This is a genomic window from Moorena sp. SIO4E2 (assembly GCF_010671945.1).
Taxonomy (GTDB): domain Bacteria; phylum Cyanobacteriota; class Cyanobacteriia; order Cyanobacteriales; family Coleofasciculaceae; genus Moorena; species Moorena producens.
This window is the reverse complement of sequence record NZ_JAAHIE010000018.1, coordinates 1-57,671: the sequence shown is the minus strand read 5'-3', so window position 1 is coordinate 57,671 and position 57,671 is coordinate 1. Positions and strand designations below refer to the sequence as shown.

Below are 57,671 nucleotides of genomic sequence, written 5' to 3'. Positions count from 1 at the left end.
AGGAACTGCTGAACCAGACCTATTGCTGGCAGCATCAAGTAATTCCGGCGAGACCACCATTCATTGTAGTTATTGGAATCGGTATCCGCACGCTCGTAGGGATCCCGACGCAAGTTAAACAGCTTCGGAGCCCGCAGTTCCACAAACGGTTCCCGCCACACATCAAAATAGTGAGCTCGTTGTTCCGAAAAGACTATTTTCCAATCCCCAATGCGAACCCCTGGCAGCTGACCTTCATCATTGAAGTAGATGAAGCCCGGACGCTCTCCTTGCTGGTTATCGGGATCCGTCAAATAGGGCAACTGATTGAAGCCATCGAGATAGGTGCCGCAAAGATTGGTGGATTCATCCGTACAATCTTGCTTCAAGGTGTCTTTGAGGTCATCCACACCAAGAGCAGCCATCAGGGTTGGCACCCAATCCAAGTGAGAGAAAATCTCATGGGATACCGTTCCAGCGGGGATATGATCAGGCCAGCGTACCAGTGCTGGGACGCGGTAGCCGCCTTCCCAGTTGGTGTTCTTCTCACCCCGGAACGGGGTCAGACCGCCATCAGGCCATTGGTTGTAATGGGGACCGTTGTCCGTTGTATAGATGACAATCGTATTGTCGGCAATGCCCAGATCCTTCAGCAGGTCGAGCAACTCTCCTACATGGCCATCATGTTCTAGCATGCCATCACCGTAGAAGTTCTGACCGCTGATTCCCTTGACCTCATCACTAATGTGGGTATAGTAATGCATCCGGGTGGAGTTAAACCAGGTAAAGAAGGGCTTCTGGTTTTCCACCGCTGTTTCAATGAACTCCTTCGTCCGGTCTAGGAATTCCCGATCTACGGTCTTCATGCGCTCAATGTTGAGCGATCCCGTATCATAACATTCCTGATAGCCCAACTCGCCAAAGCGTTTTGAATAGTCTGGATCTCCAATGATCGGTTCCTCGTGATATTCACCAGGCGTTGCTTTGCAATCCAGAACTCCGCGAGGTCCAACATTTTTGGCATACCAGCCATCTGGTCCGCCCGGATAGTCCACATTCTCCGGCTCTTCTTCTGCATTTAAGTGATAGAGGTTGCCAAAGAATTCGTCAAAGCCATGCACTGTGGGCAGAAACTGGTTCATATCCCCCAGGTGGTTTTTGCCAAACTGTCCGGATGTGTAACCCAAGGGCTTCAGCATTTCTGCCAAGGTGGGGTCTTCGTCCTGGATGCCATAGGGTGTTCCTGGGAAACCGACTTTCAGCAAGCCAGTCCGTAAAGCACTTTGCCCAGTGATAAAAGCTGCCCGACCGGCGGTACAGCTTTGCTCGGCGTAGTAGTCCGTAAACAGCATGCCCTCATTGGCAATGCGGTCGATGTTGGGCGTGTCGTAACCGACAATGCCCTTTTCATAAGCACTGACATTAGTCCAACCAATGTCATCTCCCATAATCACCAGGATGTTGGGCTGGCCTTCTGTGTCGGCAAGTGCGATTCCCTGGTTAGTCACTGGGAGGAAACCTACTAGGGTAAAGGTGATCGTTAGTAGGATCGCCATCACCCCATTGAATAATCGCTTCCCAATCTGGGCATTGTCATGACTGCCCTTGGAGCGATTAGCTCTCAAATATTTCATTAAGGCTACCGTTATATCAAACGTTTAAACTTTTGTGTTGCAAGTTTTATGCACCCGTTTGTTAGTATCTCACAGTTTTTGCATCACAAAACTTTTTTTTTGATTGACTGTGATTGAAAATCTCTTGAGCACTGACCAGATTTTATCTGTCTAAATCAGCTGAAATATAGAGTGGGTAAGGACTTGGCTGATCCAGATCTTTTCTGAAATGAGGATTCCACGAATATATATATATTTCTTATTCAGATCTCCATAAATATATAAGAAAAACTAATGCATTAACATGATTATTATTCTTAAATAATTTACTAGAATAATAATCATTAATATCACCAAAATAAACGTTAATTAATGTTAACAAATCGGGGGGGGTAGTCTAAGTATGATAGGATAGTATTTTAAGCAGTAATAAATTTTAAAATTTATTAAAAATTTAACCTATTCGATACTTAAACTACTATAATGCGTGGCCTGGAAAACCTCGTTAATTAATGTAAAAAAAACGGCAATTTTATTTTAAGTATGATAAGATAGTATTTTAAGCAGTAAAAAGTATAAAATTTATTAAGAATTGGGTATATCCGGTAATTGTTCTGGTAAGATGCTAATTTTGAAGTAAGCATTCAGGTATCAGCCATTGGCCTATAGCCAAGCTAGGTGAGGTCACAGGCTTGAAGCCTGTGCCACCCATATGCTTACAAAAAAGCGATCGCAAAAAAGCGTCCGCTTCTTATCGACCCAATCAAGGTTTCATGTCTGTATTATCCCAATCATCCCGCACTGATTAAAAAGCGTCCGCTCACAGATACTCAAGGGAGCATGTCAATTTTGTTAATCCCTGTTCAGATCCCCCTAAATCCCCCTTAATAAGGGGGACTTTTAAATCTAATTCCCCCCTTTTTTAAGGGGGGCTAGGGGGGATCTATGTACCTAATTACAAAGGTGACATGCTCACAGATACTCAACATGCCCAACCATTTCCTCTGGCTTATAAGTCTCCTGAATCAAAACTAAGCCTTTGAGCATCAGGAAAACAGCAGGAAAACGCAAGCAAAACAGAGGATGCGATCGCAACCGCCACTATCTTCTTCTAAATACAGTTAAAACTTATTCATAAACCCTGATAAAAACAGTAAATCAACTCCCGGCAATAACCAGGGAGAGCATAGTTCCAAAAGCTGGCGTTGCTGAATCTTTGAATTAATAGGAGTAGAGTGGGCATCCTGCCCGCTCCAAAAGATATCGAACAGGCAAGATGCCTATTCCACAGGTGCGACCCAAGGGCGATTTACTCGCCCATTGGAAAGCGCACCTACTCTTAAAATCATTCCATTATTAAGAGTTTTTAGGTGCGCTTGAGCGATCTAATTATTAAATTCGCGCTTAGGCGCGCGCCTCCTAGGGCGAGTAAATCGCCGTTGGGTCGCATCTTTCGGCAAAGCCGACGCGGGGCGCGAACGGGTCGCATCTGTGGAATCGGCATCTTGCTGTGGAACTGGCATCTTGCCAGTTTCATGATTATTGTCGCATCTGAGGAATCGGCATCTTCCTGTGGAATTGGCATCTTGCCAGTTTCATGATTATTGTCGCATCTGAGGAATCGGCATCTTCCTGTGGAATTGGCATCTTGCCAGTTTAAATATATTGTCGCATCTGTGGAATCGGCATCTTCCTGTGGAATTGGCATCTTGCCAGTTTAAATATATTTTCGCGCGGGCAGGATGCGGCATCAGGCGTGGAACTGGCATCAAGCCAGTTTCAACATATTGTCGGGCGGGCAGGATGCCCACTCTACTCCTATTCAGCGCGAAGATTCAGCAACGCCACTTCCCTTAGAGTCAATAGCTCTCAAATATTTCATAACTGCTCCCGTCTCCATGGTAGTTTCACCTTTGAGTGTTGCAGGTCTTCTGCACCGGTCCTATGTCACTGATGCAGAACATTTGTACTAAAGCTATAGCTCCCTCATCGGTTTTAGCTTGCTCGGATAGTACATAGTTCATAAGTTGTGCAACTTTGACTGTGCAACTTTGACCTGCTGTCTATTTAAGCTTAAACATAAACGGTTCCCCTCAATACTCAAAAATTCCAACTTTACTAACCATAAAAATAAAATAGTCTTTGACGGGACAATAATTAGTTTTATCTATAATTCGTTTTGTTAAGCGTCGTCATATATCGTCTCAAAATCAGGTACAATCGGCTTTTAAGATTCTTGTCTAACTTCTGGTTTCCTCTGCAACGTTTTTGAAGGCAATTCCCCAAACATGACTCTGTAATCTCTAGCAAAATGGCCTCCATTCCAGAAGCCAAATTGGTTAGCCAGGATTTCTACGCTACAACTGTCTGGATCACTTGCCTTCAGGCACCTGCGCACCGCATTCAGCCGTCGCACCTTGAGATAGCGCATGGGACTCATGCCAAATAACTCCTGAAACCCATAGGACAAAGCTGAACTGCTAGAGCCCAATCGTTTGGCTAGCTCCTTCAGGGTCAGGGGTTTTTCCAAGTGGGCTACTATTTCTTGCTCCGCTTGGGCTATCAACTTTCTGCGCCGAGAGGGTTTGAGGGTGGGGGTGGCACTGCCTTGAATCGGAATGGCTTGAATCACCAATGGAACGAGATCATTTGCCACCAGCTGTTGAACATGGGGCTGCTTCAACCAGTCAGGTTGATGTTGCGCCAACCAAAATAGTTCCCGCAGATAGTCCTTGATCTCCCCAATCCGATCGGGCAATATACTCACATGATTTTTGGCGAGGAAGCGATCGTCCAAATCATAGCGCTGCAAGTGATTGGCACAAGCTTCAAAGATTCCCACCGGGATGAATATGTCTACCATCATTCCCACTTGAGGAGTCACGAAGCCCGTTTCCCGTTGCCGATCAAAACCATTCAAATCAGTTTGGGGACACAGGGGCTGACCGTGGCCATAAAAATGGCCTCCTTTAGCCTCCCAAACCAACGCAAAAGTTAAATATCCCTGCTGTTTCGGACCTCTTACTTGAACGGATTGATTGGCGCTAATACGTGTGAAATATAAATCACCAATCTGGGTAGCCAAAAACTCACTCTGGAACGAACCACGAGAAAGCTGAATAATTTCCATTTGGCTATAAGTCAAGAACTCAGTAAACTCATCCACATCCGTAAAACGACCGGAAATAATCTTGGAACTTTCTGCGGTAGATTGGTCTAAATATTGACTAGAATTTGCTGCTTTAAAACTCATGACTGCTTGAGATAAAATACATTATAATTCGTGGCAGTTGTCTGTAAGGAGGTACCTCGGCATTGGAATTTTTGAGAGTAGGGAGTAGGGAGTAGGGAGTAATAAAATTAAATCTACCTCATAAGTATGATCAATTATATCAACTATTTGCTAATATATAATTTTAAATTATCTCATGAAACCAAATGCTGATTTATCATACAGTCGTTTTCCTATTAATGAAGTACACACACGGATTCTTTCCCTGTTCCCTGTTCCCTGTTCCCTATTCCCTCTGCCCTATTCCCTATTCCCTGTTCCCTATTCCCTTTCACCATCAATTATAGTTTCACATCTCAACTGAAAATTCTATAGCTGACAGCTGACAGCTGACTGCTGAATGCTTACTAACATCCTACCTTAACAATAATTATGAAATCCCAAACTGAGCAAATTGTTACTACCCTTCAAGAATTAACCAAAGATGAATACTTCAGCCTAGTTGGTGACGCTCCTTATATAGTTATTCCTTGGGAAGTGGACGATAAAGGTTCTTTTTCAGTGGAACGCTTTCTAGTCGATAACACCGGTCTTATGCCCTTTACTCCTGAAGAGTTTCTCAGTCAGATTCGCGCAACCCAATCTCAACCTGTGAGCGCCCATTACCAAAATCTGATCGCACTGCTGCAAGCTAATTTCTCAGAGTTAACTATCTATGGCTATCGCCTTCCTACACTACCAGAAGAATTGGAAGAGGGATTTCCCATTCAACAAAGTATCTTTGGCTCCTTAGGAATTCCGATGCTAATTGGTTTATCAACAGCAGGAGAGTGGATTGGATTAGGTATCAAACAAACCTGGCGGTGCAACTCATCACCACAATTTATGATTCCGGATCTAGAATCTGTCCAAGACAATACCGCTGCACTAGTTGAGCAAATCCAATCTATCACCAATCAAATTACTCATAAAGCCCAAGCAGAGGAAGAATTGACTTTGGGAGGTTTCGAGGTAGTGATCACCACTAGTCGCCACGAAGTTATGCAAAAATTATTGGATACTACGGGATTTTTAGAGATTAGCGAAATCAATGAATTTATTAGAGTTCGAGATGATTACGGAAATGAGATAGAAGAGTATCAGGAAACAATAGCACAGCTAGAACAAGAACTAGTAAAGTTAGAGGAAGAAGGAGAATTATCAACGGAACAATACCAAGAGGTTCAAGAAGAATTGTCAGAACAAAGAGAAGGATTAGAGGAAATCCAAACAGAATGCAAGTTCGAGATAGATTTGAGAAACCTGTTTGCCACTCAACTGGTAAATTCCAAAACTTACCATCTTAACTTCAATCTGTCTGGGGAATGGTGTACAGTTCACTATGCCTTAGGGGAAACTCACGATCTCGATTGGGTAGTAGTAGCAACAAGTAGTTATACTCTTTGAGGGAATCACAGGAAGAGCAGGAGATGGGGAGATGGGGAGATGGGGAGATGGGGAGATGGGGACTTAGATCAGCAACTGGCTCTCCACAACTGCTTAGGTGCCCTTGAGCTGCTCCGTTCGCGTAGCGTGGCCTACGGCCTCAGTCCCTGCTCCCTGCTCCCTCTCTCACTATTGGTGATTTTTCAAACCCTATCTTATCACAACTCGTTGAAAATTGTGATAAGATAGGGTTTGAAAAAAATCAGGATTAATCAAAAAGTTAATATCCGATATTCGGGATTAATGGCGATAAAAAAAACTAAGTGTTAGTTAAAATAATTGCTTTTCACCGATTCCCGATTCCCGATTCCCGATTCCCGATTCCCGATTCCCTGTTCCCGATTCCCTGTTCCCTGTTCCCTAAACGATATGCAAATTATATTTCGTGAGTTTAACCCATTTGATTTGTGGATTTGGATAGAATTTAGCACTGTTCCTTCCTATCGGGAAAAGGAATATGTGGAAGAACTGTTCAATTCCTGGTTTTTATTAGGTAAATTGGGAGGATTTGATGCAGAAAACCTGCCAGTGCAAGAGGTTGGCCTAGAAATCAGCTACATGGAATATGATGATAGAGTAGCGGAAAAGAGTTTAATGGCCTTGATGCATAATCAGGGCGAGTTTGAGTATGAAGGCACTTGGGGGCGCTGCTGGTTTGATTTAGGAACTAGTGATGCGATCGCTCTTGATATTTTAATTAATTCTCTCCGGCAACTTGCCAAAGAATATGTGGAGATTGAAAAATTAATTATAGGTGGTGAAAACGACGATTGGCCAGTACAGGATCGGAGCAAATCAATGTTTTACGAGTCTAATTTAAACTAAGTCCTACTAATCACTTAGCAAATCGTGGGTGGATTGTAAGCATATGCGCTACGCGCACGCGTACGCGAACAGCGTTCAGCTGTCAGCGGTCAGCTTAGAATAAAATTGAAAGTCTGGGGAAAAGCCCTTGGCCTTTGGCTGATAGCTGAATGCTTACATTACCCATCACCACTTAGTAAAAAAAATACCAATTCAATTAGGGTGGGCAAAGTAATCTAATCATTAATACTGATTTGAACCAAACTGTTTTTGCCCACCGGACAAGCTCAAGTAAAAAAAATACCAATTAAAGTAGGGTGGGCAAAGTATTCTAATCTAGAATTATCAAAATAAGCAAACTGTTTTTGCCCACCCTACTTGATTAGGGATTAAACCGCCTCTAGATTCCTTTCCCCAGTCCTAATCCGGACAATTTGCTCAATGGGACTGATGAAAATTTTACCGTCGCCGATTTTACCAGTGTGAGCAGCAGCGAGAATTTTTTCTACTGCCATGTCAACTAAGCCATTTTCAACAACCACTTCTAGCTTGACCTTGGGAAGAAAGTCTACTCTGTACTTTGTACCGCGATACTGTTCAGTTTGACCTTTCTGCCGTCCAAATCCCCGAACTTCAGACACGGTCATGCCAACGATACCAGCATTGACTAAAGCGATTTTGACGTCTTCGAGCTTATAGGCTCGGATAATTGCCTCGATTTTTTGCATTTTCCCAGCCCCTTACTGGGGCTTCCACTCCAATTAACTAACACCAGCATGACATATATACCACGAAAAATAAATTTTTCTGTAAAAAATAATACATTTATGATTGGTCATTGGCTCATTGCGATGTTCTTGACTGTCTTGCTCAGGGAGGATATAGCGCTACGCGCAAGTCAGAAGTTAGAAGTCAGAAGTCAAAAGTCAGCGATTACTTACGTTTCGGAGTTTAGGAATGTCCTAACAGTAGCGCATAGTGCTATAAGTGGGAATCCCCCTCCCGACTCCCATTAACCCAATAATTTGTACCTCACCCAATTGAGAAGTGCTATCTCTTCATTGAAATCCCAGTGCTAAAGCTCCCTGGTAAAATATCAAGCTAGCTACCCAAGCCAACCCTAAGGAAAACACTAAGGAAAATAGGGTAAATTTCCATGATTTTGCCTCATTAAATAGGGTAACAACGGTAGTTAAACAGGGAGTGTAGATTAAGCAAAAGATACAAAAACTATATCCTTGGATAAATGTCACTGTATCAGTTATCTGCTGACTAACAGCAACGGAGTTAAGTCCATAAATTACAGCTAAAGAGCCAATCACAATTTCTTTAGCAATGAAACCAAAAATTAGAGCTAGGGTTAAATGGGGATTAATACCAATGGGATTCATGACCGGACTGAAAAATTGTCCAATTTGCCCGCCAATGGTATCCAATCCTGTCGCTCCTGGCGGTAAATTCGTGATGAACCAAACGGCAACACAGCCAAAGGTAATAAACCCAGATGCTCGTTGCAAAAATTCTTTGACTTCTCCCCACCCTCTAAGTAACACTTGTTTGAGGGTGGGAATTCGGTAAGGGGGTAATTCTATAATAAAAGGTTCCTCGTTTTTAAAGACTCCTTGGAAAAGAGCAGCAGTGACAATGGCGGCTACAAAACTAAGTAGGTATAGGGAAAATAATACTAACGCTCCGTTACCATGGGGAAATACAGCAGCAATGATAAAGACAAATACCTGGAGTCTGGCAGCACACAAAGCAAAAGGAATCACTAGCATAGTTAGCAGTCGCAAGGCTTGCGATCGCATAACTCTAGTTCCCATTAATGCGGGCACATTACAGCCGAATCCCATCATTTGCATCACAAAACTGCGACCATCTAACCCCAACCGTTCCATAAAGATATCCATTAAATAGGCAGAACGGGATAGGTAGCCACTATCTTCTAGAATTGCCATTAAGATAAAGAACAGCACAATTAATGGAACAAAGGAAGCAACGGTAGCTAAACCGTTCCAAATCCCATTAATCAAAAAGTCTTGAATCACTGTGGGTAAGGGTTGGATGACAGGCTCAATTATGGCACCTTGAATCCAGCCAGTCATATCATCCATCAGGTCTTGAGAGGGGAGTCCCACAGTCCAAACCACCCAAAATACCAGGAACATTCCTAAGAAGAACAAGGGTAATCCCAATATCGGATGCAGCAGGAACTTATCAATCCTGGCAGTTAAATTGACTGCCATCTCAGAGGGCATTTCTACCGCACCATTTAGTACTGATTCTATCTCTTTAGTGGAAATAGAGCTATGCTCAGATAAACGAGTTTTTAGATTATCTATTCGATTATCTCTATTAATCGATTCTTCTTGTGCGTTTAATGTTTTAGAAATTTCTAGGTATGCCCTCATATAGCCGTCTCCATACTTGGCACTAATGAGGAACACAGGCATATCCAAATTATCGGATAATTTTTCTGTGTTGATTTTAACTCCATATTGCTTAGCTTCATCAGCCATATTCAGCATCACCACTGCAGGTAAACCTAGGGCTTTTACCTGCAATGCCAAGCGAATTTGACGGTCAATTTGGGAAGCATTGAGAACAATAATAAATAGATCAACAGCAAAATTTTCTAAGAAGGTTTGAACAATTTTCTCATCATCAGAAAATCCGTTCAGGTCATAAATTCCTGGTAAATCTACGAATTCCGTAGGTTCGCCATTGAGTTGGACATTAGCTTGTAGTAGATCTACAGTAATGCCGGGCCAATTGCCAACGTGAGCACTGGTACCTGTGATACGGTTAAAGAAGGTTGATTTGCCCGTGTTGGGCATTCCTAGCAAGGCAACTCGCTTAACCCCTTTCGAGTCTTCAATGACGGCGGTGCTGGTATTATGGCAAGAGGTCATAATGTTACTGGCAGATATTTGTTTAAGCTCTGCAGGCTATCGGGGGGCCTTGAACAGTAACGATTATATAGCAATATAGCGGTTTTTAATTGGGTGAGGTACAGAATTTTGGGATTTTAGGGAACAGGGAACAGCGGATCTGGGAACAGGGAACTCAGAAGAGGGAATAGGGAACTTCGGAATTGGGAAAAAATCCTGTGTATCTCATAAGTATGGAAAACCCTATATTTCCGATTACTATAGCAATACGCCGTCGGGTATTTACAAATAATGGTGAGGCATAAATTACTACAAGCTTTGTAAAACTTGGCTTGCCTGTTGCCTGTTGCCTGTTGCCTGTTGCCTGTTGCCTGTTGCCTGTTGCCAGCCCGTAGCGCTATAACTATTAAAGCGATTCGGCAAAGCCGACGCTACGCGATCGCTAAAGTATCGCTGATACAAATTGCAGCTAACCATCACGTGATTGTCTGACCAATTCACCAGCTCGATACTGTACAACTTATAGCAATTCTCATAGCTATGAGAATTGCTATAGTCTTGGAAATAGGTGGTGCAGCTGACTTTACTACCGAGGTCCTGATGCCAATAATCATCCAGCATAGGTTTTAGGTTCAGCTTGCGGGTGACATTGTAGGCTAACCAACGCAAAAATTTATCTAGGTTAGTGAGAATTTCAACATCCACTCGTTGAAGGTTCAAACGCACAGTTTGGTAACCCTGAGTTTCTGCATGAGCCAGAATCCTGACCATCAGGGATGTTTTACCCATCTGTCTGGGTGCTTTAATATGAATAAAGGCTCCTGGTTTAACAATCTCTTCGTAACACCTAAATTCATAGGGGACTCGCTCGACATAAAATCGGGAAGTTAAAGGAACTCTTCCTTCTGGTAACTCCAACTGCTGCGATTGAGGATTGAAGATTTGGGATTTGGGATGGTTAGGAAAAAGAACATTTGAGATCTGTTGCTTAGCTGTAGATTGCACCTTCCCTTTGTAGTAAGGCTCTAGTCCCTGTCTCAATACCCCAATCAGCTCCTGAGTATGACTCGATTCTTGATTGACCTGTCGTCTTTCGAGTACACTGCGAAAATTGGTTTTACTGACTTTTTCCCCTAGTGCCTCTGAGAACAGTTTCCATAATTTAGGGGCAACGGTCTGCTTGATATAACTTGCTGAATAGCCTAACTCTTGAGCGATCTGGTCATAGGTTTTGCGTTGCCCTTGCCAGGATTTTTGCAAAACTGCTCTTTGGATATCACTCAGATATTGCCCTGTGTTGGAAAACACTAATTGTTCAGCAAATCCTAATCCTTCCTGAATATCAATCAGGTATTGTGAGTTAACAATGGCCATTTACTTTGCACCCTACATGATTCTTGGCTGCTAACCTGAGTGTGATATAACCATAGAAAACTGCTATAATACCAGGTCAGTAATCAAAATTATGGGTAGAAGCAAACCAAAAGATGATTACCATTTTGCTGAAATCCTAATTGCTTCGTTCTTTGGCTTCGCCTACTTCGTTATCAGAGTGGGAGAGTTTGAGAGGGAAAAGAATACCCCGTCCTCTTAGGTCGGGGATGAATTTTTCCTCTCAAATAGTGTTAATATAAAAAGTAAGGGTCTCAAAAAAACTGGGTATTGACCCTACTCAGCTACCCTCGGTGCGTTCGCGTAGCGTGGCCATAGGCCAGGGAAAGTTACGCCCATGGAGATAACAACCAACTAGGTTGTGCCTGGGAATCCCCATTCCTCTTAGGATGGGGAGGTTCAAATCAAATTCCGTTAGCCTACATCTTTAGTAAGGCTTACGAAAGTTTGCGATCGCGTTTGCAGAAGGTATGGCTTAGGTATAGATTGTGTACAATATATAGCAGCTCTCAATACCCAATTGAGAACTGCTATAGTTTGGTAATTTGTTAAGATTGCTAATTTCTTGAGACGGCCAGCTTAGGCTTGCTGTTTCTTTTTGCCCTTGAGGGTTGCACCAACACCGAATGCACCCACTGTCAGCAGACCTAGCACTGAAACCGGTTCAGGGACAGATGTAGTTTCTAAGTTTGTAGTTTCTACGTTTAATGTAAATTGTCCCACCATGTCCCAGTAACCATTTGGACCGGGCTAATTCTCCAAAGACTGAAATCCCTGGATTGGCGGTCTCTCCATTGAAAAACAAATTCAAACCGTAATCACTGCTGCGATTAGCAAAATCGCTTCTCCCATCACCATAAATCGTAAATGTATGGATACCTTCTGTTAGTTCAAAGTCGATGTTGCGAGTACTTGAGCCATTAATGAATTCACCGTCTTCACCATCGCTGGTAACGAACAAGTCCCAAAAGCTATTATCAGCACCGGTATCCCAAACAAGTGGACTGTTCGTACTTCCTGATCCATTAGTCGCAAATTCAATCAGTCCAGTTAAGCTTGTTGCTTGTGCGCTGCTAGTCGTTCCTAAGGTGACTAAGGCTAGGCTGGTGGTAGCAACTGTTAATTTGGTGAGTAATTTTTTAGTCATTGTATTTTTATCAGGCTAAGGGGTGATAGATGCTAGTCTAATCGGGTTTTTTTTTGCCACATTGAACTGGATTGCTTATTTTCAGTATGTCAATCCATATCAAAAAATAAAATATCTAAAAGTTCGTATAACTTCTTAAGGTTTTGAATTGGGTCAATCTCGATTAATTACGAACTTTTTAATTAACGAGTTTGCGACTTAATAAAGAAGATTAAAGTGATGGAAGTTTGCGTTCGCGTAGCGTGGCCTACGGCCAATCGCGTTAGCTAAACGTATGATTTATGTGTAGGTTATGTATAATATTTATTGAAGCCAAGCTCAACTAAATGGCACGTTCCAATTGCCCTGAGATTAAGCATGATAGCTTGATAGCTTTAATACCAATAGGACTTACGAAGTTTAGTTGGGTTCGCCCCCCTAACCCCCCAAATATGGGGGGTACTACTGAGAAAGTCCCCCAAGTTTGGGGGATTTAGGGGGCAATGGGTAAGTCCTGACCAAAATCAAGCGATCGCTCTACTCCAACTCGACAAGGGATTCGCTTCATCGTTGCCAGGGTTTGCTGCTGTAGCACCATGCGATTGGCCGTAGGCCACGCTACGCGAACGCATCTTGAGGTGAATCAAACGGACCCCAAGGTTGGAAAATTTAGGTTAGTATCCGAAATAGCCATTCTGTTATCCTATCCACAGGTGCGACCCGTGGCGAATTTAATTCTTAATGCGGAAAGCGCACCTTAAGATTTCCGTAACTGGTTTGCTGATTTTTGTTAATGTACCTCATAGTTATGCAAACCGCCGTAAGTCCGGAAGAGCCAAAAAAATTCCCCTTTCTGTTTAACCATTCCAGTATTCAGCAACGCCGAAAATAAGCGAACCGGGAGTTTTAAGGCATCTTTTGTTGGAAGTTGGGTCTATTGATGGTTTCTTGCTACTAAGCAGCAGTAGGTAAAATAAAATTACGCCTGATCTAAATTAAAAACCCCTCTTGTCCCATAAGGGTTTCGAGACTTGTGAGCCAGCGCGGTGGACGAGTTCCCCGGCATAAAGCGACTGGCGTTGGCGCAGCCTCTCCGGAGGAGATACCCGTAAGGGTTCAAAATCATGGTTTTGGAACTATTGAGGAAATTACAAGGGTTTCAACCCTTAATTGACATTAAAAGTAAATTATGAATACTAAAGGGGTAACTAGACTTGTCCATGAAGACTGTGGCTGATCGCACAAGGGCAAAACAAAAATTTAAGAGTGGAGTTAAATGGATCGGCTGGTCAGGGATGCTGACCATAGCTACTGCTGGTGGCTTGCTACTCTACAACTGGAATCAGAATCGTCCCTCCGAGCCAGTAGAGGTAAGTCTGTTGGCCGTGGAAGAAGATTATCTTGAGGAAGTGATTAACGAGAGCGGGACGATGGAACTAGGTGGTCAACAAACTCTCCAATCTCCAGTAGATGGCACAGTAGAGCAGATACTTGTTGGTGTGGGTAATAGTGTTGCATTAGGTCAGACACTGGTAATTCTGAGGGATCCAGAGCGCCAAACTGCCCTTGCGCAACAGCAGTTAGAGATTCAGAAACAAGAACTGAAGCTAGAGCGCAACCGTCAGAAAACTATTGAAGCCTCCCAAAAGCTGACAGTGGCTCAAAAGGAACTCCAGGCACTTGCCTTCCAAGAGGTAGAGATGCGCAAGCAGGAACTCCAGCTGGCTCGCAACCGTGAAAAAGTTCTAGAACTTACTGCAAAACTCAACGCTGCTCAACGGGAACTCCAAGAAAGTGAGGTTCTCCTGCAAAAGGGCTTTATTCCAGAAAATGAACTTCAGCAGCAGAAAGACCAAATCCTAACGATTAAATCTCAATTGCGGGATGCTGAGTTAGCCGTTGAAACCACGGTACTCGAACTGCAGAGTCTACAACAGCAGCGCCAAAGTAAACAGCGGGAACTGTCAAACCAAGTTCTGACTGCTGAAGCTCAATTGCAGGATGCTCAGTCACAGGTCAGTACAGATACTCATGAACTGGAACGCCTGAGACTGGAGAGAAAAAAAATTGAGGAGGAAATACAGAAAAACCTTGTCAAGGCAACCCTGAATGGAACAGTGCTGGAAATCAATGTCAAAGTTGGAGAAGTGGTCAAGCTGGGCGATGCTCTGCTGACCCTCGGCAATCCCTCACAAGGAATAGTAAAACTCCAGCTTTCACCCCTTGATGCTGTCCGCGTTCAAGTCAATCAAATTGCCCGCGTTAGAGTGATTGGACCAAACGCCAAAAGTTTCACTGGCAGAGTTCAAAGCGTGTCAAAACTGGCAACTACCTCAAATAATAATGGTGAGAAGGGAAAAAGCTCTGGTCAAGCCACGGTGACTGCAACTATAAAGCTGGATCGACCCAGCAAGACGCTGATTCCTGGTAGCAAATTGGATGTTGAGATTATTGTGGCTGCACGCCAAAATGTAGTAGTTTTGGACACGGACGTGATTCAAAATTCTGGAGCTAATGCCTTCGTGTGGGTACGGGATACTCAAGGCAAGGTTCAAAAACGCAGTGTAACACTGGGGCTAGAGGCCTTAACAAAGGTAGAGGTAACGTCGGGACTACGCCCTGGCGACGTGATAGTTTTGCCCCCCACTGGATCGTCCCTAAACCCAGGAATGCCTGTTATCCCCAAAGCAGAGCAGTAAAGCAAATCGAAGCAATGGTTGCTCAAAACTTTTCAGAAGCAGCCAAAACACTTGCTATTTATTTATTTGTTTATTTATTTATTTATTTATTTATTTATTTATTTTGAATTGCTCATGAGCATCTCACCCCTTGACTTAGTTGCTCTAACTTACAACTCTCTAAGTGGTAACCCCTTACGTTCTTTGCTAACAACCCTGGGCGTTTTTATGGGGGTCGCTTCAGTCAGCGCCACCTTACAAATACGCAGTATCAGCCGAACTGTTATTGAACAACAACTAGCCGAGCGAGAAGCACCTCAGTTGAGCGTCTATTATTGGACCAACGATGGCAGAAAGCTTCAGCTAGAAGATATGGAATTCTTAAAACAGAGAATGGTAGGCTTGTATGCCATCAGTACCTATACTGGGTTTGATAGCGGTCAAGTCATCTTCCAAGATAAGCAGGCGAACCTTTCTATCCATGCAGTTTCCCAAGACTACCTGCTGACTTCGGGTCGAGCAATCCTGCAGGGGCGGTTCTTCAGTGTTGCTGATTTTGCCAACTATCGACCTTTGGCGGTCATAGATCAATTTTTGGCAGAGCAACTTTTTCCTGGGCAAAACCCGATAGGGCAACGCCTTTATGCCGCTGACCAGCCCTATATCGTCATAGGGGTAATCGAAACTAAGCTAAGAACTGCAGAGTATAAACCAAACGGTGAGATGCTGGTGCCCTTGTCCCTCTATAGAGTTTTGAGCGGCGGTCGTGATATCGGAGGACTTCAGCTGCGCCCCAACAATCTCAAAGACATGAAAGACCTAGAACAGCAGGCTCAGCAGCTGTTATCCCAACGCTACCCAGGTGGAATGTTTTGGGCTCAGAATAACATTGATGATATCTTGGAGCAACGGCAAACACTGGTATTTGTTTCCCGGGGACTGCTAGTCCTAGCAATCATTACGCTTTTGGTTGGCGGTGTTGGCATTGCCAATATTACCCTTGCCTCAGTGGTTGAACGCACCCAAGAAATTGGCCTGCGGCGAGCAATCGGCGCAACCCAGACAGAGATTAGGCTGCAGTTTATTCTAGAAGCTGTTTTACTAAGTCTCGTTGGAGGTACAGTTGCGATCGCCACGGTACATTGGGCGACGATTGGGGTTGCCAATAAGTTTGAGTTGCCCTACGAATTTGAATTGGAAACGGCCACCTTGGCATTAAGCTCGGCAGTGGTGGTAGGGGTAGGCAGTGTTTTCTTCCCCGCCGTGCAAGCCAGCAAACTAGATCCAGTGAAAGCACTGCGCTCATCGAAGTAATATCATGTCCAGTTGAATACTTACACGAGGCGCGAAAGCAAGGCAGAGGGCAGAAGGCAGAAGGCAGAAGTAAAGGAGTAAGGTTTCAAGAGAGAAGGTTTTTTATCACTAATTATCCGGACTTGATATAAACAACTCTTCCCCATCGCCAATCCCTAATAAGCAACGGCAACCTGAAGCATCTCCTCTGGCGTAAGATGGGAATGCACCACTTCCCCATCACGGAACCAGACAATGCGCCTGGTGAGACGGGCTACCTCTGGCTCATGGGTTACCATCACTACGGTGATACCACTGGCATTGAGTTCCCCAAACAATTCCATCACTTCCCCAGTAGTGCGAGAGTCGAGAGCTCCAGTCGGTTCGTCGGCGAGCAAGAGAACAGGGTTGTTGGCAATAGCCCGAGCGATCGCTACTCTTTGCTGCTGTCCCCCAGATAATTGAGTGGGTTTATTATACATCCGATTTTCTAAACCCACTCGCTTCAAGGCTTCCTCGGCGCGATCGCGTCTTTCTGCCTTTGGCATCCCTGCATAAACCATTGGCAAAATCACATTGTCCAGCGCTGTCATCTTAGGCAATAAGTGGAACTGCTGGAAGACAAAGCCAATATTGCGATTGCGAATCTGGGCTAACTCTACATCAGTTAGCCCAGAAACATCTAGATTATCGAGATAATAGTGTCCTGAGGTTGGTTGGTCAAGACAACCAATTATATTCATGGTTGTGGATTTTCCCGAGCCAGATGTGCCCATAATTGAGCAATATTCACCCTGCTCTATAATCAGGTTAATGTTAGAAATGGCGTGAACTGCTGTATGGCCACTGCCATAAACTTTAGAAACCTCCTCCAAGCGAATAGCCACAGGTTGGTACTGATTACTTACCATTTGTGCAATTTCGATTGAATCATTGATTAGATTCGTTGGATTTCAACAAGTTAGAATAGCTAATGTAATTTTAGCAACATAGATATGGGATGTGTGAAAAGGATAAAGATTAAAAAATTCCCAATTCGCGCTTATTGCTACTTGGGTGATTAGATGTACAACAGACTTGACGTAATGATACCTCTGTCGGCAATTTTGGGGACGGTTTGTACTTTTGTCGTCCCTCAACCCTCTCAAACCAATCCTCATCCTGAGTTGCCTTTTAATCCTATCCAAACTGCCAATGCCACAAATCTTTTAGTAAACGTCAGTCCTCTCAATCAACAAGTTGGGCAAGCAGGCATTGTTGGTGAAGCTGGGGGAAATAGGGGAGAAGTCGCCGTGTTTCTTCCATCCATAAGCAGCGGAAAACACCGCCAGTCGAATGCTCTTAAAAAACCCGATGGCGGAACGCACAAAAGGGGAGACGCACAAAAGGGGAGAAGTTCGAGTGTTCCTTTCATTAATCCCAGTGGAAAGAGCCGTTTTTGGAGCGTTCCTCAGGAACACAAGACAGAGAGCAGTTCAGTGGTGCAGATGCCAAGTTTTGCTTCTCTAACTACCAATCGAAGTAACAACCAAACTCAACCTATCAAGGCAAATTTCCAGGAAAAAGCAGAACGGACTCAGCCCGATACTGAAACTAGAAAAGAACAAGAGCAGGAAGAATTAGCAACAAAGCCGCAGAAACTAAAATTAACCCTTTCTAATGTTGTCATCTTAGCCTTGCAAAATAATAGAATTATCAAAAACGCTTACCTTCAAAGGATAATTGACCTACAAGAACTGGCAGTAGCTGAAGATGAATTTGCTCCCAATTTTACCCCAGAAATGTTCGTTGAATTCAATCGTAACCAGTTAGGATCCACTCTAAGAACAGACAGTGAATTAAATTTAGCTGTAACCTTGGATCTCAATATCATCACTGGTGGAGACCTGAAGGTGACGTGGAGTCCTAGAGGTAGATGGCAAGACAGTAATAATATTAGCAGCATCGGAGACGACTTATTAAGTCAAAATTTAACTTTCAGTTTTATACAACCTCTCTTAAGGGGATTTGGAGTAGATGTCAACAGAGCTCCTATTCAGATTGCCCGGCAGGAAGAAGCGATCAACATTGTTGAGTTAAAATCGAATCTGATCAACACCATTACAAATGCTATCGAAGCTTACCTGAGGTTACTCCAAGCTCAGGAACAAATCAAAATCGAGCAGCTTTCCCTAGAGAGCGCCAAACGGCAAATGGAAGTTATAGAGGCTTTGATTGATGCTGGCAGGCGAGCACGGGTTGAACTCGTCCAAAGCGAGACAGAAGTGGCTAACCGAGAAGTGAGCTTATTAACAGCTAGGAATAGACTTGCTCAAGCTGGTTTAGATCTGATTGAGATTCTCGAACTTGAGCAAAATTTAGAACTAGTAGCTGCAGATATTCCGGCTCCAGTAGACTCAACCCCTCTGGATTCAGAGAAGCTACAGCAATTAGCTTTGGTAAACAACCCAGATTATTTGCAATCTGTGAGCCGATTAGAAATAGCTAAATTAAACCTATTGCTGGCAAAAAATGAAAGGCGCTGGAACTTAGATTTCCAGGTAGACTATGACTTAACTACCACCACTCTGGTAGGCGATGATACAATGGACTTGAGGGGCAGACTCACTTTAAAACGTGAATTGGGTAATCTTAGCCTAGAACAGGCTGTTGAACGCAGTAACATTCAACTCCAACAAGCCAATAACAATTTGCAGGAAGCACGTGAAACTCTAGAAATTGAAATTAATAACAGAATTAGAGATGTGAAATTCCATCTCAGACAGATACAAGTGGCGCGGCAAGCCAGAGAATTATCTGAACAACAACTACAGAACGAACGGGAAAAACTGAGATTGGGAGTCAGAGGAACTCGACTGATCGATGTTTTGGATTTCGAGAATGACTTGGTACAGGCCAAAAATAGGGAGCTTAATGCCAGGATTGACTATTTAAGAGCTTTGACAAGACTTGAGCAAACTGTCGGAATCACACTGGATAGATGGAATATCAAGATTGAGGCAGCTAAAGCCATCCCAGGTAGAAGGTGAACATTGATAGCCGCCAAAGATGCTCTTATTTATCTTCAGCAATCAAAGCTTCCAGTTCTGCCAACAAAGATTTCAACCTATCCTGTTTGTCAGGATTAGAGCACACCTTAAATTTTTTCACTCGTTTGTAGGTACTTTCCAATTGCTGTTGCAGTTCCCTCTCTGGTGAGGGAGGCTGTAAACCTTTCACCCTCTCTCGAATTTGATTGATTGATAAATTATACTCTATAGCAGCCTCCAGAATCTCCATGCGGTCAGATTCCGATTCTACCTTGCCTATTTCCCTAGCTTTTGTATATTCGATTGACCCAGACCTCAACGCCTCCAAGATATCACTAGTAAGGTTGAGTAATGGCAGCCTGTGGGTTCGGAAAGACTCAGGAGACATCTTGCCAATACTGGCAAACACGTCTGTAAGTATATGTTGATCTTCTGGGCGGACATCGTTGTCCACCGCCAGGTGCCGTTTAGTTTTTGATAATTTATTTAACAGTGAGATAACCCATCCCCTATCGGTTGACAACCTCAGCGCCAGTAAATCCAAAATACCTTCTGTCTCCTCCAGCGGGTTCAAATCCTCTCGTTGCAGATTCTCCGTCAGCGCATACTGTATTGCCTGAGTATCAGACATCTCCCGGATGGTTACAGGCACTTCGCTCAAGGAGCATTCTTGAGCGGCGCGATATCTTCTTTCTCCAGCCACCAACTCATACTTATCACCCACTGGCCTTACTAATAAAGGCTGGAGGATACCTTCACGGCCTACTGACTCCACCAGAGATTGCATTGCCTTGGGGTCAAAATAGTGCCTGGGTTGAGTAGCTGGCAGGACAATCTGGGATAGTGGTACTAATTTAGCAGCTAAAGCGGAAGCATCTTCTTGCCTTTCCGGAAACACAGTAATGATAGCTTCTTTTTCCGGTTGAACAACGTTTTTTGGCTTAGACTTCGTCGACCTGGTGGACGCTTGTCTGGTAGTTTGTCTAGGACTCATGTTTAAATCCCCATAACTAATAGAGTTGCCATAATTTTAACCTTATTATTATAAGAGTTGTTGGCAAATTGCTCATAGACAGCACTGAACCTTGGCATTAGCTCATCAAATGCTTTCCGGTTCAACCCTCTAAGTGCCCGCAGCAGTCGGTCTTGTTTCTGTGCTCGCTCACTAGTTATCATTGCCCCTCACCCGCAGGCTCACCTCCTAGTCTCCCCTATTTCCCAACAAGTATATTATCTATTCGGGGGGGGCGAGCACGGCTTGGGTTTTGAAAGGATATATTACTTTTGACTCTTCTGGTCAGATACAGAAACCCCAGCTAGCAGTTGGCTACAAACCATGGCACCTGCGTCGGGTTTTCGGTTTCTGCTACTACTTCGTCGCCCGTTCCGTGATTCCTCTTCAGGTAAACAAACGTAAAACCTACTCGACTTAGGAGTAATAGTTGCCATTTTGCCTAGACTTAGGAGTAATAGTTGGCTAGGATTGATGCAATCGGTTATAAAAAATACGTCAAATAAAACTCGTAACAGGAGACTGTATTTATCCAGAAGCGTTCAAGCTTTAAAACCTTCAACAAAAATCTAGCTCAAATTGTGAGATATTTGAATAAATTATGACTAGTTAATTATTAGCCAAAATGAGTGCTCCATTTCCAAAAATGGATGACATCTTGATTAGATCAACTTCGCTATTTACCAGGAGGTATGAGTCAATAAATAAGTGATATTCATTGGTTTAAAAAGATTATATATTTTTAGCAATTGCTTCTTGACAGCACTCCTAGACTGATTTATAGTAAGTTTTATTAAGCGATTCAACACTTCTGGTCAAAACCTTCCTAAAACTCATTGGTTATATGCCGCCAAGGTTGGTCAAGTTGATAGTTTTTTTTATTGAAGATTATCACACCTGGTTAATTAACGCCCTTAGGACATGGGAATGGTCAGATGTGTGGTAAAATAAGTTTGGTTTTCCTAGTCGCTATGTAGCCAGATTCAACTTTTTGAAAGGGTTCCCAACGGTGTATATTGTCAAAGCTATTGTCACGCTTTGGCCCAAAAATAGGAACCTATACAGGTCGAGTTGCTACTCGCCCAACCAGCTCATTCAATATTTTAAAAAAACACGGACTGGTTCAAGGAATCAGTCATAAATATTGCAGCGTATTGATGCAGTCCCTCATGGGGGAAACCCCCTTTGGCCGACTGCATCAATACGCTGCATCAATACACTGTACACAGGAAAGATAGATACTCCTATAGTTTATAGGTCAAGGGAAGCTCTACCCTTGTGCTCTTTATGTAAGAGGATCAACTCCTCACCAATACCTCACAGATGCAGTCACTTAGGAGCGACTGCATCAAGACAATGACAGGAGTATTCGTTTTTTCCCTTACCAACCCCAAATTGTTATGAAGAGTTGCAAGACTAAAATTTGCCCTGCAGTCAAAGGCAAGTTTATTGTCGTTGGGAGCAAAAAACTTTATATTAAGGGAGTCACGTATGGAACATTTCGCCCCAATAGGGAGGGGGAACTGTATCCCAAACCCGATGTAGTTGCCCGGGATTTTGCCATGATGGCGTCACAGGGAATTAACTCAGTTCGCACCTACACTGTTCCCCCTGGCTGGTTGCTTGATTTGGCTGCCAAGCACAACCTTTATGTGATGGTAGGACTACCTTGGGAACAGCATATTGCCTTCCTCGATCAGAAGAAGCGCATCCAAGACATAGAAAAGCGAGTACGGGCGGGGGTGCGTGCCTGTGTTGGACACCAGGCAATTCTCTGCTATGCTATCGGTAATGAGATACCAGCCCCCATTGTGCGCTGGTATGGTCGTCAACGGGTGGAGAATTTCCTCAAAAGACTTTATCTAACTGTCAAAGCCGAAGATTCAGAAGCCCTGGTGACTTATGTCAACTATCCTAGCACCGAGTATTTACAACTTCCTTTTGTGGATTTTGTCTGTTTTAATGTCTATCTAGAGTCCCGGGACCGACTGGAAGCTTACCTTGCCCGCCTCCATAATATAGCAGGGGATCGACCGTTGGTGATGGCTGAGATTGGGCTAGATAGCCTCAGAAACGGGGAGGAAACACAGGCGAAAACCCTGGACTGGCAAATCCAAACTATCTTGGCAGCTGGCTGTGCTGGCTGTTTTGTCTTTGCCTGGACTGACGAATGGTATCGGGGAGGTTTTGACATCGAAGACTGGGATTTCGGTCTCACTGATCGCCAAAGGCGTCCTAAACCGGCGCTCTCAGCCGTTCACCAAGCCTTTGCCGCAGGACCATTTCCGGCATACCTCCCCTGCCCACGGATCTCGGTAGCTGTCTGCTCCTACAACGGAGCAAGTACCATACGAGATACCTTGGAAGCGTTGCAATATCTCGATTATCCTAACTATGAAGTTATTGTAGTGGATGACGGTTCTACTGATGGCGTTGCTGCAATTGCTAAGGAATACAAGGTGCGGGTAATCATCCACAAGCAAAATAGGGGGTTAAGCAGTGCCCGGAATACCGCCTTAGAAGCCGCTACGGGTGCCATCATCGCCTACATCGACGACGATGCCTATCCCGATCCCCACTGGCTCACCTATCTAGCTGCTACTTTCCTGAAAGGAGACTGGGCAGGAGTTGGTGGACCCAATATCCCCCCTCCCGGTGATGGCTTGATAGCGGATTGTGTTAGCAACGCACCGGGAGGACCAATCCATGTCCTGCTTTCCGATCAGGAGGCAGAACACATTCCTGGTTGCAACATGGCTTACTGGAAAACCCACCTCCAAGAGATTGGTGGATTTGATCCCCGGTTTCGGGCTGCGGGGGATGACGTGGATATCTGCTGGCGGCTACAGGAGCGTGGCTGGAAAATAGGTTTCAGCCCCAGCGCCGTTGTCTGGCATCATCGCCGCAACTCGGTGAAGATGTACTGGAAACAGCAACAAGGATATGGTAAGGCTGAAGCCCTACTGGAACAGAAATGGCCACAAAAGTATAATGCCGCCGGTCATCTCAATTGGTCTGGGCGGCTTTACGGTAAGGGGCTAGTGCAGATACTGGGCTGGCGCTTAAGTCGGATATATCACGGGACTTGGGGTAGTGCCCTGTTCCAATCTGTCTATCAGCCTGCACCAGGGCTGTTTCCCGCACTGCCAACCATGCCGGAATGGTACCTAGTCATCCTCGCTCTTGCAGGGCTGTCCAGCCTGGGACTGCTCTGGAAACCAATGGTCTGGACAGTCCCCTTCCTGCTTGCTGCTATTGCTGCACCTGTTACTCAAGCCATCCTGAGTGCTTCTAAAGCTTCTTTTACAACCCCTGTTGCATCTCGCCTCCCCCGCTTCCAGCTTTATAGCTTGACAGTACTCCTGTATCTGCTACAGCCCCTGGCACGACTCAAAGGTCGCCTTGACAACGGGCTCACCCCCTGGCGAAGGCGTGGTGTCTCCTTTTTGCAATTTCCCAGACCTCGGAAAGATCAGATCTGGAGCGAGTCTTGGCAGTCCCAGGAACAGTGGTTGGAAAGGTTAGAATTTGGACTCCGGGAACAGGGAGCAGTGATTTACCGTGGCAGTGATTTCGACCGCTGGGATCTGGAGGTGCGGGGTGGGTTGTTCGGCGCTGTCCGGATACTAATGACCATTGAAGAGCACGGTGGGGGTAAGCAACTGCTGCGATTCCGCTCCTGGCCGAGGGTTGCTGTCCCTGCCTTAATCATTAAGTTCCTTTTGCTACTGCTCTGTGCTGTAGCAGCCTTTGACCAGGCAGGTATGGCTTCTGCTATTCTTGGAACAGTAGCTGTACTGCTCTTGCTGGCAAATTTCCAGGATTGTGCTACTGCCAAAGCTTCCTACCTTTACGTACTCAGACAGTTAGAAGGCATTAATCTCGAATCTGCCACCAACAATCCTACGAACTCACAGCAAAATAAGCAAGCTGCGATCATAGGAGTGGAACTGTAGATGAGTCCAGAAATTGCAGCAACGAAGCACCGATACCGGCGTATGCTCCTATACCCACTGCGCCAGTGGCGTACCTTCGTAGTGATTCTCGCTTTGACTGCAGCCACCTCCTTTGTTACCACTCTCCAACCCTGGCCGATGAAAATCCTGGTGGATTACGCACTTGGTGACACGGCTGTGCCAGCGGTAGTTGGGTCGCTTTTGGGGAACTGGAACCTGACCGTGACGCCCTTTGTGCTGGTTGTTACAGCTGCTCTTGCTAGCCTCGGACTCTATGCCCTGAATGCTATCCTTGAAGTGGGTCTAATCTGGTTCTGGAGCGCTGCTGGTCAACGCATGGTCTATGACCTGGCACAGAAGCTGTTTCATCGACTCCAACGCCTCTCGCTGCTGTTCCACAGTCAGCGCAGTGTCGGTGATTCCCTGAGTCGCTTGACAGTAGACACCTATTGTGTATATACCTTGACTAATGCCCTGCTGGTCTCACCTGCCCAGCAAGTGCTGACTTTGTTGAGCATTGGCATCGTTGCCTGGAACCTAGAGCCAACACTAACCCTGCTATCCCTAGCAGTAGCGCCACTGATGGGGGGTTCCACCCTGTTTTTCGGTGCCCGGCTCAAACGCCGGACGAAGCTGAACCGGGAAGCCCAGTCCCGTCTGCTGAGTTTCGTCCACCAGACCTTCACCGCGATCCCGGTAGTACAGGCATTTGGCACGGAAAACCGCAATAGAAAGCAGTTCCAGTACCTGGCAACGGACGCAGTTGCTCAGTCCCAACGGGGCACCCTGCTCAAGAGTACCTACGGATTTGCCAACGGCTCAATTACTACAGTTGGTACTGCGATTGTTTTCTATGCCGGGGGGCAGCAGGTATTATTGGGGACAATTACGGTCGGTAGTTTCCTGGTCTTCCTCGCCTATTTGCAATCTCTGCAAAAAGCATTTAGGAGTCTGCTAACTACCTATGGAAGTCTGAAATCCGTGGAAGCAAGTATTGATCGGGTGCTGGAAGTCTTGGATGCTAAGGAAGAGGTACAGGATGCCCCTGGAGCCCAGCCCCTACCCCCTGGGGGATCCAAAGGATGGGTGCGCCTAGAAAAGGTCAGCTTCGGGTACCAATTAGGGGATCCGGTTCTCAAAGATATTACTCTGGAAGCCCAGCCAGGAGAAACAATCGCCCTAGTGGGGTTGACGGGTGCTGGCAAGAGTACCCTGGTTTCTCTGATCCCCCGCTTTTTCGACCCCTGGCAGGGACGAGTACTCCTGGACGGGGTGGATGTGCGCCAGTTGCAACTGACCAGTTTGCGATCGCAAATAGGGTTGGTCTTGCAGGAACCTTTCCTCCTGCCGCTGACGGTGGCAGATAACATTGCCTACGGGCGTCCCGGAGCTAGCTATGAAGAAATTGTAACAGTGGCCAAAGCTGCCAACGCCGATGAGTTTATTAAACGGCTGCCCCAGGGTTACGACACGGTTATTGGCGAGCGAGGGGCGACCCTTTCGGGAGGACAAAGGCAGCGGATTGCGATCGCCCGGGCACTGCTCAAGGATGCTCCGGTACTGATTCTCGACGAACCCACTTCTGCCTTGGACGGGCAAACCGAAGCCCTGCTGCTATCAGCTATAGAGCGATTGATGGCAGGGCGGACCACTTTCATTATTGCCCACCGGCTCTCCACTATTCGGCAAGCAAACCGGATCGCTGTGCTGGACGGGGGTCAGGTGGTGGAGATGGGGACGCACCAGAAGTTGCTGGCCGTGGGTGGTCTTTACCAGCGCTTGCACACTTTGCAGTTTTCTGACTCCCCGTCGGAGGTGGTGTTATGAAGCGATGGTGGCTACGACTGATACCCTACGCCCTGCCCCATAGGCGCGGACTCTTATCAATGATGCTGCTGATGCTTGTGGGGGTAGGACTTAATGTACTCAAGCCCTGGCCCCTAAAGTTGATCGTCGATTATGTTTTGACCGACCAGCCGCTCCCGCACTCCTTTACCTGGCTTAAAGCCATACCTGGTGAAGAATCACCTTCTTGGTTACTAGGTTGGTTAGCTGGCAGCACGATCTTGCTATTTCTAGCCAGTGAGGCAGTTCGCATTATTCAGAATTACGTTGGAAATGGCATCGGCAGTCGAATGGCGTACAGCTTGGGGGCAGTACTGTTCGATCACCTACAGCGTCTTTCTCTGGGTTTCCACGGTCAACAACCCACTGGCGACCTGATCAGGCGAGTGATGACTGATAGCCGCTGCATACAGGTACTGGTGATGAATGTCTTCCTCCCCATACTCACTTCCCTGGTCAGTTTGGTCGCGATGTTAGCCGTGATGTGGCAACTTGATCCCACCCTGTCACTGCTGGCACTGCTTGTTGCTCCACTGTTAGTGGTGTTAATCCGGTTTTTTAACCAGCCTATGACTGAACGTAACTACCAGCATCAACAGCTCGAAGGCGAGATCATGGCGCTGAGTGAGCAGGCGCTGACAGCAGTACCAATTGTTCAAGCATTTAGCCGTGAAGCCCACGAAGATAAGCGGTTCCGGAACCTATCTCGGCAAGTGATCCAAGCTCATTTGCGCGCTGTCCTCTCCCAGCTACAATTCAAAGTTGGGGTCAGTGGGGTAACAGCAATGGGCACAGCGGTGATGATGCTGATTGGGGGCTTTCAGGTTTTGGAGGGATCGCTGTCTTTAGGCAGCCTCCTCGTCTTCCTCTCTTATCTCGCCTCCTTGTATGCGCCTATGGAAACCCTAGCCTACATTTCATCTGGTTTCGCATCAGCGGCTGCGGGTGCTCGCCGAGTCTTAGAAATGTTAGATGTCCAAGATCAGGTACAGGAGGAGACCGGAGCCAAGCCGTTGCCGCCGTGTCCCCCTGGAGTAAGGGGACAAATTCGCCTAGAGCGAGTCACCTTTGGCTACAAACCCGGTCACCCCATCCTCCAGGACATTACTCTGGAGGTGCAACCAGGAGAGACAATCGCTTTGGTAGGAATGACGGGAGCTGGGAAGAGCACCTTAGTTTCCCTGATCCCCCGCTTTTTCGACCCCTGGCAGGGTCGAGTCCTCTTTGACGGGGTGGACGTGCGCCAGGTGCAACTGAGCAGTTTGCGATCGCAAGTGGCTATAGTGTTGCAAGAGCCATTTTTGCTGCCACTGACGGTAGCAGATAACATTGCCTACGGGCGTCCTGGAGCTAGCTATGAAGAAATTGTGGCAGTGGCAAAAGCTGCCAACGCCGATGAGTTTATTCAACGGCTGCCCCAGGGCTACGATACCGTTATTGGCGAGCGAGGAGGCACCCTTTCGGGAGGACAAAGGCAGCGGATTGCGATCGCCAGAGCGCTGCTCAAGGATGCGCCGGTGCTGATTCTCGATGAACCCACTTCTGCCCTGGATGCCCAGACGGAGGCGCTGCTGATGGAAGCCTTAGAGCGGTTGATGGCAGGCAGGACAACCTTCATCATCGCCCACCGGCTGTCCACGATTCGGCAGGCAGATCGGATTGTAGTGTTGGAGCAGGGGAAGGTGGTGGAGATGGGAACCCATGAGGAGTTAATGGCAGCGGAGAATTTCTATGAGCGCCTCTACAGAATTCAATCCGGATGTCAAACAGCAATTGTGAGCAGGGAGGGAAGAGGAGAGTGAGTGATTCTGTACAAATTGAGTCGGATTACTTGACAAATGGAAAATTGCCAGCTAATGTACAGGTTGGTAAAAACAGTATCATCAGAGCTGAGGAACGGTGTTGGGCTAGATTTCGGAGCCAACTCATGCCAGCACTAGTCATTGGTGACCATTGCACCATGGAAGGCGTTCACTTTGCCCTAGGGGAACAAGCAAAGGTTCAAATCGGTGATTACTGCTATTTTACAAATGCGATTCTCCTGTGCGAGCAGGAACTGCAGATTGGTAATTATGTCGTGATTGGTTGGAATGTGACTATTGCCGATACAGATTTTCATCCCCTAGAGCCTGCGGAACGGATTGCTGATGCCATTGCTTTATCGCCATTGGGTAAAGGTCAAACCAGACCCAAAATGCTCAAGAAGCCCGTAATTATAGAAGATGATGTCTGGGTTGGACCAAATGCCACAATCCTGAAGGGAGTCCGTATTTCCACTGGAGCATTCATCGAAGCCGGTTCGATAGTAACCCGGGATGTGCCGCCCCGCGCACGAGTTATGGGCAATCCAGCGCAGATTGTTGGGGAGGTGTGAAGAAGATGAGTTATGGACGAAGGTTGCCTTGGGATTGGCATCCAGGAACGATACCCGACAACGTAATTCTTAGTGATGACACTTATATCGAAACCAGTTTAAGCTTTGACCTCTACCGCTCTCAGGCAGCAGAGGGTCTTTCCATGGGCAGAGGGACTGCTGTGTACAAAGATACGATGTTTGACATGGGAGTCCGTGCCCAGGTTCGCATTGGTGAGTATGTCCTGGTTCATGGAGCCCGAATTATCTGTGATGACCTACTAGAAATTGGTAATTACACCTTAATCTCTTGGAGAGTGGTGCTCATGGATACCTATCGGCTGCCCTTAGACCCACTAAAACGGAGGTATGTCTTGGAACATGCCTCCCAGTTCAAGTCCCGGCGACTGGAGGGGGATGTGCCAGCAGAGCCGATCCGCATTAGAGACAATGTCTGGATCGGTTTTGATGCTTGTGTATTGCCCGGTGTCACAATTGGTGAGGGGTCCGTTGTGGGTGCACGCTCTGTGGTTACAGAGGATGTTCCTCCTTATACTATCGTTGCTGGCAATCCAGCACGTGTCATCCGTTGCTTAGATAAAGGGGGAATCAACCATGCTTTGTAACAACCCTAGTAAGGGGAAAATTATTGTCTTTGGCATTCTGTTCTGGTATCCCTTAGCAGGCGTTACCTACCAGTTTTTACACTACTTAATCGGGCTAAGGCGCTTGGGCTACGACCCTTACTACGTGGAAGATTCCGGACGCTGGGTATACAACCCCCGGCTAAATGACTTAACACCGGATGCCATCGAAAATATTCAGCAGATTGTCCCGATTCTGGAGGCCCATGGATTTGGAGAGCGGTGGGCCTTTCGGGGCAATTATCCCGAGGGGCAATGTTACGGTATGACCGAAAGCGATATTTTGAAGCTTTATCGCGAAGCCGATGGGTTTCTTAACGTCACTGGGGCTCAAGAGATTCGAGAGGAACATCTGGCTTGCCCTCGTCGAATTTATGTAGAATCGGATCCCGTAGCATCCCAAATTCGAGTAGTGCAGGGAGATAAACAGATGATTGCTGACCTCTGTGCTCACGACACTCACTTTACATTTGGCGAAAATCTGGGAAATGCTGACTGTGGTGTACCCATCGAAAGATTCCACTGGCAACCAACTCGTCAACCGGTTGACCTAGCACTCTGGCAGCACGCTTACTCACCGGGTGAAGCCTACAGCACCATTACCACCTGGAATAACAAAGGTAAAGATATTGTCTATCAAGGGGAGACCTACTATTGGCGCAAAGCCAGAGAATTTGAAAACTTTATCGATCTGCCCAGCCGTCGATCCGTACAGTTTGAAATCGCAGCAGGAGTTGGAGACGACGTGAAACAGTTTCTTAATCAGCACGGCTGGCGGCAGGTGAATTCGGTTCATCTGTCCCAAAATCCTGACACTTACCGCAAGTACATTCAAACCTCGCGGGGTGAGTTTACCGTTGCAAAGGATCAATATACCCGACTACGCAGTGGGTGGTTTAGCGATCGCACGGCTTGTTACCTGGCAGCGGGACTTCCTGTAATTACCCAAGACACAGGCTTTAGCAAGTTTTTGCCTACGGGCAAGGGACTGTTCGGATTTGAAACCATGGAGGATATCTTAGCGGCGTTGGACACAATTGAGCATGATTATGAAGGAAATTGCCGTGCTGCTCGGGAAATTGCGACAGAGTATTTCTCAGCGGAGAAGGTAATTGGCAGTTTGATGGAGCGAGCGGGGTTATAAGAATGGCAAATATCGTGATTTGCGGTTATATGATTCGCCATCCTGTTGCAGGGAACTTGCTGGCATTCTTTCATTATCTGCTGGGGTTTTCCAAGCTGGGGCATCAGGTTGTCTACCTAGAGGAGAGTGGTTGGCCTCAGTCCTGCTATGATCCTGAATCCCAAAGCTACAGTGATAATCCAATACCAGGAATTGAAGTGGTTAAAGTCTTGCTGTCACGATTCGGTGTCAACGCTGAAGTGGGCTTTATTAACCGAGAGACGGGTAAGACTTATGGCTTCGCTTGGGATGATATCAAACAGGTATTAACAAGGGCTGATGTACTGCTAAATATTGGTGGTGTGTGCTGGTTACCAGAATTCAAACTATGTCAACGGCGTGCGCTGATTGATATGGATCCTTTCTTTACCCAAGTTGGGAAATTTGCAACTGAGGGTTTGGATAATTACCAGACGCTGTTTAGTTACGGCATTAATATTGGCGAACCTAGTTGTTCTATCCCTACCAATGGTCGAGATTGGTTACCAACTGTTCCTCCGGTTGTCCCGGACATTTGGATTTCACAAGTGGCCGTTCCTGAGGACAATATTCCTTTCACTACTATTGCTAACTGGAATGCCTATGGCAGTATCACTTATGAAGGTAAAGCTTACGGACAAAAACGAGAGGAATTTTTACAGCTACACAACCTACCAAAACGAACAGCTTTACCATTAGAACTTGCTCTTTCTGGTGTGAACTCTCAAGAACGTAAACAGTTAAAGTTAGCCGGATGGCACATCCGAGATAGCCATTTTAGTAAGGATTTCGATCCATATCAAGCATATATTACTCAGTCGAAAGGGGAGTTCAGCGTCGCTAAGCAAGCCTATGTAGCAACTCGCAGCGGCTGGTTCAGCGATCGAAGTGTTTGCTATTTAGCCTCGGGGCGACCCACGGTTTTACAAGATACCGGTTTCGTGGATCAGTTTCCCCTAGAAAACGGAGTATTAATCTTTTCCACCTTTGACGAAGCCGTTGAATGCCTAGAACGTGTCAGACATAACTATTCGTTGCATTGTCAGGCGGCAAGAGAGATCGCAAACCAGATATTCTCCTATGAGAATGTTTTACCTCGGCTTTTGCATCAAGCCCTACATTCCACTTATCAACATCAAGGGACGATTCTTGGAGGAGGGCTGACATGATTATCCTTTTTGCGGGCAGCATTGGTCGTTTCCCAGTAGGGGGGCACGCCTGGGTTGATATGCATTATCTCCTGGGATTAAAAGCTTTAGGACACGAGGTAGTTTACTTTGAGGAGTGCGGACCTGAATCCTGGGTATATAACTGGGAAACTGAGGAATTTACAACTGACTTAGAATATCCTACTCAGTATCTTTACGACTGCTTAGCAAGTATTGGTTTTGACTATCAATGGATATATCGGGCTGGGACACAGTCCTCGGGAATGTCTTTAGATCGGTTCTTAGATTTGTGTGCTCGAGCTGACTTACTAATTGTGCGTGGATCTCCGATTTCGCTATGGCTTGAGGAATATGAATGGCCAAACAAATGCATCTATATTGACTCTGACCCAGGATTTACTCAAATTCGCCTTGCCAATGGAGATCCCGATCTTGTAGAGACGGTGAAACGTTCTAGTAGCTTATTCACAGTAGGGCAGTGCGTGGGTTCACCGGATTGTAGCGTGCCCACAGTTGGATATGACTGGTTACCTATATTGCCGCCAATTTATCTGCCGAGTTGGCCGGTAATAAACATAGATGATACAGCCTTTTTTACCACTTTAATGCAATGGCGTAGCTATCCGGAAGTAACCTTTGCTGGTATACAGTATGGTAATAAGGACGTAGAATTTCCCAAGTTTATCGATCTGCCCAAGCAAACAACTCAGCCATTTCAAATTGCCTTAACTGGCCCTCATTCCGCACCAGAACCACTTCTAGAAAATCGTTGGAATGTTGCTACGGGTTGGGAAATTACATATACACCAGAAGCATACCAGCAGTTTATTCAAAACTCGCGAGCTGAGTTCGCTGTGGCTAAGCAAGGTTATGTTGCTATGAAAACAGGCTGGTTTAGTGATCGAAGTGCAAGTTATTTAGCATCGGGTCGTCCGATTCTAGTGCAAGATACGGGCATTGGAAATCGACTCCCACTGGGTGAAGGCTTGCTCACATTTGAGAATCCAAAGGAGGCAATCGCTGGAGTAAAGAAAATTAATTTGAATTACGGCACTCATAGTGCAGCAGCGCGACATTTGGCTGAGGAATATTTCTCCGCGCATCGAATCTTAAATTTTGTTTTAGAAGTTGCAATGAATTAGGGGATTTAATTATGTCTAACATCACAATTGGGTTTGTTCAACGTGAGCGATTTTCTTTAGCTGCTGAATTGCTACAACGTATTTTTGAATACACACAGTTGCCATTTAATCTAATTGTTGTAAATTGCAACATTCCTAATGTTTACTGGAACCAGATGGAGCAGGTTCTAACAGGTCGAAAAAACGTAAGTATCATTCACCACGAGCACTATTTACTGCCAAATCAGTCCAAAAATCTAGTGATTCAAGCTACCGAGGACGAATTCTTATGTCTTATCGAAAACGACAACCTGGTGAAAGAAGGTTGGCTCACTCAGTTAATGACAGCTTGTGAAGAATATCCTGCTGATGTAGTGGTTCCTTTAATTATTGAGGGTCCCTTAGGGGCGGGAAAGGTTCATTTTGACGATCTTTTAGGAACCGTTCAAACAGTAGAAACTCCTGACGGATCTAAGTGGGAAATCGTACCTCGCACAGATATCAAAGAACTAGATTGGGGCTCTACCGAACGACGCACTGTCCAATTTATGGAGCAACATTGTCTATTTTTTAGGCGTAAGATTTTTGACCAAATCGGCTTTTATGATGAAGAGCTGAATACTAGAGACGAGATTGATTTAAGCTTAGCTCTTTACAAAGCGGGAGCCAGGGTCGTTTTTGAACCCAAATGTGAGGTGCATTATATTCCTCCTTATCCTCCTAATGAAGATGAGCTTGACTATTTCTTTATGAAATGGGATTTGAAGCTTGCAGAAGAAAGTCGAGTTCGCATTCAACAAAAGTGGAATTTAGTTCACGTACCAGGGGATATGGAATTTGTCCATGACCGGAATCGCATTGGTCAATTGCACCAAGTGAACGCTACCCTCAAACAGCTAATTCCGCCAGAAAAACCATTCATATTAGTGGATCAGGCTCAATGGCTGGGCACAGAAATTGTTGAAGGTTTGCATCCAATTCCATTTATAGAACATGGAGGAAATTATTGGGGTGATCCCGCAGACAGCGATACCGCTATCCGAGAACTGGAACGTTTGAAAAAATCCGGAGCTGCTTATATTGTTTTTGCCTGGCATTGCTTTTGGTGGCTAGATTACTACACAAGCTTCAGGAAATACTTAGACTCTACATATGACTGTATTCTAAAAGACAGCTATCTAGTTGCCTTTGATTTAAGTTCGGTAAAGCCTCAGATTTTGGCCTCACAAAAGAAGGTATTGGCTGATTATTAAAGATGCTAATGCTTTAGTATACATAATTAGTCTTCCAGCATTTCTGCTCAGTATTTGCTAGTTTTCTGGAGAAACCATGATGAATAAGCTACGGGTCACATATGTCTTATCTCATTATCCTCAAATCTCTGAAACATATATCGAATCAGAGCTTGAAGCAATTTGGGATGATTTTGAAATTCAAATTATTAGCATGACACCAGCATATGCTACCTATCAAAAACATTTTCCATACAGATGCATTAAGAACCCCTTTGAAATCAAGAAAGAGATAGAAAAATTTAAGCCTGATGTGTTGCACACCCACTGGCTAAGTCACATTCGTGACTTAGCCTATTTGGCAGGTTTTTTTGCTAATGGAGAAAATCAAATTCCATTCACAGTAAGGTCGCACTCTTTCGACGTTTTAGATCCGTCAGGTCGCATTGTGCAAGCAGCTGTTCCTTTTATCAACAGTGAGCTCTGTTTAGGAATACTTTCATTCCCTTTTGCACGTGAGATATTAGAAAGTCATGGAGTGAAAAGTGAGAAAATTCATGAATCTTACCCTGTAATGAACTTTAAGCGGTTTTATGATCGATCGGCCAACGGTGAATCTGTCATGAATGTAGGCGCTTGCATACCCAAAAAAAAGATGGAGGATTTCTTAGAACTTGCCAAGAAGATACCAAACAGAGAATTCAACTTATATGCACTGGGCTATAACTCTCCTAGCATAGCTTCGTTAAATAAAGAGATGGGCAAACCAGTCAATGTAGTTTCTCCGGTTGAGCCTAGTCAAATGCTTGCAGAGTATAAGAAACATAATTGGCTAGTCTACACAGCTTGCCATGACTTGAAAACGGTTGGCTGGCCTGTCGCAGTGGCTGAGGCCCAAGCTGCTGGTCTAGGAGTTTGCTTTCCTAATATCCGACCCGACATCAAAGAATATGTAGGTGAAGCAGGATTTCTTTATGACTCCATTAGTGATGTGGCTGAAATAATTTCAAACCCGCCCTCAAAGGAGATTATCGAAAAGGGATTTGCTCAAGCCAAAAAGTCTGATATCTCCCTACATAAAAATACATTAATATCCCTTTGGAAGAAATCATCAACTGCTTCTCGGCGAATCAATGCTCAAAACAGTTCAATCTCCTTAAATATTGTTCCATGGGGGAAAGATAATACTATTTTAGAAGCACGGATTAAGGAGATTGAATGGGTTTCTGAGTTTTACCAAGCCGCTGTTCCTGGATCTACAGTCCTTGTTGCAGGTAATCCTGATGATTGGAATGTTGACATGCTTTTCCGTGAATACAAAACTGTTCCTTTTATAGGAGATGGCAATAAATATTGGGGTGCGCCTTCTGACTCTGAACAAGCAATTCAGGAGTTGATAAAAGTTTCAAATATCGTTGATTTTATCGTATTCCCTTGGCATGTATTTTGGTGGTTAGACTACTATGAAAACTTTAAAATTCATCTAAAATTACACTATTGTTGGATAGTTAAAAATAATTTTATAATTGTTTTTAAAATCTAATTGGGCTTAATAGCTGTCGATCTTCAAAGGTTAAAGCAATAGAATATTTTTTTAGCAGAAAACAATGAATCATTTTGCTAGTATCATTATTAACAACTTTAACTATGGACGTTTTCTTAGGAACTCAATCGATAGCGCATTAGAACAAAGCTATGATTTTTTTGAGGTAATAGTCGTAGATGACGGTTCGGAAGATGATTCCCACTCAATAATTGCAAGCTACGGTAATAAAGTTAAAGCGATTTTTAAGGAAAACGCTGGTCAAGCTTCTGCATTCAATGTAGGTTTTAAAGCTAGTAAAGGAGATATTATTTGCTTCTTGGATGCCGATGATATGCTGTTACCTAATGCAATCAGTCAAGCTGCTCAAAAATTCTATGATTCACATGTCGTTAAGGTTCACTGGCCTTTACATGGGGTTGATGCAGAACTCAAAAAGCTTGGCAAGGTAATTCCACCTGGGCCATTATCTAGGGGAGACTTGTTAGAAAAATTTATCTCGACTGGTCCTGAGGGAATGGTTTCTCCACCTACTAGCGGAAATGCATGGTCAAGAAACTTTCTTGAGAAGATTTGCCCTATGCCTGAAGAAGAGTATAGAAATGGAGCAGACTATTATCTGAACTCGTTAGCCTTTCTCATGGGACGAGTTGAGAGCCTTTTGGACTGCCAAGGATTGTACAGAATCCATGGCAATAATGGCGTTTCTAGAGTACCCTACAAAAGACGTCTAAGAATTTGTAAGCATCTGCGGAACACGTTAAGCAAATACTTGGATTCTCAAGGATATGATTTCAATATTTGCGGTTGGGAAAGCAGTTACTACGACCATGTAGAACTAATGACTCAAGTTGGAGAAAAATTATCTTTGATTGTTACTTCAGGCTCATCTTACATTCTTATTGATATGAATGAATGGGGGCAAGGTTCCCTTGTGGAAAATTCTAAGTGCGTCCCTTTCCTAGAGAAGTCTGGTCTATATTGGGGGCTTCCAGAGAGTGATGATAATGCAATCTTTGAATTTGAGCGGTTGCGGTCATTAGGTATTGAATTTTGTGTTTTTGGTTGGCCAGCTTTTTGGTGGTTTGAACACTATAAGGGGTTTTGTCAATATCTTTATAGACACTGTAAATGTCTCTTAGAAGATGAACAATTAATTATATTTAAGTTGTAGTATCAAGCCAAGGAAAATTTAGCTTAAGCTGTCGTGCATTAAAAATGCACAACAGCAAGTCAAAAGTCACGCATTCAAAAGTCAAAAGTGAAGAAAGTTTGAGGCTGATCTATCGAATAGAATAATATACAAATTAGATGCACAACAGCTTATTAGAAATAATGGGAATCCCAATTCCTGATTATTTCGATGGACAGTCTTTGATAAATATAAGATAAATTGCTGCTGCTAAATTCATGATTATTATTGTTGCAGGTGCTATTGGACGTTTCCCAGTCGGCGGTCAAGCATGGTGTGAAATGCAATATCTTTTGGGATTACGCTCGCTCGATCACCAAGTTATCTTCTTAGAAGAATGTGGGGAAAGTTCTTGGGTTTATAATTGGAAAGCAGAACAATTAACAACCTTTCTAGACTATCCAACCGACTACATTCAAGCATGTTTAGAACCATTTGGTTTTAGCAAGCAATGGATTTATCGTGCGGGAGACCAAGCTGTGGGAATGGAGATAAATGAATTTATTGATCTTTGTTCTCAGGCTGATTTGTTCTTAATACGAGGTTGCACCATCCCTCTGTGGAGACCAGAATACAATCTTCCTAAAAAACGCATTTTTATCGACAGCGATCCGGGTTTTACTCAGATTAAAATTGCTCATGGAGATCGAGAACTAATTAATACTGTTGAACATTGCGAAAAATTATTTACTATAGGGAAGCGCATAGGAAAACCAGATTGCCCAATACCGACAAATGGAAAACAATGGATTAAAACTAATTTCCCAGTTTTCCTGCCTGAATGGTCTTTTATAGAAGGCGAATCCTGTTCCGAGTTCACTTCAGTGATGCAGTGGAAAAGCTATAAAGCAGAAGTTTATCAAAATATTAGTTATGGAAACAAAGACAAAGAATTTCCTAACTTTATCACTCTACCCCAATTAACTAAGCAGCCTCTTCTTCTTGCTTTGACTGCTTCAGATCTTGTAGAAAAGGAGTTATCCACTTATGGTTGGAAAATAGTATCAGGATGGAAGAGTTCTTATACACCTGAACTATATCAAAAATTTATCCAAGCATCTCGTGCGGAATTCAGTGTAGCTAAACAAGGCTATGTATTGAGTCGGGGTGGATGGGTTAGCGATCGCAGCGTCTGCTATCTTGCCTCCGGTCGGCCAATTTTAGTGCAAGACACGGGCATTGGTGACTGCTTGCCAACTGGAAAAGGAATTCTCACTTTCCGTAACCTCTCCGAAGCCCTGAAGGGAATCGAGACCATTAACGCCGATTATGAACAGCACTGTCTTGCTGCGCGTCAAATCGCAGAACAATATTTTTCCACAGATCGAGTTCTACCACCCATGCTTGAAGCAGCTATGAGTTGAATAGTTGAATAGTGAAATTGGATTAAGGAGACATTACCATGCTAACAGTTACTATACTATAGGAATCGTACTTGAATCTTGCTACGTATACTGAGAAATAAACCTTTGTATGGCAAGCTTCTAGGCAATTTGGTGTTTCAGAAATCAAATATTAGTCCTATATTCTGGGCTAGCCAAATATTTACAATTAAAGTTTAGCTGCGTAAGTAGGTGGGCTAAAAATATCGAATCATTATTATGGAGTGAAAGGGAAATTTTTTGATGCATATATTAAAATCATTCCTTGATTGTGCAACGCCATATAATTTGCAATTCGGGTCTCATCGAGTTTCTTGACAAAATTTTGAGTAAATTAAATGCTAGAAAGATTACTGAAGGAAATAACCCATAAATTTCCTGACAAAACTGCTATCGTCTACGATCGCTCTCCGATTAGCTATCAGCAACTTTATCACTGGGTTCGGGAATTCAGTCGGGGGCTCAGAAACCTCGGCATTGGAGAAGGGGACTGCGTTGCTGTCTTGTTACCCAACTGCCCAGAATTTATCATTGCTTTCTACGCGATCGCCAAACAAAAGGCCATCATCTTACCTTTAAATCCGCTGTTTAAAGCAGAAGAAATTGAGGGATATCTCCAAGATAGTCAGGCAAAAGTGATTATTACAGATAGACAGCGAGCCGATATTTGCTATGTTTTGAAAGAAAAATTTAACCCTGAAATAAAAGTGATTTTGGTGGATGCTAACGGTTCAGAAGCTGAAAATTTCTACGATTTAATGGTTGCAGATACCGGAGAAAATGAAGCAGATACTGAAGCCTACTTAGGAGATATAATCTATCAGTATTCTTCTGGAACTACAGGGATTCCAAAACGTATTTGTCGAACTCAATATAATTTATACCATGAAGCCAAAAATTTGGCTGAAACAGCTCACATAAACAAAGCAGACATCATTCTTTGTCTCGTTCCCCTACATCATGCACATGGGTTAGGCAATTGTCTGTTAGCTGCCCTCAGTAATGGAGCAACTTTGGTTATTTTAGAACCAGTATTACAAGGGGAAACTATCGTGGAAGTTCCCTTTATTTTTCGTCGCAATCGCATCTTGGAACTACTGGAAACAGAAAAAGTGACTATACTTCCAATTGTTCCTTATATCGTGGAAGCCATAGCAGAAACACCAGCGGATGTAAACCCTGATTTATCAAACTTAAGATTGTGTTTCTCGGCAGGAAATTTTTTGTCAAAAGAGACGTTTGTTAAATTTTTACAGCGGTGGAAAGTTCCAGTGAGACAGCTTTATGGCTGTACGGAAGCGGGTTCAGTAACAATTAATTTAGATGAGCAAGTAGAAAACACCCATGATTCAGTTGGGATGCCCATGAAAAATGTTACCGTAACTATTGTTGATGAAGAAGGAAACGAACTACCGATAGAAACTAGAGGAGAAGTTGTTATCAAGAGTGAGGCGCTGACTCGGGGTTATGCTAATCTGCCAGAACTCAATCGACAAGTATGGCAAAATGGAGCATTTTTTACGGGAGACTTAGGTAAAAAAGATGCAGCAGGTCGCCTTTATATTACCGGAAGGAAAAAGCTACTTATTGATACGGGAGGCTATAAAGTCGATCCCTTGGAAATTGAAGATGTGCTAATATCCCATCCCCAGGTGAAAGAAGCAGTTGTGGTTGGAGTCAAGGAAATCTATGCAGGAGAAAAGGTAAAAGCGGTGATTGTTCCATTGACTCAGGAATGTACTTCCCAAGAGATTCTGTATTTTTGTCAAGGGAAGTTAGCAAAATTTAAAATTCCTAAGATAATTGAGTTTCGAGATAAAATTCCCAAGAGTCCTTTGGGTAAAATCTTAAGAAAAGACCTCGTTTAACTATCACTCAGGAAACAATGTCTATAAAAACCAGAGCAGATATTACCCAGACAACCAAAGAGTTAGTCTTAGAAGTTTTGCCAGGGATTAGCAGTGTAGAACTGTTGCCCGATAGTGATATTTTGAATCTGGGACTGGATTCAATCAACGCCATGAACCTACTGAGTAAACTGCAAAAGACTTTTGCCATTGAATTGTCAGCCGAAGATATTACCTTTGAAAACTTTCAAAACTTGAACGGTCTCGTTAACCTAGTTGAGAAAAAGCGCAGTCAATCAGGCTAATGACAGTTAATCAGATTACCTATGGTTCCAAGGCAGCCAGTCATCTGGAGCCTTACTGTGTAATTTGATTAAAATGATGATGAATCGTTAGTATTTCCCTAAAAAAATAAGGAGGTTAGCATCATGCAGAGCCTTGCAGAGATTAGGCAAACAACAAAACAGTTGGTTTTAGAAATATTGCCCGAAGTGAGTAGTGAAGAACTGTCACTTGAAAGTGACATTTTCAATCTGGGACTGAACTCCATAAATGCAATGAACTTACTGACTAAACTGCAAGAGACGTTTGGCATCGAGTTGACAGCGGATGATATTACCTTTGAAAATTTCCAAAACGTAGCCGGTCTGGTTAAGTTAGTTGAGAAAAAGAGCAGCAAACAAATTAAATAACTTACAGGTTGATAACCGCTAGTCAGTTGTATTTGAGGGTTTATCTATGAAGGAAGTACGCATAGTTAATCTATTGTCTGAATTTGATGCTCGCTTGGAAGCAGAACATAACCAACTCCAAGCACTTAGTCCTCAAGAAAGAGCCAAGCATTTAGATAACATGATGCTCGCAGTTGGCCGACAAACTGGAGAGTTTTTGAATATGCTGCTCAAAACCCAAGGTGGCAAACGCATTCTTGAAATTGGGACTAGCGTTGGCTATTCAACAATTTGGTTAGCGGAAGCAGCGCGGGTAAATGGTGGTTGCGTCACCACTCTTGAATATGTTGCTACTAAGCAGGCCCAAGCAGTAGAAAATATTCGTAAGGCTGGTTTAGAAGACTTTGTCGATTTTCAACTTGGGGATGCGGTAAAGTTAGTGGAAACTTTACCAGGAACTTGGGATTTTGTCTTGCTCGATCTCTGGAAGCAGTTTTACATTCCCTGCTTTAATCGCTTGTACGAAAAGCTTGCTCCTGGGGCGATTATCGTTGCTGATAACATCAATTTTCCTCCTGATTTTGCTCCAATCATGAAGGCTTATCAAGAATGTGTCCGGGCTAAACCAGATTTAGATTCAATTCAAATTGATATTGGTCAAGGTCTTGAGGTAACGCGAAAAGAAATCAATTAATTAACTAAATGTTACTGGAAGAGCCTTTAGTCCCCGTAAAGCTAAGTTTTTGCGCCACTCTAATTTGTCTGAGGCTAGTTTCAGATTGGGCAATTTTTGCAGTAAGCTATCGATCGCAATTTCTGCTTGGATGCGTGCTAGACTAGCACCTAAACAACGATGAGTACCATCGCCAAAAGCTAGGTGCTGGTTTTCCGCTCGGGAAATGTCGAATTGATCGGGTTGATAAAATTGAGAGGGATCTCGATTAGCAGCGCCTAAACAGAGAAATATTTTCTCTCCTTTTTGAACTGTCTGTCTTCCTATTTCTAAGGTATCACCAGCAATCCGACTAATTGTCTGTATTGGACTGTCATAACGAAGCATTTCTTCCACCGCAATTCGGATAATTTGCGGGTTTTGTTTTAGTTTTTCCATTTGTTCTGGATGTTGGAGCAATGCTAACATTCCATTACCTATTAAATTAACTGTTGTTTCTTCTGCGGCAACAAACAATTGGATGCAAATTGCTAATACTTCTTCTTCACTAAGCTTGTCATTTTTATCTCTGGCTGCAATCAAATAGCTAATTAGATCATCTTGTGGAGCTTTAGATCGTTGAGCAATCAGAACCCGAAAGTATTCTTGAAATTCCAAAATTCCCTTGTTGATAGCTTCATATTCTTCTAAGGAGATTAAAGAGTCAAGAATACGAGATAAAATCTGAGAGTTTTGCTGAAGTCGTTTTGGTGCATCACCGGGGGAAACTCCTAACATCCTAGCAATCACATTCGCAGGAAGTACCTCTGCTAGATCGGCGATAATATCCATCTCCCCTCTAATTTGTACCACCTCTAAACATTCATCTACGATTGTCTGGATTTGGGGACGCATACCCTCAATCACTACCGGAAGCAATGCTTTACTTACCAGACGGCGTAATCGAGTATGATCCGGCGGATTTATGTAAAATAAAAATTTGTTGCTAGTATCTACAAGCGCGTCAATATTTTTGCCTTTATTTTGTAAATCTTTATTTTTTTCTGAGATCAACTTTGGACGTTCATAACTATAAACACGACGCTCCTTTAAAATAGTCTTCACATGTTCATAGCGAGTAAGAAACCAAGCGCCTCCAAGGGTAGAGCAAATATCATTTTCAGCGCGAAGCCGATGATATATAGGATAAGGATTAATGCGAAACTCAGGAACAAAAGGATTAAACTGGATCGGTTTCATCAGTTGTTTTCTTACTCCTCCTATGCTAGGTTAAGGTCTTCAGCATTTAAATTGGCTATTCAGACTGACGGGGAGAAGGGGAGAATCTTTCCGGGTTGGAAACCTAACTTGACAAGTCCCAGTTTGAATGCATCTTAGGTTAACAAGACAATTAATTTGCCCTGATTTTAACATAACTTGAAAATAATGATGATACAACAAACCTATGATGTAGCAATTTGCGGTTCAGGATTAGCTGGGCTGACTCTAGCGCGACAGTTAAACTTGAAAATGCCGGAGCTCTCAATTGTTCTTCTGGATCGGCTGGCTCGCCCCCTTCCACAAGCTGGTTTTAAGGTAGGAGAATCAACTGTTGAGGTGGGTGCTTATTACTTGGCTAATGTCCTTGAGATGACTGACTATTTTGAAAAGAATCACTTGCATAAACTGGGATTTCGCTATTTCCTGGGTGACACAACTGGGGATTTTCACAAACGACCTGAAATTGGGCTTTCTGAATTTGAGCCGCCTCATTCCTATCAAATAGACAGAGGGGTGTTAGAGAGTGATTTACGCCAATTTAATGTTAATGCCGGAATCGAATTGTTGGAAAATTGTCTAGTCAAAGACATTAAATTAGCCTCCGAATCAGCAAAACATCATCAAGTTATTTACAGTAAAGACAACAATAAAAATCCTCAAATTATTCAGGCTCGTTGGGTAATTGACTCCACAGGTTACCGCCGTTTATTACAAAAAAAACTGGGTTTAGCTAAACCCCTCAAGTCTAAATTTAGTGCTGTTTGGTTTCGGGTAGAAGGTCGCTTCGATGTGGATGATTTTGTGCCGGAGACTGAACAAGAATGGCATGGAAGAGTTCCCAACAGAATTCGCTATTTCTCTACAAATCATTTGTGCGGAGAAGGATATTGGTTATGGCTGATTCCTCTATCTAGTGGCTACACAAGTTTGGGAATTGTAACTGATGAAAATGTTCACCCCTTTGGAACTTATCACACATACGAAAAAGCTTATCAATGGCTAGAAACATACGAACCAACAGTGGCACTTCATCTCAAAGATAAACCACCTGTAGACTTTCAAAAACTGCCTCAATATACTTACTCCTCTCAGCAGCTATTTTCCATAAATCGCTGGTCTTGTGTGGGAGTAGCGGGGGTATTTGCTGACCCCTTTTATTCTCCTGGAACTGATTTAATTGGTTTTGGCAATTCTCTAACTATCCAGATGATTGAACTCGATCTTCAAGGTAAGCTAACTCAACAAACTGTAGATGAAGCTAATCGTTTTCTGATCTCATATAGCGAGAGTATTACCTCGCAGATTCATAGTACCTATCTATGTTTTGGCAATGATACGGTAATGGCAATGAAGTTGCTATGGGATGTTTTAACTGCTTGGGCTTTTAGCGCACCGTTAATGTTTAATATGCTATTTCTTGAACCAAGCAAAAGGGCTAAAGTTTCCCAGGGAGCGGGAGTTTTGTTTATTTTGTCTCAGCGGATGAATCAATTTTTCCGAGATTGGTTGACGAAATCACAGGGGCGATTTTCCTTTGACTTCATTGATTACCTGAAGATTCCGTTCGTCAGAGAGTTAAGAACTCGTAATTTAGCCCCCAACAAAACTGAGCAAGAGCTAATTGATGACCATACAGCCAGCATTCAACTTTTGGAAGAATTGGTTCAAGTGATGTTTTTATTGGCATTGGAAGATACCATGCCGGAACAATTATCCCAGTTTCCAGAAGGGATTTGGTTGAACTCTTGGGCAATTAGTTTAAATCCAGAAAAATGGGAATCTGATGGACTGTTTCGACCGAGAACTAAGCCTCGGGATTTGCGCCCAATTACCAAACAATTGCGTCAGCTGATTCGCTTCAAGTCAGTTGAGGAAAAATTTGTGGCTGTTTAGTCCATTAAGTCTCAGCTAAAAACGTAAAGTTAATTTTGTTGTCTTGACGATTAATATCAGGACTTACGCAACTGGCACAGTGCGATCGCTATTTAGTAGTATAAATGTATTAAATAATTAAAAGTCTTCTATATTGATCAGGGATTGACCATCAAAATAATCAGGAATTGGGATTCCCATTAAATTTAAAATTGTTGCTGGTAAATCTGGTGCTTTCCCAATGGGTAAAGATTTTCCTGCTTCCATTTGAGGTCCTTTGATCATGACAAAGCCTTGAGAGTTATGGCTTCCACTGCGTAAATAAGGAACAGGACCAATTCTACCAAAATCAGGACTATCAACTACATCTGTGGGATGATCTTCTTGCCATTTAACAATTAAATCAGCCGGACAATTCTTAAGATTCTCAGTTGTTGGATCTTGTCTAGTGCGAATCACTTGCTTTACCATAGGCTTACCTGTTCTCCCATCTGTCAGACGTGACAAATGTTCACAAATATCATTGCAAACTTGATCGTAATCAGACGGCTGAACCTGTCCTAAAGCCTCACGTCCCTTCAAATTAATCCGAATGTAACCATCAGAAAAACTCGGTAGGGCAAAAGCTTTCATTTTGTGCCAAATGGGTTTATACCAGTTAGCCGGTTGCCAGCACATTGGTTCACCTGCTTCCTGTTGCTGTCTAGGAGATTCTAATTCTATTCCTGAAGTTCTCTGACTCCATATTTCTTGTTGCCAATAATCCCAATCCCAGTTCGGATAAAAGTAATTAAACTTCGGTAAAGGAGGAGTCGTGTTTTGTTTTCCTGCAACTAAAGCAGTTTGACCTGGAAAAGTCCATCGATACATAAACTCTGCGAGGAAAAACATACTGGGAACATCTAAAAAATTAGAACTCATGCCATGAGCAGAAAAAATAACAACATAAGTCTCTTCAGAAACTTGAGACAAAATTTCGCCAATCGCTCGATCAACTCCTTGGAAGATTTCTAATAAAAAATCACTGCCCTCATTGATCTCAGATAGAGGATGGGGTTGACTCAAGTGCCAAAAATAATGACCTCCTGAATGGGTTTATGAAAACATTGTCAAGAAAAAATCCCAATCTTGATGAAGTAGTTCCTGGCAAATTTGACTTCTTTGAGAAATCCCCGTCAGTAATCGGTTTTTAAGGGTATTTATGGTTTCAAGATCATAACAATTTGCCCAGTCTCTACCATAAGCAGGATGTTTGCCATATTTATCAACAATTTCTTTGAGGAGATGGTCAGGTTTTGAGCAACTCGATCCTTGCTGAGAGTGAGAACCCCAACCTAAGACTTGTAATCCTTTCACTTCTGGACAGAGTCTAGTTTGAGGCATATCAAAAACAGTAACACGGTAGTCACTATTCAACGTATAGAAAGGAGGATATTCCTGGAAATCATAAGCCTTGATGTCAGATACATTGTAGTTAGAATGGTGAAATTTCTGAGGACCCCAATACCCTGTTTTCTCAGGAAAACAACCTGTCAGAAAAGTTGTCCAGGGAGTCTCTGCTCGATAGTATTCAATGTTTGTTAGTCTTCCACTAACCCCTTGAGATTTCAGATGGTTAAGATTGCTAAGATATCCTTGAGCGATCCAATTTTCCACCTGATCGGGAGCCGCAGCATCTAAACCAATAGCAATGACTTTAGATTTCATTGATACAACTAAGTATTTGAACAGGAATATTTATATAGTAGCTTATTCATTGAAAATAGCTTCCAGACTATACTATAATTTATACTTAGCTCTACTCAAGTTTGTATTTTAGCCCCGCGAATTTTACCAAACTGATGATATCAATCCCTGGCCAGCCAATTGATTCAACTGCCATGATACCTCAGAGGAATACAATCGTGCAGTATGCCTACAAGCAAACACCACAAGGTGAATTGATGCTCGATGTCCACTTGCCATCCGGATGGAAGTCAGTAGATCGGCGACCCGCAGTGGTTTTCTTTTTTGGCGGGGGGCTTTACCACCATCTGAAGGGACAGTTTAATTACCAGGCAGCATACTTGGCTACTCGTGGTCTGGTGGCAATCGAAGTTGACCATCGTACCAAACATTATCACGGTACTACAATTGACAAATGTAGTGAAGATGCCAAGAGTGCTATACGCTGGGTGCGAAGCCATCCTCAAATACTGGGTATCGATCCAGACCGAATCGCAGTTGCTGGTTCTTCTGGTGGTGGGCAGATGGCTGCCGCGACTTGTACAGTGAAGGGATGTGATGCCCCAGGGGAAGATTTGAGTATTTCCTGCCAAGCCAACTTGCTGCTACTGTTCAATCCCATCCTGGACTTTTCCGATGAAGATCGAACCCAGATGGTCGGTTCGGCTGAGATAGCTCGCAACATTTCTCCCAATCTCAATTTGCACGCCAATATCCCTCCCACCGTTTTATTCTACGGTACTGAAGATCCAGACTTGGATCAGGGGATCTCCTATTTCAAGCAAGCCAGATCCCTAGGGGTAGAAGCGACCCTTTACACAGCAGACGGGGTCGGACATGGATTCATTAAGCAGGAGCCTTGGCTCAATGCCACCCTCTACCTCAGCGACCAGTTTTTAAGGAAACATGGATATCTAGAGGGTGATCCTGCCTTGCCTGGGGACGGAGCAGCCCAAATGCGGGAAGTCAAAGTCGAGGAGGTTAAGGATACACCCAGTAATAGTTCTGTCCGGCCTTCGGTGAGACTCGCTGCCTACGCCATGTTTCGCAACTTTAAAACAGCCCAGGAGTCACACAAGGTCTTCGGCATTGGTTTGAGTGGCACAGGCAGCGAGAGTCTGAGTGAAGCCCTCAATCATCTGGGAATTGGCACCAAATACTATTCTCACAATCCCAACGCCCTCAATGCTTTGCTCAATGGCAGTAAGCTGCCTATTCTGGAACAATACCAAGGTTTAGTTGATGGCATTGCTCCCTTCTATCGCCAACTGGATCAAGTCTATCCCGGCAGCAAATTCATTTTGACTGTTCGAGAAAAGCACAGTTGGCTTGAGTCCATGGAAAATCTCGCCAGCACCATGGCAGAAAATGTGTCTTGGCTCAACCCAGAGGGGGAACCGTTAAACGAATTCTTGCTCTACCAACTCAACTACGGTTTGTTTGAGTTCAATGCCGACCGATATTGGCAAGCTTACGAGGGCTACGTTCAAGGGGTTCTGGACTATTTCCAAAACCGACCATCGGATCTGTTGGTGATGGACATCTACAACGGCGATCGCTGGGACAAAGTTTGTCCGTTTCTAGAACTGACTTTGCCTTCGGTGCCCTTTCCCCAGAGTCACTATTGGAAAAATCTACAGTATTGGAGCAAACAGGCTGGGGCAACCTGGGCTTATATCGAAATGCTGATTCCGGCAGATTGTCAATTCATTTTTGTTGATGACTGCACAACAGAAGCTAGCCATCGTTCTTACTCGCCTTTTCTAGAACGGGATGGGCAGTATTGGGGGGCACCACCGGATGATGAAACTGCCATTGCTGAGTTAGAACGAATGCGCCAGGCAGGAGCAAAATTTATCGCCTTTGCCTCTGTTGCCTTCTGGTGGTTTGAATTCTATTCCCAATTTCACGATTACCTGCGCTCCCATTTCTCCTGTATTTGGGAAAACGAATGCCTGGTTATATTTCACCTGGAATTTAAATGACTGATATTTCATTTTTGGGCATGGTTCATACCAAGTTGCGATCGCTAAGTAGACATCTCCAAAATAGTAATATTCTGTGTAATTAGAATGTACAACAGACTATTTAATACATAACGATACGGTGTATGAGGCATTCCCTTGCCACGTTTTTCTGGTTCCTTGGGAAATATATCTTCAAACAACTTCCATTCTAAGTCGCTCAATCCTTCAAAACGCCCAGCCATAAATTGATACACCCAACTCAAGTGAGAAATAGATTATCACGTTTTTATATTAGTGGGATAGGTTCATGTATTGAGTCGGGGTGGATGGGTTAGCGATCGCAGCGTCTGCTATCTTGCCTCCGGTCGGCCAATTTTAGTGCAAGACACAGGCATTGGTGACTACTTGCCAACTGGAAAAGGAATTCTCACTTTCCGTAACCTCTCCGAAGCCCTGAAGGGAATCGAGACCATTAACGCCGATTATGAACAGCACTGTCTTGCTGCGCGTCAAATCGCAGAACAATATTTTTCCACAGATCGAGTTCTACTACCCATGCTTGAAGCAGCTATGAGTTGAATAGTTGAATAGTGAAATTGGATTAAGGAGACATTACCATGCTAACAGTTACTATACTATTCTGGGCTAGCCAAATATTTACAATTAAAGTTTAGCTGCGTAAGTAGGTGGGCGTTAACAAATCAACCTATGTGACAAAATGTAAAATCAGTGAAAAGCTTAGAAATAGGTTATTCCATAGTTGTTACAAAACTAAACATTGACACTACAATCCGATTAAAATGGATCAAGTCAACATTGAGATTCAACAAGGTGTGAAAATGGATCGAGCAAACATTGAAATTCAACATTCTGGGTTTGCCAAATATTTACAATTAAATAGTCTAATCGCCTTTGTCGCGAATTGATGTTTTAGTAATCCCTCAAATAAATTACTTTACTCTCATGCAGTCAAAAAAATATTTGCCCGATCAGCTTAGCAAACAAGGGCTTGTAAGTAAAAAAAATAGTCCCAGAGTTAGCATTGGGTTGGCAGTCTACAATGGGGAAAATTTCATCAGGGAAGCCATTGATTCAATTCTTGCTCAAACATTTACTGATTTTGAACTAATTATCTCCGACAACGCTTCGACAGACCAAACGGAAGCCATTTGTAAAGCTTACGCAGCACAAGATGAGCGAGTCCGGTACTATCGGAATCCAGAAAATTTTGGTGCTGTTGTTAACTCCAACCGAGCCTTTGAATTGGCATCAGGCGAATATTTCAAATGGGCCTCCCATGACGACGTGATTCGACCCGAGTTTCTTGCCAAATGCGTCGAAGTCCTAGACCGCGACCCGTCTGTTATCCTCTGTTATCCTAGGACTATTACCATTGATGAGCAAGGTAATCCCAGGAAAGAATGGGAGACAAGACCGGAGTTCGATTCGACGGTACCTTACAGAAGATTCCGCGAAGTCTTAGCACCAGTGGAAACATTTCCCATTTGGGGGCTAATGCGGTCAGAAGTCTTGAAGAAGACACCGCTTTTTGGCAGTTATCCGGAATGCGACCTGACCTTACTAACTGAGTTGAGTCTTCACGGGCGCTTTTATGAAATTCCGGAGTTTCTCTTCCTCAGTCGGGAACATAGAAAGCGATCAGTGCGGGCTTACGACTTTCGCAACCCCTATAAAGCAATTGCCTGGTACAACCCAAAAAGATCGGCAAAGCTTTTTTTCCCAGCTTGGCAGCTATTGGCCGGACATATTGCGGGGATCAATCGCTCGCCAGTCAGTTGGCGCGATCGCCTACCTTGTTATCTCGAAATGGCGAAGTGGATAAAAGAGTACAGACACCAATTGCTGCGTGACATTATTGTTGCGACCAAACAAGTGCCGGGGATTGGTTCAGCAGTTACTCAAGTCCACAAGCAACAGGTTGAATCGAGTTGGTCAAGACAAGTTGCTCAAATAGTAAAAGCAGTGGAATCAATTATTCCTGTAGAGGAAGCCTTTATCCTTGTCGATGAAAATCAATTTGATTCCGAGGCTTTTTCCAGGTGGCGAACCCTCCCCTTTCTTGAGCAAAACGGGCAATATTGGGGACTACCACCGGACGATTACACCGCCATTGCAGAACTAGAGCGACTGCATCAAAACGGAGCCAATTTTATTGTCTTTACCTGGCCGACGTTTTGGTGGTTTAGTCACTATACCAATTTCCATGGCTACTTGCGCTCAAAATTTTGCTGTTTACTAGAAAATGACCATCTGGTTGTCTTTAAGTTACGGCAATAATGGCTTTACTGGTGTTGCTGAATTAGGGAATGAATAGGAGTGGGGTGGGTATCCTGCCTGCCCGACAATTGAAACGGGCAAGATGCCCGTTCCACGGCAAGATGCCCATTCCACAAAACTCTTCAAGTCATGCCATTATTAAGCAACGCCAAAGCTTGGTAGTTTAATGCAACGGTTGGAGTTATAAGAATGGCACGTATCATTATTTGTGGTTATATGATTCGTCATCCAGTTGTAGGTAATTTGCTGGCATTTTTTCATTACCTTTTGGGTTTTTCCAAAATGGGGCATCAGGTAATATATCTAGAGGAAAGTGGTTGGTCTCAGTCTTGCTATGATCCCTCCTATCGAAACTATAGCGATGACCCTGAACCAGGAATTAGAGTCGTCAAAAACCTATTTTCACGATTTGGTATCAATGCTGAGTTAGGCTTCATTAATCGAGAAACAGGTAGAATCTATGGCTTAGTTTGGGATGATCTCAAAGAGGCATTAAAAACGGCTGATTTACTGCTGAATATCGGTGGCGTGTGCTGGTTGCCAGATTTCAAGCTGTGTCAACGGCGGGCGCTCATAGATATGGATCCTTTTTTTACTCAAATAGGAAAGTTTGCAATTGGAGGATTAGAAGATTATCAGATGCTCTTTAGCTATGGGACGAATATTGGTCAATTCGGTTGCTCTATTCCAACTCATGGTCGAGACTGGTTACCAACTGTTCCTCCTGTTGTGCCAGAAATTTGGACAGATGAATCTCCTACGAATTCAGCCTACCTTAAATCCAATACTGATATTCCTTTTACTACTGTTGCCAATTGGACTGCCTATGGTAGTATCACCTACGAAGGTAAAACTTACGGACAGAAGCGAGAGGAATTTTTACGGTTGCTTGACCTTCCTAAGCGATCACCGTTTCCTTTAGAACTTGCCCTTTGTGGCATTGGCCCTAAAGAACGCAAGCAGTTTGAGGTTGCTGGATGGCAAATCCGAGATAGTCAATTTAGTGAGAACTTTGAGGAGTATCAGGCATACATCACCCAGTCAAAGGGAGAATTTAGTGTAGCAAAACAGGCCTATGTTATAACTCGTAGTGGTTGGTTTAGCGATCGCAGCGTATGCTACTTAGCCGCTGGATGTCCTACCGTTTTGCAGGATACGGGTTTCAGAGATGAGGTCTCTTCTGGAAACGGGCTATTAATGTTTTCGACCCTCGACGAGGCAGTTCACTGCCTGAATTGTGTTAAGCATGACTATTTACGTCACTCTAAAGCAGCTCGCGAGGTTGCTGAACGGGTATTTAGCTATCGAATTGTTTTGCCTCGTCTTTTAGATCTTGCCTTGCATTCCAAATCTGGGCATCAAACGACTAATTTCTTGGGAGATCCACCATGATCTCTCTTTTTATCGGCCACATTGAGTGTTTGCTAATATGCGGCATTCATGGGTTGTTATGTCTATCGTCCAGGAATGTATATCCAAGGTATGTGGTGATTTCTTTTCAAGAATAACGTTTAGAAATGGCAGGGTAAACGCATCTTGTTGGGTAACCGGGGATAGTTCTCAATAAACCCTGCCTTGTCTTGATGGAGTCGCTCATGGTTTTGGTTCTGTGTGCGGAACTTGTTTCCGCACCTTGTAAGCCCCGTGGAAACCACGGCAGTTGCTCATGGGGGGAAGCCCCTTTGAAGTTACCGTAAGAGAGGGTCGCCTTGATAGCGACAGGTTATGGGTCATACTTTTAAGTTATATGAAATAAGGCTCCACTCTCTAAGGTTTCGTCCAAGACCGCACTGCCTCCCCAAGACCGCGCTGCATCGCTTCATAGCCCTTCAGTTGAACGTTGTGAGCATTCTGAATAAGACTGTACCCAGTAGCAGTAAGTACATCATAATCTAGAAACACCACAGAGATTGGGATTGAGGTTTCGAGTAGTTCAAACTTTGGGGGAACTTCAGTCTTGAGGTGAATCAAACGAACCCCAAGGTGGGACAATTTAGGTAAGTATCCGAAAATCCCATTCTCAATCGTGTAGTCTCTAGGAGAATAATCTGGGATCAAGTTCTGCTAATTGGCAGTGTTGCATGGTCAGCACCCCCCTCTTGCCTAGACGGGGCAACCTGACTCAACTGCTATGTTTTCCATAACCCTGATGCTAGGTTAGGTAATTATGGCGGAAAATGTTGAGGTAATAATTATGATTATCCCATTATCGATAACTTTGATGATCGCCTCAGTAGCCATTTACCTTTGCGTTAAGACTACTGAAGAAATCGTCAAAGTGGCTGCAGCTATAACAGCCTTACTGTGTCTGTTTGTCAGCCTATTTTTTGTTCCTTGGCCAATCAAACTACTGATTTTGATAGTTCCCTTTATTTTTGAAAAACTCCAGCGGGTAGCCTCTCGCTAGGGATTAGGAATGATTGCTTTAGGCTTTAAGTAATAAAATCATTAACGATTAACTATTAACCATTAACCATTAACCTAACCCCTAACAGGGTAAGCATATGCGCTACGCCCAGGCTACGCCAACAGCTATCAGCGTGTCGCGTATCAGCTTTGGGTCTGTGGCCACGCTACCGGAACAGATTATCCCCATAGCGCAGGCTGTCTTGATGCAATAGCGAGTGGTTTGTTCGCGAAGCGTCGCCTTTGGCGATAGTTACCGTAAGACAGGCTCGCCTTAATCAATAAGTTTTAACCATGCATCTGCATAGCCTACCAACCATAAAGGCGAGCCTGTCTAAGGTTTCGTTTCCGGGGGAAACCACGGCAGTCGCTCATGGGGGGGACCCCCAAGACCGCGCTGCCTCCCCAAGACCGCGCTGCATCGCTACTTGAGGTGCTTTTGAATAAAATAAGCTGACGGCATTAGGCTGACGGCTGAATGCTTACCTAACAGGATTAACCTAGCTCTTACCATTACCATTTCCATTGCCAGCGGTGGCCAGCACCCGATCAGCTAGCTTACCTGGCACTTCCTGGAGATGGTCATAGGTCCAATTAAAGAAACCGATCCCTAGAGTAAGCGATCGCAATTCCATGATCAAGTTTTGCATTTCTGCCTGGGGGATATAGCCAGAGACACAATCCCATCCTGTCCAATCAGAACAGGTCTCATAGCCGAGGATTTGACCCCGATGACCGGTGATCAATTGCAGCACCTTAGAGGTAAATTCCTGAGGTGCATAGACCCCAACAGACATAATTGGCTCAAGTAACGTTGGTTCACAATTGGGCATACCACCGGTCATAGCGAGCCGTGCTGCTTGTTTAAATGCCTGTTCCGAACTATCTACCGAGTGGTAAGAGCCATTGGTGAGAGTAACAGCCACATCTACCACTGGGAAGCCTAAGGGTCCGTGGGACAAGTACTCCTTTACTCCGATCTCCACACCAGGGATATATTGCTTTGGGACGACCCCACCGACAATGCTTTCGGAGAAGTTAAACCCTTCACCCCGAGACAAGGGTTGGATATCAAGGTAGACATCACCATATTGCCCATGACCACCACTTTGGTGCTTGTAGCGCCCGTGAGAGGTAGTGGATTTGCGGATAGTTTCTTTGTAAGGCACTCGGGGTAAGTGAGTGGTCATCGGTAAGTTGTATTTGCGGCTCATCCGGTCTAGAGCAACCTGAAGATGAATATCTCCCTGTCCCCATAGGATGATTTCGTGAGTGTCTCCATGTTGTTCCCACACCAAAGATGGGTCTTCTTCCAGCAGCTTGGTTAAGGCACCACTCAGCTTAACCTCATCTTTGCGCTTCTGAGGGGTAATGGCTAACGCATAGACTGGTTTGCTTGCCTCAGCTATTGGTAATTTAATCTCTCGATTACCCGTATCAGTGGTCAGGGTGTCACCAGTTTTAATGCCCTCTAAGCGTCCCAGGGCAATGATATCACCAGCAGAGACTTGGGAAACTGACTGAGTGTGGTGACCAAACATACGGTATAAGCCTCCGGCGCGGGCACCATTAAAGACCATGCCATCGGTTAGTTTACCTTGCCAAACTCGCACTAGGGAGAGTTTTCCACCTTGGGGAGTGTAATAGGTTTTGAGTACCTGTGCCACCGTGCTTGATTCATCACCAGCAATGTCCCGACGCTCGGCGGTGGTTTCTGGGGTTGGTGCTTCCCGCAGTAGGGCATCGATCAAGGGGCGAACACCGTAATCTTGCTGAGCAACACCTATAAATACAGGTACAATCAAGTCGGCCCCCAATTCCATCTTCAGGTCTTGGACAATTTCTTCTTGGGGTGGCTCGATTTCTTCTAGTAGTTCTTCGAGGAGGTGGTCGTCAAAATCTGCTAAGGTTTCTAGTAATTCTGTGCGTGCTTGCTGTTCTGCCTCTTTCAATGACTCTGGCAGTGGGATCGGATCAGCTGGGGCATCAGGATGGTAAAGATAGGCTTGTTCGGTGACTAAATCAATAAATCCGGTGAGGTGTTCTCCCTTACCAATGGGGTATTGGTGCAGTACTAAGGGGCGAGTGGAAACGGAATTGAGGGCATCGAAGACGGACCGTAAGGAGTTACCATTAGCATCATCGGTCAACTCAAACCGATCCATTTTGTTAATAAAGACTAAGTGGGGGATTTCCCAGTCGTCGAGAAATTTGAATAAGGGTGCTAGGGTGAGGACGCGATCGCTTACTGGTTCACAAACCACGACAGCCGCATCCACACCAACTAAGGCGTTGTAGGTTTCTTGAGCAAATTCAATGGAACCGGGACAGTCTATAAAATTGAAGCAGATATCTTGATACTCGGTGCTGGCGGCAGTTACCTCCACACTCATTTGGCGTTGCCTGGCCTCGGTGGCACTATCACCGACGGTGTTGCCTTCCTTTACTGTGCCTTTGCGAGAAATCCTACCAGTAACGGACAACAAACTTTCGAGTAGAGTGGTTTTACCACTGAGATACGGACCAACAATTGCCACATTACGGGTGGCTTTACACACTTTGCCGTTCATAATTTACCCCCAAATTATTTCAATTGGACTTATGCATTGAAGCGGAGCTTGAAGGGGATGATCTGGTAGGGAGGTTAGTTGATTAAAAAGTGCCATGTCAACGGTTCTCTTACCTAATCATTCTACCTACTTATCTCCTGACTACTGGTTTATGCAGAAGTTTTGTTGAGATGGGATCAACGTTATCTGGTTGTGAGATTAACTTATTTTGGTTTGATCTAGATCGAACTTGCAATGTCTTGTAATGTAAACTACTAAAACTGTTAAGTTAGATAACTCTAGGTCACTAATTTTCAAAAAATATGAATACACGTAACAACTATAAAAAAAAATGTTTCAAAAATCTTAAGAAAAATTTGTTCCCACTCAACTTAATGTTTGTTAACACAAAAGTCACTGCCAGAGGATATTTCTGCCTAGGAGTCAGTTGGCTGTTGGTGCTGACACAGCCACTAGTTTCCCATGCCCTAGGGGTTAACCCAGATCATCTGAAGGATTCACCAGAGAGACTGAGTAGACATCATCCCCTTACTCGCCCTTACGGTTACAGTAGTAGACAAATCGCCCAGTCTCAGTATCTGCCAGCACTTAAACCAACTCAACCGGCAGCCCTTGAGCAACTTAATCAAGGACTGGCATTAATTCAACAGAGTAAGGTACTTGAAGCGATTGTGGCGTTTGAAAAGGCAGCCCAACTGAATCCCAAGCTAGCACCAGCACACTACAACTTGGGTCTAGCATTGCGGCAGGTTGGTAAATTGCAGGCGTCAGCCGATGCCTTTTATCGGGCAACCCAGACTGATCCCAAATTTGCTCTAGCCTTTGCTAATTTAGGGGCTGCTCTGTTGGAAGGAAAGAATTTGTCTCAGGCACGGGAATATCTAGAAAGAGCTCTGGAACTTGACCCTAAACTGGGTGTTGCTCACTATAACATGGGTCTAGTTATGTCCCAGTTGCGAACACCCGCACAAGCGATCGCATCATTTAAACAAGCAATGGAATTTAGCCGTAATGCTCCCGAACCGGCATATCATTTGGGACTGATTTATAGGCAACAGGGCAAGCTGGAGGAAGCAAAAAAGGCGTTTGAGCAAGCGATCAAAATCAATCCCAAATACCCCGAAGCCCACTACAATATCGGGGGAATTTTATTTAATCAGAGAGATTTGGATGGTGCTCTGGCAGCTTTCCAGCAAGCAGCGGTAGCTAACTCGAACTACGCTAATGCCTATTATGGTGCTGGTGTAGTATTTCTGCGCCAAAACCGATTTAGTGATGCTCTGGAAGTCTTGCAGTATGCTAGAGACCTTTACAATAGCCAAGGTAATCCCCAGTGGGGACGTAGGGCTGAGCAGTTGATGGAGCAAGCCCGTAATTCTGGTTTTTAGTGGGGTTTGTACCATCAGAACTTGTTAGCTTTGACCCCTTTGGGGAATTAAAAATTAAAAATTAAAAATTAAAAATCTAGAAGCGATGCAGCGCGGTCTTGGGGAGGCAGCGCGGTCTTGGGGGTTCCCCCCACTCGCTATTGCCGTGGTTTCCCCCACTCGCTATTGCATCAAGACATTGAACAAATTTTGAATTAATTAATTCCGGGTACAAGCCCCCCGGGGAATTAAAAATTAAAAATTAAAAATTAAAAATCTAGAATTGTCCGAATCATTTTGAATTAATAATTTTGAACTTTGAATTGGAGCGTTCGCGCAGCGTGACCTACGGTCAAGCGACTTGACGACTCCCCACAGATAAATCGGGAGCGTTGCATCTGTAGGGGGATGATTGATCGAGATGGGGAAGATGGGGAAGAATCCACCCATCCTCCTGTTGATGTTTATCACGTTTTTATTAGGATTTCTATATCAGTTGTTTTTTGCTTTTTTTGATGGCAGGCTTAACCGAATATTTTTAATTATTAATAAAATTATTACTATAAATAAACTAACTATTTATAGTAATAAAAGCAACCCTATTGTCAGTATTTTTTACTGATTTATTATTAGTGGTATTTTACTGATTATTATAATAATTTCATAGATAATTTTTTATATTTTAAAAACAAATAAAAAATTATCATATCACATTTTAATTTAACTTATAGGGCTACAAAAATTAAAAAGCTTAAAATGGATTGTCCTTTATATGGAAAACTTTAGGTATTTTACCGGCTAATACTAGTCTAGCTTGAATTTTTAGCCGATTATTAAAAGTGGAGTAACCTTGGGAGACCTTGAGTTTAGTGGATAAGACGA

At 44.1% G+C, this 57,671-nt stretch carries 52 protein-coding genes (1 of these 52 running past the window's edge); 33 read left to right on the top strand and 19 right to left on the bottom strand.

The window, feature by feature from the left end:
* From F6K37_RS04205 to F6K37_RS04190, 4 genes are all read right to left on the bottom strand, one after another.
* On the bottom strand, positions 1 to 1,535 hold the 5' portion of the coding sequence (locus F6K37_RS04205) for an arylsulfatase (RefSeq protein ID WP_502887727.1). 106 nt of this gene lie to the left of the window's left edge; 1,535 of the gene's 1,641 nt are visible here — the first part of the coding sequence; it begins with the start codon at positions 1,533 to 1,535; its stop codon lies off the left edge, out of view.
* A gap of 1,029 nt (positions 1,536 to 2,564) precedes the next feature.
* Complete coding sequence (locus F6K37_RS04200; protein WP_287248381.1) at positions 2,565 to 2,687, bottom strand: hypothetical protein; 123 nt, start codon at positions 2,685 to 2,687, stop codon at positions 2,565 to 2,567.
* Positions 2,688 to 2,958: 271 nt separating this feature from the next.
* The gene (locus F6K37_RS04195; protein ID WP_008181276.1) at positions 2,959 to 3,300 is read right to left on the bottom strand and encodes a hypothetical protein; all 342 of its coding nucleotides are present in this window, start codon (positions 3,298 to 3,300) and stop codon (positions 2,959 to 2,961) included.
* A gap of 519 nt (positions 3,301 to 3,819) precedes the next feature.
* Positions 3,820 to 4,845: a helix-turn-helix domain-containing protein gene (locus F6K37_RS04190; RefSeq protein ID WP_287248379.1), complete on the bottom strand. Its 1,026-nt coding sequence runs from the start codon at positions 4,843 to 4,845 to the stop codon at positions 3,820 to 3,822.
* Positions 4,846 to 5,020: 175 nt separating this feature from the next.
* Between F6K37_RS04190 and F6K37_RS04185 the strand changes: the two genes are divergently transcribed.
* From F6K37_RS04185 to F6K37_RS04170, 4 genes are all read left to right on the top strand, one after another.
* The gene (locus F6K37_RS04185) at positions 5,021 to 5,188 is read left to right on the top strand and encodes a hypothetical protein (RefSeq protein ID WP_271970138.1); all 168 of its coding nucleotides are present in this window, start codon (positions 5,021 to 5,023) and stop codon (positions 5,186 to 5,188) included.
* A 68-nt stretch (positions 5,189 to 5,256) separates the two neighbouring features.
* Positions 5,257 to 6,270, top strand: a complete 1,014-nt coding sequence (locus tag F6K37_RS04180; RefSeq protein WP_287248376.1) for a hypothetical protein — start codon at positions 5,257 to 5,259, stop codon at positions 6,268 to 6,270.
* A 39-nt stretch (positions 6,271 to 6,309) separates the two neighbouring features.
* Positions 6,310 to 6,498 carry a hypothetical protein gene (locus F6K37_RS04175; RefSeq protein ID WP_287248374.1) on the top strand — a complete coding sequence of 63 codons (189 nt, stop codon included), beginning with the start codon at positions 6,310 to 6,312 and terminating at the stop codon, positions 6,496 to 6,498.
* A 180-nt stretch (positions 6,499 to 6,678) separates the two neighbouring features.
* On the top strand, positions 6,679 to 7,134 hold the full coding sequence (locus F6K37_RS04170) for a DUF3531 family protein (RefSeq protein WP_008181265.1): 456 nt from the start codon (positions 6,679 to 6,681) through the stop codon (positions 7,132 to 7,134).
* Between the two features lie 368 nt (positions 7,135 to 7,502).
* Here F6K37_RS04170 and F6K37_RS04165 read toward each other — a convergent pair whose 3' ends face one another.
* The gene (locus tag F6K37_RS04165) at positions 7,503 to 7,841 is read right to left on the bottom strand and encodes a P-II family nitrogen regulator (protein WP_287248372.1); all 339 of its coding nucleotides are present in this window, start codon (positions 7,839 to 7,841) and stop codon (positions 7,503 to 7,505) included.
* A 48-nt stretch (positions 7,842 to 7,889) separates the two neighbouring features.
* Between F6K37_RS04165 and F6K37_RS04160 the strand changes: the two genes are divergently transcribed.
* On the top strand, positions 7,890 to 8,129 hold the full coding sequence (locus tag F6K37_RS04160) for a hypothetical protein (RefSeq protein WP_008181263.1): 240 nt from the start codon (positions 7,890 to 7,892) through the stop codon (positions 8,127 to 8,129).
* Positions 8,130 to 8,171: 42 nt separating this feature from the next.
* Here the strand turns inward: F6K37_RS04160 and feoB are convergent, their stop codons facing one another.
* From feoB to F6K37_RS04145, 4 genes are all read right to left on the bottom strand, one after another.
* Complete coding sequence (feoB, locus tag F6K37_RS04155; RefSeq protein ID WP_008181262.1) at positions 8,172 to 10,025, bottom strand: ferrous iron transport protein B; 1,854 nt, start codon at positions 10,023 to 10,025, stop codon at positions 8,172 to 8,174.
* A 288-nt stretch (positions 10,026 to 10,313) separates the two neighbouring features.
* A complete protein-coding gene (locus tag F6K37_RS04150) occupies positions 10,314 to 11,378 on the bottom strand; it encodes an AAA-like domain-containing protein (RefSeq protein WP_287248368.1) in 1,065 nt (354 codons plus the stop codon).
* A gap of 597 nt (positions 11,379 to 11,975) precedes the next feature.
* Entirely contained in the window at positions 11,976 to 12,122 is a 147-nt protein-coding gene (locus tag F6K37_RS44485; RefSeq protein ID WP_353837758.1) for a PEP-CTERM sorting domain-containing protein, read from the bottom strand.
* Complete coding sequence (locus F6K37_RS04145) at positions 12,061 to 12,543, bottom strand: hypothetical protein (RefSeq protein ID WP_287248366.1); 483 nt, start codon at positions 12,541 to 12,543, stop codon at positions 12,061 to 12,063. The genes F6K37_RS44485 and F6K37_RS04145 overlap by 62 nt, the downstream gene beginning before the upstream one ends.
* Before the next feature lie 575 nt (positions 12,544 to 13,118).
* Here F6K37_RS04145 and F6K37_RS04140 point away from each other — a divergent pair.
* From F6K37_RS04140 to F6K37_RS04130, 3 genes are all read left to right on the top strand, one after another.
* On the top strand, positions 13,119 to 13,283 hold the full coding sequence (locus tag F6K37_RS04140; RefSeq protein WP_008181247.1) for a hypothetical protein: 165 nt from the start codon (positions 13,119 to 13,121) through the stop codon (positions 13,281 to 13,283).
* A 459-nt stretch (positions 13,284 to 13,742) separates the two neighbouring features.
* Entirely contained in the window at positions 13,743 to 15,221 is a 1,479-nt protein-coding gene (locus F6K37_RS04135) for an efflux RND transporter periplasmic adaptor subunit (RefSeq protein ID WP_287248364.1), read from the top strand.
* A 114-nt stretch (positions 15,222 to 15,335) separates the two neighbouring features.
* The gene (locus F6K37_RS04130) at positions 15,336 to 16,514 is read left to right on the top strand and encodes an ABC transporter permease (RefSeq protein ID WP_044492476.1); all 1,179 of its coding nucleotides are present in this window, start codon (positions 15,336 to 15,338) and stop codon (positions 16,512 to 16,514) included.
* Between the two features lie 155 nt (positions 16,515 to 16,669).
* Here the strand turns inward: F6K37_RS04130 and F6K37_RS04125 are convergent, their stop codons facing one another.
* On the bottom strand, positions 16,670 to 17,404 hold the full coding sequence (locus F6K37_RS04125; protein ID WP_008181244.1) for an ABC transporter ATP-binding protein: 735 nt from the start codon (positions 17,402 to 17,404) through the stop codon (positions 16,670 to 16,672).
* A gap of 153 nt (positions 17,405 to 17,557) precedes the next feature.
* Between F6K37_RS04125 and F6K37_RS04120 the strand changes: the two genes are divergently transcribed.
* The gene (locus tag F6K37_RS04120) at positions 17,558 to 19,522 is read left to right on the top strand and encodes a TolC family protein (RefSeq protein WP_287248360.1); all 1,965 of its coding nucleotides are present in this window, start codon (positions 17,558 to 17,560) and stop codon (positions 19,520 to 19,522) included.
* 25 nt (positions 19,523 to 19,547) lie between these two features.
* Here F6K37_RS04120 and F6K37_RS04115 read toward each other — a convergent pair whose 3' ends face one another.
* The 3 genes from F6K37_RS04115 to F6K37_RS04105 form a co-directional block, all read right to left on the bottom strand.
* Positions 19,548 to 20,516: a ParB/RepB/Spo0J family partition protein gene (locus F6K37_RS04115; RefSeq protein WP_287248358.1), complete on the bottom strand. Its 969-nt coding sequence runs from the start codon at positions 20,514 to 20,516 to the stop codon at positions 19,548 to 19,550.
* A gap of 2 nt (positions 20,517 to 20,518) precedes the next feature.
* Positions 20,519 to 20,698: a hypothetical protein gene (locus tag F6K37_RS04110; protein ID WP_287248356.1), complete on the bottom strand. Its 180-nt coding sequence runs from the start codon at positions 20,696 to 20,698 to the stop codon at positions 20,519 to 20,521.
* Between the two features lie 102 nt (positions 20,699 to 20,800).
* A complete protein-coding gene (locus tag F6K37_RS04105) occupies positions 20,801 to 20,971 on the bottom strand; it encodes a hypothetical protein (RefSeq protein WP_287248354.1) in 171 nt (56 codons plus the stop codon).
* Between the two features lie 963 nt (positions 20,972 to 21,934).
* On the opposite strand from F6K37_RS04105, the gene F6K37_RS04100 reads away from it, so the two are divergent.
* From F6K37_RS04100 to F6K37_RS04025, 16 genes are all read left to right on the top strand, one after another.
* Positions 21,935 to 24,490 carry a glycosyltransferase gene (locus F6K37_RS04100; RefSeq protein WP_287248352.1) on the top strand — a complete coding sequence of 852 codons (2,556 nt, stop codon included), beginning with the start codon at positions 21,935 to 21,937 and terminating at the stop codon, positions 24,488 to 24,490.
* Positions 24,491 to 26,317: an ABC transporter ATP-binding protein gene (locus tag F6K37_RS04095; protein WP_008181237.1), complete on the top strand. Its 1,827-nt coding sequence runs from the start codon at positions 24,491 to 24,493 to the stop codon at positions 26,315 to 26,317. It abuts the gene before it with no gap.
* The gene (locus F6K37_RS04090; protein ID WP_287248349.1) at positions 26,314 to 28,137 is read left to right on the top strand and encodes an ABC transporter ATP-binding protein; all 1,824 of its coding nucleotides are present in this window, start codon (positions 26,314 to 26,316) and stop codon (positions 28,135 to 28,137) included. Before F6K37_RS04095 ends, F6K37_RS04090 begins: the two co-directional genes overlap by 4 nt.
* Entirely contained in the window at positions 28,134 to 28,709 is a 576-nt protein-coding gene (locus F6K37_RS04085) for an acyltransferase (RefSeq protein ID WP_287248347.1), read from the top strand. Before F6K37_RS04090 ends, F6K37_RS04085 begins: the two co-directional genes overlap by 4 nt.
* 5 nt (positions 28,710 to 28,714) lie before the next feature.
* Positions 28,715 to 29,314, top strand: coding sequence for an acyltransferase (locus tag F6K37_RS04080; RefSeq protein WP_287248346.1), 600 nt, complete (start codon positions 28,715 to 28,717; stop codon positions 29,312 to 29,314).
* A complete protein-coding gene (locus F6K37_RS04075) occupies positions 29,304 to 30,476 on the top strand; it encodes a glycosyltransferase (RefSeq protein ID WP_287248344.1) in 1,173 nt (390 codons plus the stop codon). Before F6K37_RS04080 ends, F6K37_RS04075 begins: the two co-directional genes overlap by 11 nt.
* Positions 30,477 to 30,478: 2 nt before the next feature.
* On the top strand, positions 30,479 to 31,663 hold the full coding sequence (locus F6K37_RS04070; protein ID WP_287248342.1) for a glycosyltransferase: 1,185 nt from the start codon (positions 30,479 to 30,481) through the stop codon (positions 31,661 to 31,663).
* Positions 31,660 to 32,805, top strand: a complete 1,146-nt coding sequence (locus F6K37_RS04065; protein WP_287248340.1) for a glycosyltransferase family 1 protein — start codon at positions 31,660 to 31,662, stop codon at positions 32,803 to 32,805. Before F6K37_RS04070 ends, F6K37_RS04065 begins: the two co-directional genes overlap by 4 nt.
* Before the next feature lie 11 nt (positions 32,806 to 32,816).
* Positions 32,817 to 34,037, top strand: a complete 1,221-nt coding sequence (locus F6K37_RS04060) for a glycosyltransferase family 2 protein (protein WP_287248338.1) — start codon at positions 32,817 to 32,819, stop codon at positions 34,035 to 34,037.
* A 76-nt stretch (positions 34,038 to 34,113) separates the two neighbouring features.
* On the top strand, positions 34,114 to 35,559 hold the full coding sequence (locus tag F6K37_RS04055) for a glycosyltransferase family protein (protein WP_287248336.1): 1,446 nt from the start codon (positions 34,114 to 34,116) through the stop codon (positions 35,557 to 35,559).
* Positions 35,560 to 35,623: 64 nt separating this feature from the next.
* A complete protein-coding gene (locus F6K37_RS04050; protein ID WP_287248333.1) occupies positions 35,624 to 36,733 on the top strand; it encodes a glycosyltransferase family 2 protein in 1,110 nt (369 codons plus the stop codon).
* 236 nt (positions 36,734 to 36,969) lie between these two features.
* Positions 36,970 to 38,115, top strand: coding sequence for a glycosyltransferase family 1 protein (locus F6K37_RS04045; protein WP_287248332.1), 1,146 nt, complete (start codon positions 36,970 to 36,972; stop codon positions 38,113 to 38,115).
* Positions 38,116 to 38,471: 356 nt separating this feature from the next.
* A complete protein-coding gene (locus tag F6K37_RS04040; protein WP_287248330.1) occupies positions 38,472 to 40,001 on the top strand; it encodes a class I adenylate-forming enzyme family protein in 1,530 nt (509 codons plus the stop codon).
* Between the two features lie 17 nt (positions 40,002 to 40,018).
* Complete coding sequence (locus F6K37_RS04035) at positions 40,019 to 40,285, top strand: acyl carrier protein (RefSeq protein ID WP_287248329.1); 267 nt, start codon at positions 40,019 to 40,021, stop codon at positions 40,283 to 40,285.
* Between the two features lie 123 nt (positions 40,286 to 40,408).
* Complete coding sequence (locus tag F6K37_RS04030) at positions 40,409 to 40,672, top strand: acyl carrier protein (RefSeq protein WP_287248327.1); 264 nt, start codon at positions 40,409 to 40,411, stop codon at positions 40,670 to 40,672.
* Positions 40,673 to 40,718: 46 nt separating this feature from the next.
* Entirely contained in the window at positions 40,719 to 41,345 is a 627-nt protein-coding gene (locus F6K37_RS04025) for an O-methyltransferase (RefSeq protein WP_287248324.1), read from the top strand.
* Here F6K37_RS04025 and F6K37_RS04020 read toward each other — a convergent pair whose 3' ends face one another.
* The gene (locus F6K37_RS04020; protein WP_287248322.1) at positions 41,346 to 42,563 is read right to left on the bottom strand and encodes a cytochrome P450; all 1,218 of its coding nucleotides are present in this window, start codon (positions 42,561 to 42,563) and stop codon (positions 41,346 to 41,348) included.
* 186 nt (positions 42,564 to 42,749) lie between these two features.
* Here F6K37_RS04020 and F6K37_RS04015 point away from each other — a divergent pair, with 186 nt between their 5' ends.
* Entirely contained in the window at positions 42,750 to 44,477 is a 1,728-nt protein-coding gene (locus F6K37_RS04015) for an NAD(P)/FAD-dependent oxidoreductase (protein WP_287248320.1), read from the top strand.
* 117 nt (positions 44,478 to 44,594) lie between these two features.
* Here the strand turns inward: F6K37_RS04015 and F6K37_RS44480 are convergent, their stop codons facing one another.
* Both F6K37_RS44480 and F6K37_RS44475 read right to left on the bottom strand, forming a co-directional pair.
* Positions 44,595 to 45,521, bottom strand: coding sequence for a hypothetical protein (locus F6K37_RS44480; protein ID WP_353837749.1), 927 nt, complete (start codon positions 45,519 to 45,521; stop codon positions 44,595 to 44,597).
* A 30-nt stretch (positions 45,522 to 45,551) separates the two neighbouring features.
* A complete protein-coding gene (locus F6K37_RS44475; protein ID WP_353837747.1) occupies positions 45,552 to 46,163 on the bottom strand; it encodes an alkaline phosphatase family protein in 612 nt (203 codons plus the stop codon).
* Between the two features lie 197 nt (positions 46,164 to 46,360).
* On the opposite strand from F6K37_RS44475, the gene F6K37_RS04005 reads away from it, so the two are divergent.
* Positions 46,361 to 48,166 carry a sulfotransferase gene (locus F6K37_RS04005; protein ID WP_287248319.1) on the top strand — a complete coding sequence of 602 codons (1,806 nt, stop codon included), beginning with the start codon at positions 46,361 to 46,363 and terminating at the stop codon, positions 48,164 to 48,166.
* Between the two features lie 44 nt (positions 48,167 to 48,210).
* Here F6K37_RS04005 and F6K37_RS04000 read toward each other — a convergent pair whose 3' ends face one another.
* A complete protein-coding gene (locus tag F6K37_RS04000) occupies positions 48,211 to 48,390 on the bottom strand; it encodes a hypothetical protein (RefSeq protein WP_287248317.1) in 180 nt (59 codons plus the stop codon).
* Positions 48,391 to 48,460: 70 nt separating this feature from the next.
* Between F6K37_RS04000 and F6K37_RS03995 the strand changes: the two genes are divergently transcribed.
* From F6K37_RS03995 to F6K37_RS03980, 4 genes are all read left to right on the top strand, one after another.
* Positions 48,461 to 48,727: a hypothetical protein gene (locus F6K37_RS03995; protein WP_287248314.1), complete on the top strand. Its 267-nt coding sequence runs from the start codon at positions 48,461 to 48,463 to the stop codon at positions 48,725 to 48,727.
* A gap of 384 nt (positions 48,728 to 49,111) precedes the next feature.
* Complete coding sequence (locus F6K37_RS03990) at positions 49,112 to 50,446, top strand: glycosyltransferase family 2 protein (RefSeq protein ID WP_287248312.1); 1,335 nt, start codon at positions 49,112 to 49,114, stop codon at positions 50,444 to 50,446.
* Positions 50,447 to 50,475: 29 nt separating this feature from the next.
* Entirely contained in the window at positions 50,476 to 50,613 is a 138-nt protein-coding gene (locus F6K37_RS03985; RefSeq protein ID WP_287248310.1) for a hypothetical protein, read from the top strand.
* A 22-nt stretch (positions 50,614 to 50,635) separates the two neighbouring features.
* The gene (locus tag F6K37_RS03980) at positions 50,636 to 51,838 is read left to right on the top strand and encodes a glycosyltransferase (protein ID WP_287248307.1); all 1,203 of its coding nucleotides are present in this window, start codon (positions 50,636 to 50,638) and stop codon (positions 51,836 to 51,838) included.
* A 375-nt stretch (positions 51,839 to 52,213) separates the two neighbouring features.
* Here the strand turns inward: F6K37_RS03980 and F6K37_RS03975 are convergent, their stop codons facing one another.
* On the bottom strand, positions 52,214 to 52,504 hold the full coding sequence (locus F6K37_RS03975) for a hypothetical protein (RefSeq protein ID WP_287248304.1): 291 nt from the start codon (positions 52,502 to 52,504) through the stop codon (positions 52,214 to 52,216).
* 109 nt (positions 52,505 to 52,613) lie between these two features.
* Here F6K37_RS03975 and F6K37_RS03970 point away from each other — a divergent pair, with 109 nt between their 5' ends.
* Positions 52,614 to 52,853, top strand: coding sequence for a hypothetical protein (locus F6K37_RS03970; RefSeq protein WP_287248302.1), 240 nt, complete (start codon positions 52,614 to 52,616; stop codon positions 52,851 to 52,853).
* Positions 52,854 to 53,352: 499 nt separating this feature from the next.
* Here the strand turns inward: F6K37_RS03970 and F6K37_RS03965 are convergent, their stop codons facing one another.
* Complete coding sequence (locus F6K37_RS03965) at positions 53,353 to 55,422, bottom strand: elongation factor G (protein WP_008181210.1); 2,070 nt, start codon at positions 55,420 to 55,422, stop codon at positions 53,353 to 53,355.
* Between the two features lie 374 nt (positions 55,423 to 55,796).
* Between F6K37_RS03965 and F6K37_RS03960 the strand changes: the two genes are divergently transcribed.
* Complete coding sequence (locus F6K37_RS03960; RefSeq protein WP_008181208.1) at positions 55,797 to 56,810, top strand: tetratricopeptide repeat protein; 1,014 nt, start codon at positions 55,797 to 55,799, stop codon at positions 56,808 to 56,810.
* Positions 56,811 to 57,671 lie beyond the last annotated feature (861 nt).

What these genes read in the sequence shown, in the direction of transcription:
- F6K37_RS04040 (WP_287248330.1), top strand. Translation starts at nt 38,472, where the DNA reads ATGCTAGAAAGATTACTGAAGGAAATAACCCATAAATTTCCTGACAAA.
- F6K37_RS04090 (WP_287248349.1), top strand. Translation starts at nt 26,314, where the DNA reads ATGAAGCGATGGTGGCTACGACTGATACCCTACGCCCTGCCCCATAGG.
- F6K37_RS04015 (WP_287248320.1), top strand. Translation starts at nt 42,750, where the DNA reads ATGATGATACAACAAACCTATGATGTAGCAATTTGCGGTTCAGGATTA.
- F6K37_RS04180 (WP_287248376.1), top strand. Translation starts at nt 5,257, where the DNA reads ATGAAATCCCAAACTGAGCAAATTGTTACTACCCTTCAAGAATTAACC.
- F6K37_RS04195 (WP_008181276.1), bottom strand. Translation starts at nt 3,300, where the DNA reads ATGCCAATTCCACAGGAAGATGCCGATTCCACAGATGCGACAATATAT.
- F6K37_RS04105 (WP_287248354.1), bottom strand. Translation starts at nt 20,971, where the DNA reads ATGGCAACTATTACTCCTAAGTCGAGTAGGTTTTACGTTTGTTTACCT.
- F6K37_RS04080 (WP_287248346.1), top strand. Translation starts at nt 28,715, where the DNA reads ATGAGTTATGGACGAAGGTTGCCTTGGGATTGGCATCCAGGAACGATA.
- F6K37_RS04070 (WP_287248342.1), top strand. Translation starts at nt 30,479, where the DNA reads ATGGCAAATATCGTGATTTGCGGTTATATGATTCGCCATCCTGTTGCA.
- F6K37_RS04055 (WP_287248336.1), top strand. Translation starts at nt 34,114, where the DNA reads ATGATGAATAAGCTACGGGTCACATATGTCTTATCTCATTATCCTCAA.
- F6K37_RS04095 (WP_008181237.1), top strand. Translation starts at nt 24,491, where the DNA reads ATGAGTCCAGAAATTGCAGCAACGAAGCACCGATACCGGCGTATGCTC.
- F6K37_RS44485 (WP_353837758.1), bottom strand. Translation starts at nt 12,122, where the DNA reads ATGGTGGGACAATTTACATTAAACGTAGAAACTACAAACTTAGAAACT.
- F6K37_RS04190 (WP_287248379.1), bottom strand. Translation starts at nt 4,845, where the DNA reads ATGAGTTTTAAAGCAGCAAATTCTAGTCAATATTTAGACCAATCTACC.
- F6K37_RS04025 (WP_287248324.1), top strand. Translation starts at nt 40,719, where the DNA reads ATGAAGGAAGTACGCATAGTTAATCTATTGTCTGAATTTGATGCTCGC.
- F6K37_RS04160 (WP_008181263.1), top strand. Translation starts at nt 7,890, where the DNA reads ATGACATATATACCACGAAAAATAAATTTTTCTGTAAAAAATAATACA.
- F6K37_RS03970 (WP_287248302.1), top strand. Translation starts at nt 52,614, where the DNA reads ATGGCGGAAAATGTTGAGGTAATAATTATGATTATCCCATTATCGATA.
- F6K37_RS03960 (WP_008181208.1), top strand. Translation starts at nt 55,797, where the DNA reads ATGTTTGTTAACACAAAAGTCACTGCCAGAGGATATTTCTGCCTAGGA.
- F6K37_RS04175 (WP_287248374.1), top strand. Translation starts at nt 6,310, where the DNA reads ATGGGGAGATGGGGAGATGGGGACTTAGATCAGCAACTGGCTCTCCAC.
- F6K37_RS04100 (WP_287248352.1), top strand. Translation starts at nt 21,935, where the DNA reads ATGAAGAGTTGCAAGACTAAAATTTGCCCTGCAGTCAAAGGCAAGTTT.
- F6K37_RS04045 (WP_287248332.1), top strand. Translation starts at nt 36,970, where the DNA reads ATGATTATTATTGTTGCAGGTGCTATTGGACGTTTCCCAGTCGGCGGT.
- feoB (WP_008181262.1), bottom strand. Translation starts at nt 10,025, where the DNA reads ATGACCTCTTGCCATAATACCAGCACCGCCGTCATTGAAGACTCGAAA.
- F6K37_RS03990 (WP_287248312.1), top strand. Translation starts at nt 49,112, where the DNA reads ATGCAGTCAAAAAAATATTTGCCCGATCAGCTTAGCAAACAAGGGCTT.
- F6K37_RS04035 (WP_287248329.1), top strand. Translation starts at nt 40,019, where the DNA reads ATGTCTATAAAAACCAGAGCAGATATTACCCAGACAACCAAAGAGTTA.
- F6K37_RS04185 (WP_271970138.1), top strand. Translation starts at nt 5,021, where the DNA reads ATGAAACCAAATGCTGATTTATCATACAGTCGTTTTCCTATTAATGAA.
- F6K37_RS04110 (WP_287248356.1), bottom strand. Translation starts at nt 20,698, where the DNA reads ATGATAACTAGTGAGCGAGCACAGAAACAAGACCGACTGCTGCGGGCA.
- F6K37_RS04030 (WP_287248327.1), top strand. Translation starts at nt 40,409, where the DNA reads ATGCAGAGCCTTGCAGAGATTAGGCAAACAACAAAACAGTTGGTTTTA.
- F6K37_RS04145 (WP_287248366.1), bottom strand. Translation starts at nt 12,543, where the DNA reads ATGACTAAAAAATTACTCACCAAATTAACAGTTGCTACCACCAGCCTA.
- F6K37_RS04020 (WP_287248322.1), bottom strand. Translation starts at nt 42,563, where the DNA reads ATGAAACCGATCCAGTTTAATCCTTTTGTTCCTGAGTTTCGCATTAAT.
- F6K37_RS04135 (WP_287248364.1), top strand. Translation starts at nt 13,743, where the DNA reads ATGAAGACTGTGGCTGATCGCACAAGGGCAAAACAAAAATTTAAGAGT.
- F6K37_RS44475 (WP_353837747.1), bottom strand. Translation starts at nt 46,163, where the DNA reads ATGAAATCTAAAGTCATTGCTATTGGTTTAGATGCTGCGGCTCCCGAT.
- F6K37_RS04000 (WP_287248317.1), bottom strand. Translation starts at nt 48,390, where the DNA reads ATGGCTGGGCGTTTTGAAGGATTGAGCGACTTAGAATGGAAGTTGTTT.
- F6K37_RS04065 (WP_287248340.1), top strand. Translation starts at nt 31,660, where the DNA reads ATGATTATCCTTTTTGCGGGCAGCATTGGTCGTTTCCCAGTAGGGGGG.
- F6K37_RS04125 (WP_008181244.1), bottom strand. Translation starts at nt 17,404, where the DNA reads ATGGTAAGTAATCAGTACCAACCTGTGGCTATTCGCTTGGAGGAGGTT.
- F6K37_RS04130 (WP_044492476.1), top strand. Translation starts at nt 15,336, where the DNA reads ATGAGCATCTCACCCCTTGACTTAGTTGCTCTAACTTACAACTCTCTA.
- F6K37_RS04050 (WP_287248333.1), top strand. Translation starts at nt 35,624, where the DNA reads ATGAATCATTTTGCTAGTATCATTATTAACAACTTTAACTATGGACGT.
- F6K37_RS04140 (WP_008181247.1), top strand. Translation starts at nt 13,119, where the DNA reads ATGCGATTGGCCGTAGGCCACGCTACGCGAACGCATCTTGAGGTGAAT.
- F6K37_RS04075 (WP_287248344.1), top strand. Translation starts at nt 29,304, where the DNA reads ATGCTTTGTAACAACCCTAGTAAGGGGAAAATTATTGTCTTTGGCATT.
- F6K37_RS04165 (WP_287248372.1), bottom strand. Translation starts at nt 7,841, where the DNA reads ATGCAAAAAATCGAGGCAATTATCCGAGCCTATAAGCTCGAAGACGTC.
- F6K37_RS03980 (WP_287248307.1), top strand. Translation starts at nt 50,636, where the DNA reads ATGGCACGTATCATTATTTGTGGTTATATGATTCGTCATCCAGTTGTA.
- F6K37_RS04120 (WP_287248360.1), top strand. Translation starts at nt 17,558, where the DNA reads ATGTACAACAGACTTGACGTAATGATACCTCTGTCGGCAATTTTGGGG.
- F6K37_RS03985 (WP_287248310.1), top strand. Translation starts at nt 50,476, where the DNA reads ATGAATAGGAGTGGGGTGGGTATCCTGCCTGCCCGACAATTGAAACGG.
- F6K37_RS04060 (WP_287248338.1), top strand. Translation starts at nt 32,817, where the DNA reads ATGTCTAACATCACAATTGGGTTTGTTCAACGTGAGCGATTTTCTTTA.
- F6K37_RS03965 (WP_008181210.1), bottom strand. Translation starts at nt 55,422, where the DNA reads ATGAACGGCAAAGTGTGTAAAGCCACCCGTAATGTGGCAATTGTTGGT.
- F6K37_RS04170 (WP_008181265.1), top strand. Translation starts at nt 6,679, where the DNA reads ATGCAAATTATATTTCGTGAGTTTAACCCATTTGATTTGTGGATTTGG.
- F6K37_RS04115 (WP_287248358.1), bottom strand. Translation starts at nt 20,516, where the DNA reads ATGAGTCCTAGACAAACTACCAGACAAGCGTCCACCAGGTCGACGAAG.
- F6K37_RS04150 (WP_287248368.1), bottom strand. Translation starts at nt 11,378, where the DNA reads ATGGCCATTGTTAACTCACAATACCTGATTGATATTCAGGAAGGATTA.